Annotated in this window: 52 protein-coding genes, 2 tRNA genes and 1 pseudogene (1 of these 55 running past the window's edge); 22 read left to right on the plus strand and 33 right to left on the minus strand. The window is 44.1% G+C overall.

Annotated elements, in window-relative coordinates; all coding sequences use genetic code 11:
* Positions 1–298 precede the first annotated feature (298 nt).
* On the minus strand, positions 299–1,093 hold the full coding sequence (locus ABTQ23_RS18785) for a hypothetical protein (protein WP_408617299.1): 795 nt from the start codon (positions 1,091–1,093) through the stop codon (positions 299–301).
* Positions 1,094–1,403: 310 nt separating this feature from the next.
* On the opposite strand from ABTQ23_RS18785, the gene ABTQ23_RS18790 reads away from it, so the two are divergent.
* On the plus strand, positions 1,404–2,018 hold the full coding sequence (locus ABTQ23_RS18790; protein WP_408617300.1) for a lysophospholipid acyltransferase family protein: 615 nt from the start codon (positions 1,404–1,406) through the stop codon (positions 2,016–2,018).
* Between the two features lie 129 nt (positions 2,019–2,147).
* On the plus strand, positions 2,148–2,528 hold the full coding sequence (locus ABTQ23_RS18795) for a PilZ domain-containing protein (RefSeq protein ID WP_408617301.1): 381 nt from the start codon (positions 2,148–2,150) through the stop codon (positions 2,526–2,528).
* Here the strand turns inward: ABTQ23_RS18795 and radA are convergent.
* The gene (gene radA, locus ABTQ23_RS18800; RefSeq protein ID WP_408617302.1) at positions 2,525–3,892 is read right to left on the minus strand and encodes a DNA repair protein RadA; all 1,368 of its coding nucleotides are present in this window, start codon (positions 3,890–3,892) and stop codon (positions 2,525–2,527) included. The genes ABTQ23_RS18795 and radA overlap by 4 nt on opposite strands.
* 136 nt (positions 3,893–4,028) lie before the next feature.
* On the opposite strand from radA, the gene ABTQ23_RS18805 reads away from it, so the two are divergent.
* Complete coding sequence (locus ABTQ23_RS18805) at positions 4,029–6,359, plus strand: PilZ domain-containing protein (RefSeq protein WP_408617303.1); 2,331 nt, start codon at positions 4,029–4,031, stop codon at positions 6,357–6,359.
* A 5-nt stretch (positions 6,360–6,364) separates the two neighbouring features.
* On the opposite strand, the gene serB is transcribed toward ABTQ23_RS18805, so the two are convergent.
* Positions 6,365–7,366, minus strand: coding sequence for a phosphoserine phosphatase SerB (serB, locus tag ABTQ23_RS18810; RefSeq protein WP_408617304.1), 1,002 nt, complete (start codon positions 7,364–7,366; stop codon positions 6,365–6,367).
* 107 nt (positions 7,367–7,473) lie between these two features.
* Between serB and ABTQ23_RS18815 the strand changes: the two genes are divergently transcribed.
* Positions 7,474–8,130: an AhpA/YtjB family protein gene (locus tag ABTQ23_RS18815; protein WP_408617305.1), complete on the plus strand. Its 657-nt coding sequence runs from the start codon at positions 7,474–7,476 to the stop codon at positions 8,128–8,130.
* On the opposite strand, the gene deoD is transcribed toward ABTQ23_RS18815, so the two are convergent.
* The 5 genes from deoD to tal all read right to left on the minus strand — a co-directional run bounded on the left by deoD (position 8,113) and on the right by tal (position 13,545).
* A complete protein-coding gene (deoD, locus tag ABTQ23_RS18820; protein WP_408617306.1) occupies positions 8,113–8,817 on the minus strand; it encodes a purine-nucleoside phosphorylase in 705 nt (234 codons plus the stop codon). The two genes, ABTQ23_RS18815 and deoD, sit on opposite strands and share 18 nt — an antisense overlap.
* A gap of 54 nt (positions 8,818–8,871) precedes the next feature.
* Positions 8,872–10,107 carry a phosphopentomutase gene (locus tag ABTQ23_RS18825; protein WP_408617307.1) on the minus strand — a complete coding sequence of 412 codons (1,236 nt, stop codon included), beginning with the start codon at positions 10,105–10,107 and terminating at the stop codon, positions 8,872–8,874.
* Positions 10,108–10,119: 12 nt separating this feature from the next.
* Positions 10,120–11,442 (minus strand): thymidine phosphorylase, encoded by a 1,323-nt coding sequence (gene deoA, locus ABTQ23_RS18830; RefSeq protein ID WP_408617308.1) that lies wholly within the window; start codon positions 11,440–11,442, stop codon positions 10,120–10,122.
* Between the two features lie 15 nt (positions 11,443–11,457).
* The gene (gene add / locus ABTQ23_RS18835) at positions 11,458–12,462 is read right to left on the minus strand and encodes an adenosine deaminase (RefSeq protein WP_408617309.1); all 1,005 of its coding nucleotides are present in this window, start codon (positions 12,460–12,462) and stop codon (positions 11,458–11,460) included.
* Positions 12,463–12,591: 129 nt separating this feature from the next.
* Positions 12,592–13,545, minus strand: coding sequence for a transaldolase (tal, locus tag ABTQ23_RS18840; RefSeq protein ID WP_408617310.1), 954 nt, complete (start codon positions 13,543–13,545; stop codon positions 12,592–12,594).
* A gap of 755 nt (positions 13,546–14,300) precedes the next feature.
* On the opposite strand from tal, the gene ABTQ23_RS18845 reads away from it, so the two are divergent.
* The gene (locus tag ABTQ23_RS18845) at positions 14,301–15,632 is read left to right on the plus strand and encodes an IS1/IS1595 family N-terminal zinc-binding domain-containing protein (protein ID WP_408617311.1); all 1,332 of its coding nucleotides are present in this window, start codon (positions 14,301–14,303) and stop codon (positions 15,630–15,632) included.
* A 361-nt stretch (positions 15,633–15,993) separates the two neighbouring features.
* Here the strand turns inward: ABTQ23_RS18845 and ABTQ23_RS18850 are convergent, their stop codons facing one another.
* Together ABTQ23_RS18850 and ABTQ23_RS18855 are read right to left on the minus strand one after the other, a co-directional pair.
* Entirely contained in the window at positions 15,994–16,170 is a 177-nt protein-coding gene (locus ABTQ23_RS18850) for a hypothetical protein (protein WP_408617312.1), read from the minus strand.
* Positions 16,171–16,431: 261 nt separating this feature from the next.
* Positions 16,432–17,313: an alpha/beta fold hydrolase gene (locus ABTQ23_RS18855; protein ID WP_408617313.1), complete on the minus strand. Its 882-nt coding sequence runs from the start codon at positions 17,311–17,313 to the stop codon at positions 16,432–16,434.
* 102 nt (positions 17,314–17,415) lie between these two features.
* Between ABTQ23_RS18855 and ABTQ23_RS18860 the strand changes: the two genes are divergently transcribed.
* The gene (locus ABTQ23_RS18860) at positions 17,416–17,979 is read left to right on the plus strand and encodes a CGNR zinc finger domain-containing protein (RefSeq protein WP_408617314.1); all 564 of its coding nucleotides are present in this window, start codon (positions 17,416–17,418) and stop codon (positions 17,977–17,979) included.
* Positions 17,980–18,643: 664 nt separating this feature from the next.
* Here the strand turns inward: ABTQ23_RS18860 and ABTQ23_RS18865 are convergent.
* The 5 genes from ABTQ23_RS18865 to ABTQ23_RS18885 form a co-directional block, all read right to left on the minus strand.
* Positions 18,644–19,903, minus strand: coding sequence for a NupC/NupG family nucleoside CNT transporter (locus tag ABTQ23_RS18865; protein WP_408617315.1), 1,260 nt, complete (start codon positions 19,901–19,903; stop codon positions 18,644–18,646).
* A gap of 178 nt (positions 19,904–20,081) precedes the next feature.
* Positions 20,082–20,843 carry a TatD family hydrolase gene (locus ABTQ23_RS18870; RefSeq protein ID WP_408617362.1) on the minus strand — a complete coding sequence of 254 codons (762 nt, stop codon included), beginning with the start codon at positions 20,841–20,843 and terminating at the stop codon, positions 20,082–20,084.
* On the minus strand, positions 20,831–21,004 hold the full coding sequence (locus ABTQ23_RS18875; protein WP_408617316.1) for a hypothetical protein: 174 nt from the start codon (positions 21,002–21,004) through the stop codon (positions 20,831–20,833). Before ABTQ23_RS18875 ends, ABTQ23_RS18870 begins: the two co-directional genes overlap by 13 nt.
* 195 nt (positions 21,005–21,199) lie before the next feature.
* A complete protein-coding gene (prfC, locus tag ABTQ23_RS18880) occupies positions 21,200–22,789 on the minus strand; it encodes a peptide chain release factor 3 (protein WP_408617317.1) in 1,590 nt (529 codons plus the stop codon).
* 257 nt (positions 22,790–23,046) lie between these two features.
* Positions 23,047–24,201: a pyridoxal phosphate-dependent aminotransferase gene (locus ABTQ23_RS18885; RefSeq protein WP_408617318.1), complete on the minus strand. Its 1,155-nt coding sequence runs from the start codon at positions 24,199–24,201 to the stop codon at positions 23,047–23,049.
* Positions 24,202–24,356: 155 nt separating this feature from the next.
* Here ABTQ23_RS18885 and ABTQ23_RS18890 point away from each other — a divergent pair, with 155 nt between their 5' ends.
* On the plus strand, positions 24,357–24,905 hold the full coding sequence (locus ABTQ23_RS18890) for a lipocalin family protein (RefSeq protein WP_408617319.1): 549 nt from the start codon (positions 24,357–24,359) through the stop codon (positions 24,903–24,905).
* Positions 24,906–24,952: 47 nt separating this feature from the next.
* On the opposite strand, the gene ABTQ23_RS18895 is transcribed toward ABTQ23_RS18890, so the two are convergent.
* Positions 24,953–25,588: an RpiB/LacA/LacB family sugar-phosphate isomerase gene (locus ABTQ23_RS18895; protein ID WP_408617320.1), complete on the minus strand. Its 636-nt coding sequence runs from the start codon at positions 25,586–25,588 to the stop codon at positions 24,953–24,955.
* Positions 25,589–25,859: 271 nt separating this feature from the next.
* Here ABTQ23_RS18895 and hutH point away from each other — a divergent pair, with 271 nt between their 5' ends.
* Complete coding sequence (gene hutH / locus ABTQ23_RS18900; RefSeq protein ID WP_408617321.1) at positions 25,860–27,395, plus strand: histidine ammonia-lyase; 1,536 nt, start codon at positions 25,860–25,862, stop codon at positions 27,393–27,395.
* Between the two features lie 115 nt (positions 27,396–27,510).
* Positions 27,511–28,251: a histidine utilization transcriptional repressor HutC gene (gene hutC, locus ABTQ23_RS18905; RefSeq protein WP_408617322.1), complete on the plus strand. Its 741-nt coding sequence runs from the start codon at positions 27,511–27,513 to the stop codon at positions 28,249–28,251.
* 9 nt (positions 28,252–28,260) lie between these two features.
* Here hutC and ABTQ23_RS18910 read toward each other — a convergent pair.
* A pseudogene (locus tag ABTQ23_RS18910) lies at positions 28,261–28,822 on the minus strand (cysteine hydrolase family protein).
* Positions 28,823–29,043: 221 nt separating this feature from the next.
* Here ABTQ23_RS18910 and ABTQ23_RS18915 point away from each other — a divergent pair.
* Positions 29,044–29,442, plus strand: coding sequence for a phosphate-starvation-inducible protein PsiE (locus tag ABTQ23_RS18915; protein WP_408617323.1), 399 nt, complete (start codon positions 29,044–29,046; stop codon positions 29,440–29,442).
* 68 nt (positions 29,443–29,510) lie between these two features.
* Here the strand turns inward: ABTQ23_RS18915 and hutG are convergent, their stop codons facing one another.
* The 3 genes from hutG to hutU are packed head-to-tail and all read right to left on the minus strand — an operon-like array spanning position 29,511 to position 33,159.
* Positions 29,511–30,308, minus strand: coding sequence for an N-formylglutamate deformylase (gene hutG / locus ABTQ23_RS18920; protein WP_408617324.1), 798 nt, complete (start codon positions 30,306–30,308; stop codon positions 29,511–29,513).
* Complete coding sequence (gene hutI, locus ABTQ23_RS18925; protein WP_408617325.1) at positions 30,289–31,473, minus strand: imidazolonepropionase; 1,185 nt, start codon at positions 31,471–31,473, stop codon at positions 30,289–30,291. The genes hutG and hutI overlap by 20 nt, the downstream gene beginning before the upstream one ends.
* A 12-nt stretch (positions 31,474–31,485) precedes the next feature.
* Positions 31,486–33,159, minus strand: coding sequence for a urocanate hydratase (hutU, locus tag ABTQ23_RS18930; RefSeq protein WP_408617326.1), 1,674 nt, complete (start codon positions 33,157–33,159; stop codon positions 31,486–31,488).
* 244 nt (positions 33,160–33,403) lie between these two features.
* Between hutU and hutF the strand changes: the two genes are divergently transcribed.
* Positions 33,404–34,768: a formimidoylglutamate deiminase gene (gene hutF / locus ABTQ23_RS18935; RefSeq protein WP_408617327.1), complete on the plus strand. Its 1,365-nt coding sequence runs from the start codon at positions 33,404–33,406 to the stop codon at positions 34,766–34,768.
* A 92-nt stretch (positions 34,769–34,860) separates the two neighbouring features.
* Here hutF and ABTQ23_RS18940 read toward each other — a convergent pair whose 3' ends face one another.
* Positions 34,861–35,649 carry a TSUP family transporter gene (locus ABTQ23_RS18940; protein WP_408617328.1) on the minus strand — a complete coding sequence of 263 codons (789 nt, stop codon included), beginning with the start codon at positions 35,647–35,649 and terminating at the stop codon, positions 34,861–34,863.
* Between the two features lie 462 nt (positions 35,650–36,111).
* On the opposite strand from ABTQ23_RS18940, the gene zwf reads away from it, so the two are divergent.
* From zwf to gnd, 3 genes are read left to right on the plus strand one after another with little or no spacing between them, the layout of a single operon-like run.
* Positions 36,112–37,614, plus strand: coding sequence for a glucose-6-phosphate dehydrogenase (zwf, locus tag ABTQ23_RS18945; RefSeq protein WP_408617329.1), 1,503 nt, complete (start codon positions 36,112–36,114; stop codon positions 37,612–37,614).
* Position 37,615: 1 nt separating this feature from the next.
* Entirely contained in the window at positions 37,616–38,323 is a 708-nt protein-coding gene (gene pgl, locus ABTQ23_RS18950) for a 6-phosphogluconolactonase (protein ID WP_408617330.1), read from the plus strand.
* A 13-nt stretch (positions 38,324–38,336) separates the two neighbouring features.
* Entirely contained in the window at positions 38,337–39,788 is a 1,452-nt protein-coding gene (gnd, locus tag ABTQ23_RS18955) for a decarboxylating NADP(+)-dependent phosphogluconate dehydrogenase (RefSeq protein ID WP_408617331.1), read from the plus strand.
* A 68-nt stretch (positions 39,789–39,856) separates the two neighbouring features.
* Here gnd and ABTQ23_RS18960 read toward each other — a convergent pair whose 3' ends face one another.
* Positions 39,857–41,179 carry a methyl-accepting chemotaxis protein gene (locus ABTQ23_RS18960; protein ID WP_408617332.1) on the minus strand — a complete coding sequence of 441 codons (1,323 nt, stop codon included), beginning with the start codon at positions 41,177–41,179 and terminating at the stop codon, positions 39,857–39,859.
* A gap of 233 nt (positions 41,180–41,412) precedes the next feature.
* Between ABTQ23_RS18960 and ABTQ23_RS18965 the strand changes: the two genes are divergently transcribed.
* From ABTQ23_RS18965 to ABTQ23_RS18975, 3 genes are all read left to right on the plus strand, one after another.
* Positions 41,413–41,712: a hypothetical protein gene (locus ABTQ23_RS18965; protein ID WP_408617333.1), complete on the plus strand. Its 300-nt coding sequence runs from the start codon at positions 41,413–41,415 to the stop codon at positions 41,710–41,712.
* A gap of 300 nt (positions 41,713–42,012) precedes the next feature.
* Entirely contained in the window at positions 42,013–43,401 is a 1,389-nt protein-coding gene (gene mdtD, locus ABTQ23_RS18970; RefSeq protein WP_408617334.1) for a multidrug transporter subunit MdtD, read from the plus strand.
* 62 nt (positions 43,402–43,463) lie between these two features.
* Entirely contained in the window at positions 43,464–44,906 is a 1,443-nt protein-coding gene (locus tag ABTQ23_RS18975; protein WP_408617335.1) for an NAD-dependent succinate-semialdehyde dehydrogenase, read from the plus strand.
* Positions 44,907–44,955: 49 nt separating this feature from the next.
* Here the strand turns inward: ABTQ23_RS18975 and ABTQ23_RS18980 are convergent, their stop codons facing one another.
* The 4 genes from ABTQ23_RS18980 to ABTQ23_RS18995 all read right to left on the minus strand — a co-directional run bounded on the left by ABTQ23_RS18980 (position 44,956) and on the right by ABTQ23_RS18995 (position 49,090).
* Complete coding sequence (locus tag ABTQ23_RS18980; RefSeq protein WP_408617336.1) at positions 44,956–46,008, minus strand: M42 family metallopeptidase; 1,053 nt, start codon at positions 46,006–46,008, stop codon at positions 44,956–44,958.
* A 64-nt stretch (positions 46,009–46,072) separates the two neighbouring features.
* Positions 46,073–46,852, minus strand: a complete 780-nt coding sequence (locus ABTQ23_RS18985; RefSeq protein WP_408617337.1) for an ABC transporter ATP-binding protein — start codon at positions 46,850–46,852, stop codon at positions 46,073–46,075.
* On the minus strand, positions 46,853–47,926 hold the full coding sequence (locus tag ABTQ23_RS18990) for a FecCD family ABC transporter permease (RefSeq protein WP_408617338.1): 1,074 nt from the start codon (positions 47,924–47,926) through the stop codon (positions 46,853–46,855).
* 21 nt (positions 47,927–47,947) lie between these two features.
* Complete coding sequence (locus tag ABTQ23_RS18995; RefSeq protein WP_408617339.1) at positions 47,948–49,090, minus strand: ABC transporter substrate-binding protein; 1,143 nt, start codon at positions 49,088–49,090, stop codon at positions 47,948–47,950.
* Between the two features lie 279 nt (positions 49,091–49,369).
* Here ABTQ23_RS18995 and ABTQ23_RS19000 point away from each other — a divergent pair, with 279 nt between their 5' ends.
* Positions 49,370–49,933 (plus strand): thioredoxin fold domain-containing protein, encoded by a 564-nt coding sequence (locus ABTQ23_RS19000; RefSeq protein WP_408617340.1) that lies wholly within the window; start codon positions 49,370–49,372, stop codon positions 49,931–49,933.
* On the opposite strand, the gene rimI is transcribed toward ABTQ23_RS19000, so the two are convergent.
* The 4 genes from rimI to ABTQ23_RS19020 form a co-directional block, all read right to left on the minus strand.
* Positions 49,930–50,373, minus strand: a complete 444-nt coding sequence (rimI, locus tag ABTQ23_RS19005) for a ribosomal protein S18-alanine N-acetyltransferase (protein ID WP_408617341.1) — start codon at positions 50,371–50,373, stop codon at positions 49,930–49,932. The genes ABTQ23_RS19000 and rimI overlap by 4 nt on opposite strands.
* Entirely contained in the window at positions 50,357–50,716 is a 360-nt protein-coding gene (locus tag ABTQ23_RS19010; RefSeq protein WP_408617342.1) for a DNA polymerase III subunit psi, read from the minus strand. The genes rimI and ABTQ23_RS19010 overlap by 17 nt, the downstream gene beginning before the upstream one ends.
* Positions 50,717–50,792: 76 nt before the next feature.
* A tRNA-Trp gene (locus ABTQ23_RS19015) sits at positions 50,793–50,869 on the minus strand.
* Between the two features lie 102 nt (positions 50,870–50,971).
* On the minus strand, positions 50,972–51,343 hold the full coding sequence (locus ABTQ23_RS19020; RefSeq protein ID WP_408617343.1) for a YbaN family protein: 372 nt from the start codon (positions 51,341–51,343) through the stop codon (positions 50,972–50,974).
* Positions 51,344–51,534: 191 nt separating this feature from the next.
* On the opposite strand from ABTQ23_RS19020, the gene ABTQ23_RS19025 reads away from it, so the two are divergent.
* Positions 51,535–51,610 (plus strand) — tRNA-Thr (locus tag ABTQ23_RS19025).
* A 249-nt stretch (positions 51,611–51,859) separates the two neighbouring features.
* Here ABTQ23_RS19025 and ABTQ23_RS19030 read toward each other — a convergent pair.
* Entirely contained in the window at positions 51,860–52,048 is a 189-nt protein-coding gene (locus ABTQ23_RS19030; protein WP_408617344.1) for a hypothetical protein, read from the minus strand.
* A gap of 339 nt (positions 52,049–52,387) precedes the next feature.
* Between ABTQ23_RS19030 and ABTQ23_RS19035 the strand changes: the two genes are divergently transcribed.
* Positions 52,388–52,840 carry a tellurite resistance TerB family protein gene (locus tag ABTQ23_RS19035; protein WP_408617345.1) on the plus strand — a complete coding sequence of 151 codons (453 nt, stop codon included), beginning with the start codon at positions 52,388–52,390 and terminating at the stop codon, positions 52,838–52,840.
* A gap of 201 nt (positions 52,841–53,041) precedes the next feature.
* Positions 53,042–54,076 carry a gluconeogenesis factor YvcK family protein gene (locus tag ABTQ23_RS19040; protein WP_408617346.1) on the plus strand — a complete coding sequence of 345 codons (1,035 nt, stop codon included), beginning with the start codon at positions 53,042–53,044 and terminating at the stop codon, positions 54,074–54,076.
* Between the two features lie 4 nt (positions 54,077–54,080).
* Here the strand turns inward: ABTQ23_RS19040 and ABTQ23_RS19045 are convergent, their stop codons facing one another.
* Together ABTQ23_RS19045 and ABTQ23_RS19050 are read right to left on the minus strand one after the other, a co-directional pair.
* Positions 54,081–56,000 carry a monovalent cation:proton antiporter-2 (CPA2) family protein gene (locus tag ABTQ23_RS19045; protein WP_408617347.1) on the minus strand — a complete coding sequence of 640 codons (1,920 nt, stop codon included), beginning with the start codon at positions 55,998–56,000 and terminating at the stop codon, positions 54,081–54,083.
* Entirely contained in the window at positions 56,000–56,593 is a 594-nt protein-coding gene (locus ABTQ23_RS19050; RefSeq protein ID WP_408617348.1) for an NAD(P)H-dependent oxidoreductase, read from the minus strand. The genes ABTQ23_RS19045 and ABTQ23_RS19050 overlap by 1 nt, the downstream gene beginning before the upstream one ends.
* 589 nt (positions 56,594–57,182) lie before the next feature.
* Between ABTQ23_RS19050 and ABTQ23_RS19055 the strand changes: the two genes are divergently transcribed.
* Positions 57,183–57,671: the 5' portion of an ABC transporter ATP-binding protein gene (locus ABTQ23_RS19055; protein WP_408617349.1), read on the plus strand. 294 nt of this gene lie beyond the right edge of the window; only the first 489 of its 783 coding nucleotides appear in the window; the start codon lies at positions 57,183–57,185; its stop codon lies beyond the right edge, outside the window.

Consider the following 57,671-nt stretch of genomic DNA (forward strand, 5'->3'; position numbering starts at 1 on the left):
GAAAGGGGTTTTATAACAGACTCATAGCTGAAAGCTTTACTGAACCCCCAGCCTAGCTGGGGGTTTTCTAGGCACAAGCAAAGCCCTGAACCATTCAGGGCTTTTTTATTGCTGCTCCATCACCCCACCCTCTTATTTTTATTCGCTTTATGAGTCTTATCTTGGCTGGCAAGTATTCAGTGAAATCAGTTCCAATTAAAACAAAAAGGCCAGAGCAAAAACTCTGACCTTCTTAATTTGGCAACTTTATTTTTTCAACGACACGCAGGTAACTTAATAGCCTAGGTTAAGCTGCTAATTACGCTGTCGTATCGGTTCCATTTTGCTGAGCATTGGTGTCTGCTGTTGCAGCATTTGCTGCAGCCGGTTTATCACCACCAAACAAGTCTTTAAAAAAGTTCGAAAATGGATTCCATGAACTTGAGCCAGCAGGTTTAGCCGATGCATTTGCCGTTTGACCATTATTGGCGGTCTGTGCGGCATTATTCTGTTGCGTATTGTTCTGCGCGGTATTGTTTGCCGCATTTTGTCCGTCTCCCGCAGGTGGCGGTGGCGGATTAGCACCTGGTGCTGGATTATTTGCCCCTTGAGGTTTATCGGATTTCACCCCAAACGTTAAATTCTTCGCATTCATACCAGTCAGTTCTGATGTTGAACTAGTATTCGTCGTTGTCGAGCTATTGGTCGTGGTATTGGTCGCTGAAGTAGCTGTCGTGGCCGAGGTTTTATCGCCGGTTGTACCAAACTGTGGTGCACCGCCATTTTTACCCGCGAATGCCGCCAACAAGCCAATGCCAATCCCTTCACCAATTGCGGTAAATTGTTTATTCAGAATATTGCTGTTTTCAGATGACCCGAACAATTCCAATCCTGAACCTTTTAATGACTGCTCTAGCGAGTTACTACTTGAGGAACTGCTGCTCGATGAATTGCTAGTCAATGAATTCTGACCAGCTAGACTTTGGCTTAGTCCGCTATTACGTAACTTTAATAACTGCGCTTGGAAATCGCTGCCCTGTTGAGCAGGTGCGGAATTGCTCCCCATCCAGCTCGATAACTTATCCATCACCGACTGATTATTGTTAACCTGCATGTTCATTCTCCGTTGCCATTATAGTGAATGGACGTTTTTGCAACTATGCGGCAAAACATTGCCGCAGATATGCCGCGAAACTAGCATCAGACACCGCCCTCTGGTAGGATTTGCTTGATCTTAGAGGTGGTGACATAAACCTTTAATGTCATCATGCAACTTTTAAACCAAAAATTTACTAGAGAGTTATCGATCTGTGCTGCAAAGGTGTTATTCAATCTTTTTGCTGTGTATGACCTGTATCACAGCCCCATTCTTTTTCCTGATTGCTTGCCTTATCTGGCTCCTAACAATCTGGTGGGATACCCGTTTGGTCTATTTGCATTACTTCACCTCTATCTGGGCAAAGTTTTTAATCTCGTTATGCCCCGAGTGGAAGACGCAAGTTTTATACCGAGAACGAGTCCCCAAAGATAAACCCTATATTCTGGTTTCGAACCATCAATCTGGTATCGATATTTTATTGGCATTTGGTCTTTATAAACCGTTTAAATGGCTATCCAAAATAGAGGTGTTTCACGTTCCCTTTATTGGCTGGAACATGTATTTAAATAAATACGTTGCCTTAAAACGAGGGGATCGGCGCAGCGTCGCTAAAATGTCTGCTGAAGTTAAAAAACATATTGAACAAGGCAGTTCTGTTTATATGTTTCCTGAAGGTAGTCGCTCGACAGATGGCAAATTAGGCAACTTTAAAACGGGTGCTTTTGCGATGGCAAAACATTTTGGGGTTGGCATTATCCCGATTGCCATTGAAGGTACAAATAATGCGCTACCCAAAAGCTCAATTATGGTCGGCAAAGCCAATATGCGCCTAACCGTACTAGACCCCATTGAAGCAGATGAAGTTGCAAGTAAAACAGCCCAACAGTTATGTGAACAAACCAGAGAAATTATCGCCAAAGCGATAGGTCAGGCTGACTAACCTCATGTAAATACGCTGCAATTATTTGCAGCGTACTTTCTCACCACCCAATTGAACATTTCGATAAGCCGATGCATTCAGGCAACTATTGCCTATAATGAATACAACATAAACCAGAAGGATCGGCTGATGGAACTCAAAGATCAACGCCATTTTATTCGAGTTAATTTTGCTCACGACGTTCGCATCTTAACTCAACATAGCTCATTCAAGGCCGAAGTCCTTGATATATCACTGCACGGTGCGCTTATCTCTGAACCAGAACAGTGGCACGAACAAACCCAAGAACTAGAGCTTTGCATGCACTTAGGTGAAGCAAGCAGTGAATGTGACCTGCGTATCAAAGGTCGAGTTTGCCACTGTCATGGCGGGCACATCGGTATCGAATTTCTTAAAATGGATATCGAAAGTGCCTCTCGATTGCGTCGCCTGCTCGAGCTTAACCTAGGCGATGAAAAATTGCTTATGCGTCAGTTCGAGCAGCTATTAGATACAGATTTAAGCCATTAAAGTGCATCGAGGGCATCGGCCAGATTTTTCACTCCGATGACCTCCATCCCTTCGGGCTTATTTTTCGGCATATTTGCAACGGGAATGATGGCTCGTTTAAAGCCATGTTTTTGCGCTTCATGCAATCGTTCCTGACCGTTGGCAACAGGGCGAATTTCACCCGATAAGCCTACTTCACCAAACACGACTAAATCCTGAGCCAGAGTCTGATCACGAAAACTTGAGATCATTGCCACCATTAACGCCAAATCAGACGCGGTTTCACTCACTCGCACACCACCGACCACATTGGCAAATACATCCTGATCTGCCATCTGCAAACCACCATGACGATGCAAGACTGCCAGCAGCATCGACAGTCGGTTTTGCTCTAAGCCCACAGCGACTCGGCGCGGATTAGCCAGCGGACTGTTATCAACAAGCGCCTGGATTTCAACAAGCAATGGCCGAGTACCTTCCCAAACGACCATCACTACAGAACCGGGAGCTGCCTGCTCTGCTCGCGAGAGAAAAATAGCCGAAGGATTGCTCACCTCTTTCATGCCTTGCTCAGTCATCGCAAAGACACCAAGCTCATTAATTGCGCCAAATCGGTTTTTTTGGCCACGCAAAGTGCGATATCGGCTATCTGAGCTGCCTTCAAGTAAAATAGAGCTATCAATGCAGTGCTCCAGCACTTTCGGGCCCGCCAGCGAACCGTCTTTGGTCACATGGCCAACCATAAACATGGCGACGTGATTTTGTTTGGCAAAACGAGTCAGCCAAGCGGCACTTTCACGCACTTGCGATACCCCACCAGGAGCGGACTGAATATCCGCCATGTGCATCACCTGAATCGAGTCGATGACCATGATTTTCGGCTTTTCTTGCAAAGCAATCTGACCGATGGTTTCGACACTGGTCTCAGCCAACATTTTTAAATTCTCACGCGGTAGCTCAAGACGTTTGGCTCGCAGTGCAACCTGCTGTAAAGATTCTTCACCGGTCACATACAACGCTGACATCGACTGTGCTAAATGACACATCACCTGCAACAATAAGGTACTTTTACCCGCGCCAGGATGGCCGCCAATTAAAATTGCGCTGCCCGGGACAATCCCGCCGCCAAGCACTCTATCAAGCTCTCGAAAGCCAGAGCTAAAGCGAGGCAAGTCAGCTAAATCGATGTGATCAAGCGTTTGCACTTTGGCCTGTGTTTGCCCGGCAAAGCCCTGAAAACGATCATTGCGAGTATTTTGGGTGGCAGAAACAAGGCGGATCTCACTTATGGTATTCCAGGATTTGCATTCACTACACTGGCCCTGCCAACGAGGATATTCTGCGCCACATTCACTGCATACATAAGCTGTCTTTGTCTTCGCCATTTACATTTTTGCTCTTAACTGCCGATAATAGATTCAAGGATAACGGAGTTTGCCATTTCGGCACAAATTTTGATGCTAGAATTGGCATATAAATATTAAGAGCAATGAATCAGTTATCGCTCTATTGATTAAAACTATGGATCAACAACGTCAAAACGACCTTTTAGCGCAATTAATCGCGGTGCATCGCAAGAGCGATTTTGCTGAAATTTTTCAGCGTATTACCTCTGGCGAAAATAAAAATGAACAGTTTCTGCTCAAAATGGAGCTGAAACGACTTGTCACGCCCTCAAAACGGGTGATTGATTTGCGCACGAGCCCAACGGATCAAAATTGTCTGCCGTTTAAATATGATGGACTGACGCACTTTATGAGTGAGTCACATATCGAGACATTTAAGCAATTACTCAAACACTACGGTAGTTACACCCAAGGCGTATTTGAGCAGATGCAGCAGCTGCGCCGTCAAGATCCCAATAAACGAATGCGCGTCGATACTCGAGTCAAAGCATTTCAGTTTGGTCATTACCATGGCCGAGTGGAAGAGCGGATGTTTATTAGCATGCCGATTGAAGTCCAAACTGAGCAGATGATGGTTTATGGTGGTATGTCTTCGAATATGTCGATATCGGGGATGCGCATTCGCTACGACCGAGAAGATGATCCGGTAGTCGGTGAACATATCAAAATCTACTTCACAGGCCTTGAACAGGAGTTTGCCAACCCAGTTTTAACCCGCGGTACTGATTATGTCATTTTAGACTTTGAACGCGATGATAAAGGGCTGTGGGTTCGCTTAAAGAGACTCAATACCAACGACTCAGAATTTGATGCATTTTTTGAAAGCTTTTTAGAAGCATACAAAGGTCGCTATCGAGTCGATGTGGTGCACCTTGTCGATGCGATCTTAGTTAAAAGTTATCAGCAATTCTTTTTACCTCGCAGCGGCTCTTTGCCACTGTACTTTAGTGGCGAACGCCCACCGCAGCTGCGCTATGTGTTATGTAACGATTTTAGCCGTAATACGCTAGATTACTGGTACAACGAATTTCGCCAAAATGTCTTGGGGCAAACCTTTCATGCCCAAAGAATGCGCGCGTTGATGAGCAAACCGCATGGACAAACGGTTCTTTATAGTTTTGTGCATAGCTACAACCGCAAACTCTACTTTTACTCAGCAACTCACGAAGAACTGCTGGCAGAACCCGAACTTCGGCAATTGTTCTTTCATTTCGGAGCCAATAAAACCAGTTGGCGGGTTTTCACCTTTCAATGGCAGCAGATCCAATTAGATAATGCGTTTGCCCCACCAATTGTGCCAAATCAACGCCGCCGAGCAGATGAAAAAGCACTGCGCGATCAACTGGCCAATTTATCTGTTTTTGGTCTGCTAACCGATATTACTCATGAGCGATCGAGGACTCGCTATCGACAGAATTTTCATTCGGACAAAAACCCAAACGAATTAGCGCCATTTGGTCAATATCGGCATGCAATTCCCGAGGTGAAAATCATTGCGCATAAATATATGCAGATGCGCAAAGAAGCGCGTTATCAATATCGCTCGATGGCAGAGGTTGTCGTCAATTCACAAGTTATCGAAGGTTGGGTGAATAACTTTTCAGCCGGCGGCTTGCAGCTGGAATTAGATTATCCAGTGCAGCTTAAAGCTGGCGATAATATTTTAGTTAACTTGCCCCAATTTCAAAAACTAGTACGGACGTTTAAGTTAACTCAATTGCCTTATCTGGTGGTTAACGTTCAGGAAAACCAACAAACGATTCATTTGCAAGCAGTTGGCAACACCCATGAAGGCTCACGCTTTTTCAGCCAATTAATTAATAGCAATACAGACAAACTCGGCCATATGCCGGAAATTAATGTGTTTGAAGGGTTATCAGAGGCGCTTAGGCAGCTGTATTGTCATGACTTATTCAAACATGTGTTGTTTATTAACAAAGAAGGCGGCCTGCTCAAACTAAAATTGCTGGCTTATGGGCAAAGCCCTTCACCAATCGATCCACTACTGTATCTTTCCAGAGCGCGAAACAAAGCTAATATGTACCAGCTTATTCACCCTGATAACTGGCAGCAGTGGTTATTGTCTCCACTGCAAAACCTGCGTGATGAACAAAAAGTCATTACGGTCAGATTATTAATGCAACTGCATAAAAACTCTAAGAAAGTGATTGCTTGTCAACGTGAAGAAGATTTTCAATCAGAGGCTGACCTCAATAAGTTTGTGGTGCAGGCGATGGAAAATGGCCATTTTAAATATATTGAGCTCAAAGCGTCCCGCACGGGCAAACCTGATGCAGCCTATATTAAAGCGGAGATGGCTTATTTAGGGCACTACGCTACCCATAAAGCTAAAGAGCTGGCCATTTTGCTACAAAACACCTATGCGGTGGTTGAAATAAACGATCTTAGCGATGAATGGCAAGCCCTTAAAGCTTCTCAGCAATAGCGAAATTAGTGGCTCTGGTGGTCTCGAATCATGCCAGCGATTAACACAAACAGCAGTCCTTCAAGATTGCTGTGATTAATCGCAATTTTAGCGTTTTTCTGCACAATCGGTTTTGCATGCAAAGCAACCCCTAGCGAGGATTCGGCCAGCATTGGCAAATCATTTGCGCCATCGCCGACAGCCATTGTTTGAGATGGTGCTAGCCCAAAGTGACTGCGCAAGCGTTTTAACAAACCGACTTTATATTGTGCATCGACAATATCACCTTCCACTTCGCCAGTCAGAGTGCCATCTTTTAACACCAATTCATTCGCGTAAACTTCGTCAAAACCAAGGCGTTGCTGTAGCGCTTTGGCAAAAAAGGTAAAGCCACCGGAAGCTAAAATCACTTTCCAGCCATTGACTTGCAGATGACTCAATAAGACTTTCACCCCGGGCATCAGTGGCAAGTTGTCTCTTACTTCATCTAAAATCTGTACAGGAGCATCTTTTAAAAGCGCCACTCGAGAACGTAGGCTTTGTGAAAAATCAAGTTCACCGCGCATGGATCTTGCGGTGACTGCACTCACCTGTTCACCAACACCTGCAAGTTTGGCGATTTCATCAATGCATTCGACCTGAATCGTTGTTGAATCCATATCCATTACCAACATTCCTGGCTCATCAAGCTTGGGAATATGGTTCAGGGCAACCGCATCAAAATTAAGGCTCGCGCAAGCTAAACGCTCTTTCACAAGGCTTTGTTCAACTGGAGTCGTCAGAACAAAAATATGCACAGAAAGCACATTCATTGATGGATAAATTCGCCAACTCTCATTTTCTTGATAAACATTTTCAACCAACTGTTTAATATCATTTTTATCAGTAGACCAAGCGATAAGAGTAGTATCTGAGGATGAATGAATGACTGGTTGCTGAGTGATTTGGCCGTCAGCGGCAATCGAAACGGGTTTAGCTGGCCACTTGGGCAAGTTGTCTAAATATGTTAAAAGGGTATTAGGAATCACTATACGGTCCCTGCTCTATACTTTAGGTTAATACACAGATGATGTAGCGCTTCACAATAGCTATTGCTATCTACTTTGGCAAGCCTGCAACGATTCAATGTAATAGGATGCAAAAGATTGTGACCCAACATTTTCGTCTACTGCGATGGTTTAATCGGCTGGAAATAGGCAGTGCCTTCATTGCAATAATCGTCGCTGTTTCAATGTATTGGGGCATGACGATGCGGGGCCAGGCATTACTAGAAAATAACACAGAGAGCTTAGCGCGCTCACTCACATCGCTAGCGGCATTTAATGCAGCTAACTACATCATTAATGACCAAAAAGAACAAATTCAAGAACTTGTAAATGCCCTTGTCAAAGAGAATTTTGTCTTTGATGCCACCATCTATGATGCCAAAGGGATTGCATTAGCTAAAAGCGCCCATGCACTGCCACTGAATGAACTATTACCCATGTCGGGGAACTTAGTCACCCCGATACAAGGGATTGGGCGCCGACCTTACGTTGCGACCATTTATAATGGCCAAGGTGAAGCGCTGGGATATTTGCGAATTACGCTAGAAGAAAGTTCACTACTGAGCCGTGCGACACGTTATGTCCACTCGGCTCAATATTCTTTGCAGCTCATGCTGTTGTTAGCATTGTGGGTGGGATTTGTGATTGCTCGACAAATCTCTGGCAAACGTCGTCGCCAGATGAAGATAGCCCGCAGAAGAAGGGCTATCCGCGCTCAGAAAAGACGCTTACAAAAGCGAGTCTAATGTCAGCTCAATCATATCGTTAAAAGTATTTTGCCGCTCATCTGATGTGGTCGCTTCGCCAGTGCGAATGTGATCCGAAATTGTGACAACACAGAGTGCAGCTTTTCCGCATTCAGCGGCCACACCGTAAAGACCAGCGGCTTCCATTTCAACGGCCAAAATACCGTGTTTTTCCATCACATCAAACATCTGCGCATCGGGCGTATAAAACAAGTCAGCTGAAAAAATATTTCCCACGCGAACTGGCAGATTTTTGCTTTGGGCACTGTCTACGGCTCGGCGCAGCAGCTGATAATCGGCAATCGCGGCAAAATCATACCCCTTGAAACGAACTCGATTCACGTTAGAGTCAGTACACGCCCCCATTGCAATCACCACATCCCGAATATGGACGTCAGGGCTAATAGCACCGGCACTGCCAACCCGAATAATGTTTTGCACACCATATTCGTTGTAGAGCTCGTGAGCGTAAATAGAACAGCTGGGGATCCCCATCCCCGAGCCCATCACTGAAACTCTCAGCCCCTGATAGGTTCCCGTATAACCTAAAATATTGCGAACATTCGTCACTTCTTGGGCATCTTGTAAGAACGTCTTGGCAATGTATTGCGCCCGAAGCGGATCCCCCGGTAACAACACAGTCTGAGCAAAATCACCGGGATTGGCGTTAATATGCGGTGTCGGCATTATCTATCCTTAACAATCATTCGATTATTGCGAAAAAATTGGAGAAAAAAGCAACTATTGCGCTGGGGCAATATCCGCCCAGAAACTGCTTCCATATTCCATCGCCGGCAATGAGAAATAATCAGCCAATGTCTGACCGATATCGGCAAACGCGTCGCGTTTGCCAAGATCAACACACTGAATCTTTTTGCCATAAACCACGACTGGAATATGTTCACGGGTATGTTCGCTCCCCTGCCATGTAGGGTCGCAGCCGTGATCGGCGGTAATAATCAACAAATCATCATCTTTAAGCGCTGATAATAGCTCTGGAAGACGTTGATCAAAATACTCCAACGCTCGAGCGTAACCTGGGACATCACGGCGATGGCCATAAGAGGAGTCAAAGTCGACAAAATTAGTAAATACCAGCGAGTCTTCTCCAGCAACCGCAACCTCTTGAAGCGTCGTATCAAATAGCTCTTGCAAACCAGTTGCTTTCAACGCTCGGGTAATTCCCTGATGCGCATATATATCGGCTATTTTACCAATGCTTATCACGCTGCCACCAGATGAGACTAACTTATCAAGAACCGTTGCACTTGGCGGAGTAACCGAATAATCATGGCGGTTACCGGTACGGCTAAAATTATCTGGTTTATCCCCCACAAAGGGCCGAGCAATCACTCGGCCAATGTTATAGTCATCCAGCAGTTCTCGCGCAATATGGCACAAATCATAAAGCCGATTAAGACCAAAGGTCTGCTCATGACAGGCAATCTGAAAGACACTATCAGCTGACGTATAAAAAATGGGCTTATCTGTTTGCATATGCTCAAGCCCAAGCTGTTCAATAATCGTTGTGCCTGAGGTGTGACAATTGCCCAAATAACCTGGTAAATCAGCACGTTTAACCAGCTCATCTAAGAGTTTTTTAGGAAAACTATTTTCTTTATCAGGGAAGTAGCCCCAATCAAATAAAACTGGAACACCTGCAATTTCCCAGTGACCACTGGGCGTATCTTTACCGCTTGAAATTTCCTTGGCATACCCATAAGAACCACTCGGTTTAGCAACATCCGCCAGTCCATCCACGGCTCGGCCGCGGCTATTAAAAGCTAATCGACCTAAACCAAGCTGATTAAGATGGGGAATATTAAGAGGCCCATGACGATTTTCATCAGCTAAGTTTTTAAAACATCTCTGCGCGATATGGCCCAATGTATCACTACCTTGATCGCCAAAGCGCGCAGCATCATCTGCCGCACCTACACCAAAAGAATCGAGAACTAAAACAACCGCTCTTTTCATGCGTTCTCCAAATCAACTCACTATTTGTTGGTAGACAACCGGTGGAACTGCTATCGGGTCAGCATCGATACTAATCGCCCGACGTAGCCGCCGAGCTGCTTTTTGCCAGCCACTTTGATCGCTGGCATGAATCATCACCAACGGTTCGTCCACATGAATATACTCACCAATTTGTCGCCAGCGGCTGAGTCCAACCCGATGATCAATGGTCTGATCACTATGAATACGGCCGCCACCTAAAGCAACAACACTCATCCCAATTTCTCGACAATCGAGATGATTTAAATAGCCTGCGTGCTCAGCCAACAACGGGGCGATAACAGGTGCTTTGGGAAAATGGCTTTTACCCTGCTCAAGCAGATCCCGTGGCCCACCTAGAGCGGCGACCATTCGATTAAACCGTTCCGCCGCCTCGCCGCTTTCAAGCACTTGCAAAATTTTAACCCTTGCTTGCTCGGCATTATCACAGAGTTTACTGTCAACTAATAACATTTGCGCCAACGCCATCACCACTTGATGTAATCGGCTATGTTGAGTATGACCCGTTAAGTAATCCATCGCTTCCATTACTTCTAATGAATTACCACAACACGGAGCAAGTGGTTGATTCATATCGGTTAATATCGCGCTTGTAGTACAACCGGCCTCACTTGCAACCGAGACCATTCGATGAGCTAACTGCTCACAAAGATCTCGATTGGGCATTAAAGCGCCACTGCCAACTTTAATGTCCATCACGAGTGAACTGAGCCCTTCGGATAATTTCTTGCTTAAAATGGAGGAACAGACAAGCGCCAGCGAATCGACCGTCGCGCTAATATCACGAATGGCATACAACCGTTTATCAGCTGGGGCGATATCACTGCTTGGCGCGACAATGGCCAAGCCTATCTCTTTGACTAAGTGCTGAAACTGACTTTGACTGGGGGTTACATTGTAACCTGCGATGGATTCGAGTTTATCAATGGTGCCGCCAGTATGTCCCAGTCCGCGCCCAGAGACCATCGGAACAAAACCACCACATGCGGCAATAATTGGCGCTAAAACCAGCGAAACCATATCCCCTAAACCACCCGTTGAATGTTTATCAACAACCGGGCCTGGCAAAGAAAACTCTTGCCAACTTAGGTGCTCACCGCTGTCACGCATGGCAAGCGTTAATGCCGAGCACTCTTGAACCGACATATCATTAAAATAGATGGCCATTGCCAAAGCTGCGACCTGACTATCAACGAGACGGCCAGAACTGATCCCTGAAACCAGAAAAGCAATTTCCTCATCTGATAACGCATAACCATCTCGTTTACGACGAATTAACTCTTGAGGCAGATACATGTTCTATCCCTTGTTTTAAATACGTCCCACTGCTTTTTGGTAAAGTTCTAATCGTTGCTTTTGACTCAAAAATGCCATCGCAACACCATCACGTTGCAACTGCTGACATTGGCTAAAAGATAAGCCTAATTGCTGGTGTGCCACGTTATATTCGTGGGCGATATCGATATTGCTGACACCAGGATCATCCGTATTCAGGCTAACGGGAATTCCCGCCTGCATAAATTGTTTTAATGGATGATGCGCATAATCGCGAACGGTTGAGGTATGTAGGTTACTGGTCGGGCAAGACTCAATACCAATTTGATGCTGTTGTAGATAATCCATCAATCGTGGGTCTTCAACCGCTCTAACGCCATGCCCAATACGCGTTGCACCCAATTGTGTCACTGCTTGCCAAACACTTTGAGCGCCCAGCGCCTCACCCGCATGAACGGTTATATTTAACCCTGCATCACGCACTTTGTTAAAGTGTTTGACAAAAAACTCGCCCGGAAACCCTTTTTCATCCCCGGCTAAATCAACCCCAACAAAATGCTTTGCTCGAGCTAAAATAGCATCCAGTTCATCCAAACATGCCTGCTGGCCAAAGGTTCGCGACATGATACCAATCAAAGCGATTTTAACCGGATAATCCTGACATCCAGCATAAACCCCATCAATCACGGCATCAACTACCCCGACCATTGGCAGCTCATGGTTCATCGCCATGTAATATGGACTAAAGCGTAATTCAGCATAATCTAACCCAGTGAGCGCTGCATCTGCGACGTTTTCGTAGGCAACCCGCCGCACAGCCTCTAAATCCGCCAGGACGTTGACCATCCAATCCAATTTTTTCAAAAAACCAAGCAGGTCATTTTCTTTGCCCTGGATCTGTACGAATTGGCGCATATCGTCAACATTATCAGCGGGTAAGCTAATATCATGTTGGCGAGCTAACTCAAAAATAGTCTCAACACGGACATTCCCATCTAGGTGTCGGTGCAAGTCAACCAGTGGTAATGATGAGTCAAACAAAACATATCCCCTGCAGCTAAGTTGCTGACTATTACAACTATACCATTGAAAATTCGTTCATGCTGACCGATTGTTTTCAGCCAACAAAAAAGGCCGCCCGCAGGCAGCCTTTACAAGTTTTTTAGAAAATTAATTCAATTTAGCGCGAATCATCTCTTCCATACGCAATTGGTCAGCAGCAAAGTTACGGATACCTTCAGCTAACTTATCAACTGCCATTGGGTCTTGGTTATGTTCCCAATAAAATTCAGACTCAGACATTTTTTCTGGTGCTGATTCAACTTCAAAAGAATCAATCAGATGACGTTCCAATTTATCTTCAGAGTTATTGAGCTGTTCAAGCAAATTAGGGCTAATGGTCAAACGATCGCACCCAGCCAGAGCCAAAATTTCACCGATGTTACGGAAACTTGCACCCATTACGACAGTTTTATAACCATGTTTTTTGTAATAGTTGTAAATCTGGGTAACAGATAAAACACCAGGATCGGTCTGAGCTGTATATTCTTCACCAGTTTTAGCTTTATACCAGTCAAGAATACGGCCTACGAATGGAGAGATCAAAAATGCACCAGCTTCGGCACAAGCACGAGCCTGCGCGAATGAGAACAACAGTGTCAGGTTACAGTTGATACCTTCTTTTTCAAGAATTTCAGCCGCTTTAATACCCTGCCATGTTGAAGCAAGTTTAATCAGCACGCGTTCGCGGCCAACACCATTTTCTTCATACATGCCAATGATTTTACGAGCTTTAGCAACGCTGGCTTCAGTGTTATAAGACAAACGAGCATCGACTTCGGTAGAAACGCGCCCTGGGACAAGTTTCAAAATCTGAGTCCCGATATGAACTGCCAGCCAATCACCTGCTTCGATGACTTGTTCTTCAGCCTTATTAGTTTTTTTTACCGCCCATTTAGCGGCCTGACTAATAAGTTCATCACCACTGGGTTTTTGCAGAGCTTTAAGCACCAGTGAAGGGTTGGTGGTAGCATCCTCTGGCTGATACTGCTCAATGGAGTCGATATCACCGGTATCAGCGACAACGGTTGTGTACTGTTTTAACTGACTTAGTAAAGTCGCCATGAATGATAAACCTCTTACTATCGTTTCTGTATTCGTAAATACGGTTAACATGAATTATCGGTGAGTAAAAAGGAAAAAATTCTTATTGCTCAAGGTCAATCATGTTCTGAACGTGTTATTCACCATTAGATAGAATAGAGCGTCAATGATCAACTGTTGATGTTCACAAACTTTCTAAAATCAAAGCAAAATCATGAATAGGCTTTAGGTTACTCAGCATCTATCCTTTTGGAACAACAATAACGATTTGCAACAACAGACTTTTACAAATCAATTTAATTTAGCTGTTATATTACCACAGTCATTTACAAATAGAATTTTACAGATCCGATACCAGCAATAGATATAGCCAATCCATTTTGATGAATGGATAAAAACGCTAATAGAGAAATTTAGAAAGAAAAGGAAGGAAGCCACACTCAGTTCAGTCATCAGCGCTATTGTATAGGAATAGTGTCCCCCCCATTGGTCCACGCATACACTACAACCAACTGATAACTATACTAATTGAGCAAGCAGCAAGGAAATTTGCTCAGATTAGCCGAACTGAATGTGGATTAGGCTTAACGCCTAGTGAACTGGCATAACCAGCAACACACGCAACATATTTTATAGAAATAAGTCCACTGCAAAAGCTAAAAAACCGCTTTTTTCGTAAAAATTCATACCCAATAAAAATTATTTTCCGAATGTGTTGATTTATTTTTAAACAAACCGCATGATCAACGCAAACCAACAGAAGACAAATAGAAACAGTGCAATTAAATTGCTGTAAAAGTTGGGGTTGTAAAAACTTTGGGAAACCTGTCAGCGTTGATTATGAACCGATTAGTTATCATTTAGGTTATCCGGCGCTGCATTGCAAAAGCTGTGGCAGTTATCCGCCGCTGGTTGATAATGCGTTAGTTACAGCACTGGTAAAGAAGTTCACCCCAACACAGTTACCTACGTGGGCGAACCGTTGTCCCAATTGCCAGGGACTCAATATCCAGCGCAGTGGCAAAACTGCAGCAGGGAATCAGCGATTTCGCTGTCGTGATTGCGCAAAAGTCTTTACCCCAGCCAAGCCACCCGCTGATTCCATGCTTAAATTGCTCATGCAGCAACTAACAGCTGGGAAATCCGCGACAGAGACTATCAAAGCTCTAAATTGGTCATCGAAATACTATTATCAGTTATTACACTGGTGCGCAGTGATTTTGACAGGCTTTAGTCGGCTACTTGAGATGCGCTATTTACCGACAAATTTACTAGCGCTGCAAAGTGAAAGTCATGTTCTTTGTTTACCATCGGGGCTTCGCATTTGGCTTATCACTAGTGCCGAGTCGTTAAGTGGCTATCAGCTTTTAACCACTCACAATATCGCAGCCAAAGGCACTGAAGGAGGTACTTATCTAGGCGAGGTCGATAATCGGCTAGATACGTTTGCTGACTTACCACTAACGGATGCACTTAAGCGTCGTTATCAGCAGTTGATGAATCGTTACCATTTTGAAGATCTTCAATATGGTGAAACTATCCGTTGGCCAAATGCGCCATTGATACAACCAGCTCCCGTTGCTTACGCTCACTTTCAACTGCTCAGACTCGCTTATGCAAACAAAGAACATATTCACCACTATCTAGAACAGGATAGCTGTATTCGCAGCGCAGCCATTATGGGAGTGGTTGATGAAATAGCCCAGCAACAGGCGGAGATTTTCTATCTATTTGCTCATCCTGACCGACAAACCGCGTTTTTAGCCGATGGCCGCCCTGTCGGTTGGTGGAAAGATCGCTGGTTTAGCACGCCGTTTGGCGGGTATTGTCCGGTCACCGAACGCGCGCAATATCGTTACCCTTTCCAGATGCGGGATATTCACACCAACCAGCATTACTTCAATTATTTAAGCGCCCATTTAAACCCAAAAGTTAAACAACTTGCGCCGTTTAATGATCACCTTCAAATCACCCAAAGCTGTTATAACTTTATTCATAAAGACAATGAAGCTGCGCCAGCTAGTTATCTAAACATGCCAAGTTTTGCCACTAGTGAAGCACTGCTTCAAGCCGCTTACAATGCCTATATTGAAACGAGGAGCTACTGAGGATTAGTCCTGCGCCAATCGGAGGCGGAAAGCATACGGGACTTTGCGGCTCCGTTTTGATTAATTGTTTGCATACAATCAAGTTTGTACATAAGGGAATCAATAATCAGTAAATTACAACGTTTGGTATAAAAAAGTTTGTACACTAATTTCGGATATTTACCTCGTTTTTCCTGACCAATTTCTGCCCCAAAAATTGTTAGCCAAGAATTTGGAACACATTTCTATTTCCACTCATTGACTTATTTTTTCTAATAGCGGCGTATGCATTGAATTAGTATGGTCCGCCGAATCTCAGTGTTTAGTTAGCTTGGAAAAGATAGATTTTATTGGCATCGTTTTTTTAAATCTAAGACTTTGGTTATTGTGCGACTATGGACTCCGTAAACGTTTTTTCATCGAAAGTCTCAGCAGCAAAAGCTGTTCTAACCGATACCATAGAGACAAGAGTCTTCCCGCCGACTAATCCAACCGCAACACTTGCAATTGCTCCCGCCACATACTCATGGCCTTTATTAAAATGTATTCCTTTTCTCATGATGCATTTCTTCTCTAGAGTATGCTTGATGTTTTCTATCACCTAATATCGAATTATCCGTGTCAGCCCTTCTATCTATAGATCAGTCATATGTTGCGCGGTGATATCCCTGTTTAGGCTCCACGGCTGGCTTACGAGCGGTCTCACAATCAAACCTCAGGTGATTAAAAGAAAATTGGGAACGTCGCCAATAATATTAATGGGAAGCCTAGTTGCTCCCCATTAGTTATCTAGACACTAGCTAACTCAATGGTTTTAAAATTACTTAACGCTTTGTGCTAAGAACTCTAAAATGATTGGCGTAATCTCATCGGCGTGCGTTTCCAGTGCGAAATGTCCTGTATCAAAGAATCGAATATCCGCATTAGGGAGATCTCGTTTCCAAGCTTCAGCGCCAGCAGGCAGGAAATAAGGATCGTTAGCTCCCCAGACTGCAAGCAATGCAGGTTGATACTCACGGAAATAAGCCTGAAAACGCGGATAGTTTTCAACATTGGATGCATAATCAAGCACTAAATCTAGCTGAATGTCTGCATTACCAGGTTTCTGTACGTGCATGCCTTCCAAGGTATAACCATCCGGTGATACTAAACTCTTATCGCTTACTCCAGTGAGATATTGCGACTTAATTTCCTCTGGTGTTGGGAAATCTTTAAGCGCAGCGCGATTTTCAGGCGTTGGGTTTTGCCAATAGTCTTTAATCGCGTTCCACCCTTCCGCTAAGCCTTCTTCATACGCGTTACCATTTTGGGAAATCAGCGCTGTCACAGCGTCTGGATTGGCCGCTGCCATACGCCAACCAACCGGCGCACCATAATCATGAGCCATCAGGGCATACCGTTTAATTTCCAATTGTTGCACAAACTTTTCCATCGTCTTAGCAATGTTTTCGAATGTGTACGTGTACTGCATTCGACCTGGCGCTTGCGTAAAACCAAATGATGGAAGATCCGGAGCGATGACATGATAGTTTTCAGCCAATGCCGGAATGATATCGCGATACATATACGATGAAGCCGCAAATCCGTGTAATAACACGATACTTGGATCAGTAGGCTCGCCCGCTTCACGATAAAAAATATTCACCTTGTCGACTTGTTCATAACGATAGTGTACGTGTTGTGTATTTGATTCAGTGTTCATAATCACTCTCTTGGTAACTGTTAAAATATTAAATTGAAGGTTACAGTCTTTTTTTGTAACCTGTCAATATATCTTTAAATAGTTACAGTGGATTTTATGACTATGAATCAGCCTCTTTTTTTAGCTAACAATTTGGCGCTAGACTTCGTTAACAGCGAATACGGCATGTCCGATGAACACCAAGACCACCTAATTGATGATAAAAGTACAGTAAAATGGCTACAGTTAGCTGGATGCTTGTCTGAAGAAAATGTAGAGATACCTTTAGGGCTTGTTGAAAAAGCGAAAGACCTAAGAAAAGTTGCTCGGGAAGTCATAAAGGCCGCAATTGACGGTGAAGCTGGCAATGCGGACCTCATTAATCATTTGCTAGATAAGGGCAGCCCGAAAACCTATTTACAGTGGGACAACACATTAAACAGCTTTCATCTGGTTAAACGTAGGCGAGATAATAGTGTCGAGAGTTTACTTGAACCGATTGCCGCTTCTATCGCAAATTTGATTTGTCATCCTGAGCTTAAATATGTTCGTCAGTGTGAAGCCCATGATTGTACTTTAATGTTTTTGGATACAACTAAATCTCATCGCCGACGTTGGTGTAGTATGGCTCTTTGCGGTAACAGAATGAAAGTTGCAGCATTTCGTTCACGAAGAAATAAAACTTGATCAAGAAAAAGTTATCAAAACACATATTTTACTGACTTAAGAATCAATAATATCGGGACTCCAAGGTAAACGCTGATATCCAAGACTTTGGGGGCTCAAGCGTTAATAAAGTCGTCAATACTGCATTCTGTCTACCAGTTAATCCAGCGTCCTATGGAAGAGTGGACAGTAGCCAGAATGGTAAGGCCTGATATAAATAGATACTCTTTATGGTAAAAATGTAACCAAACTATAAAGGGGAATAACCTCAAGATTGCCATATGAGACTAAAGTAGTGATCAAAAAATTGACAATCACTTTGGAGGTTATCCATACATTTTATTATCCAAAATAAAACAGTTTCGGTATAACTTCTCGCTCATTTCAGTCCAAAAAACAGCTATAAAAGATTAGGCTTTATTACCCACCGATAATTAATATGTTTGAGAATGTTGTATCTACCCGTGGCTAACGGTATCTCATTAAGGAAGATGTGGACAATCTACAATGTACAAACTCTATTGTTCCAAAACATTAAGTTATTAATGTCTTCACAGAATGTACCATGTTCAAAATGTATTTAATTTAAATAAAATTTAACCACCAAAGAGCAACACCCCTAATAAATTAAGCCAATAAAAAAGGTCAGCAATGCTGACCTTTTTAAAAGTGTATAACCGTTTATTTAGTGAATAAATAATCCGGCGATCGCCGCACTCATCAAGTTAGAGAGCGTCCCGGCAATAATCGCTTTTATACCAAGACCGGCCATTTCATGACGGCGATTAGGAGCCATCCCGCCAAGACCGCCCAACAAAATCGCAATGGAGCTAATGTTGGCAAATCCGCATAAGGCAAAGGTAATAATGGCTCGCGTGTGGGTTGTCATAATGGCATGAGTTGCAGCAACAAGTTGAGTGCCATTGATATAAGGCACTAAGTGGCTGTATGCCACAAATTCATTTACAACAATTTTTTCACCGATAAACGAACCGGCCACAACTGCTTCATGCCATGGCACACCGATTAAGAACGCAACAGGTGCAAATATCCAACCGAGAATCAGCTGAATGGTCAGGTGATCCACGCCAAACCAGCCACCGATGCCAGCTAGAATCATATTTAATAGTGCAATAATACCGATAAATGCCAGCAACATAGCACCGACGTTCAGCGCCAGCGACATCCCCGATGAAGCACCAGATGCCGCAGCATCGATAACATTGACACTTTTTTCGGTCTGGGCCAATGTGCCTTCAATATCATCGTTATATTTTTGTGTTTCTGGCACAATCATTTTAGCCATCAGCAAACCGCCCGGAGCTGACATAAATGATGCAGCGATCAAATACTCAAGTTTGACCCCTAATCCCGCGTAACCTGCCAATGTTGAGCCAGCAACAGATGCCAAGCCACCGACCATCACAGCAAACAACTCAGAACGAGTCATTTTGGCAATAAATGGACGCACAACCAATGGTGCTTCAGTCTGGCCCATAAAGATATTAGCCGTTGCTGAAAGCGATTCGGTACGGCTAGTTCTTAAGCAAAACCGTAAGAAACCACCAATAATTCGGATAACCCACTGCATGATGCCTAGATGATATAAGACGGTAATTAATGAGGAGAAAAAGACAATTAACGGCAGCACTTGGGCTGCAAAAATAAAGCCTAAACCTGCTTTATCTGCGGCTTTTGTTGCTAAGCCACCGAAGAGAAAAGTCATCCCAGCTTGAGCGGCATCAATCACTACCTGCACGCCGCTGGCCATATCACCCAAAACAGTTTTACCGCTATCGCTAAATAAAACTAAAACACCAATACCAAACTGAATAATAAAAGCCAGTCCGACAGTCCTTAACCGAATCGCTTTGCGGTTTTCTGATAATAGGTAAGCAATAAACAACAACACAGCCATACCTATTAGACTCATCAATACATTCATCTTGAAGTTCCGATAGTCAAAATAGATTTATGAAGGGAATTTTTGGCGAGATAATCCAACAAGGAAAGCTCGTTGGAAGTATATTTTGCCTGAAAAACACACTGAAGCCAAACGGGTAAAACTGTGTTAAATAACCAATTCAGGGAGATTTAAGTTAAAAGGCCACAAAATTAAAAATTTAGGAAGTAAAAAAGACATCCTCACTATTTTTGTATAAAATTTCAGATAAAAATTTTGCATCTTCAGCCAAAACAGAGCTAAGTGTTTCAAAAATGTAACCAATAGCAGCGGGAGTATTCTCCCCTTTACGCTGACCAACAATCGGCATGTCTGGAGAGTCAGTCTCAAGCACTAGATGTTGAACACCAATTTGCGCAATGACTGAGCGTAAATTCTCGCCTCTTGGCCAAGTGATCGCCCCTCCAATGCCGAGCTTAAAACCAAGCTCAATAAAATGTTTTGCTTGAATAAGCGAGCCTTGAAAGGCATGGATCACCCCGCCACGGGACAAAGGATAACGCTTTAAAATTGAATAGACTTCATCGTTCATCCGGACACTGTGAATGGTCACTGGCAGAGAAAACTGCTGGGCCAATTGCAGTTGATAGATAAACACCTCTTTTTGACGTTCGATGGTGTCTTTAAAACGCCTATCTAAGCCGCATTCACCAATTGCCACCAATTGCTGACAGAAACGTGCCACCCACTGCGCAAGCTCTTCTTTTTGGGCGAAACCATCACTGAAGCATGGATGAATTCCAAGGGCAGGAAAAATGTGCTCATACTGCTCACTTAAGTTTATCACCCGCTGCCAATTTTCAGGGCCAACAGATGGCACAATAAAGTGCTCAACCCCCACTGAATGCCATTGGGCTAAATGCTCATCGAGCGGTTCAAAACACTTAAAATCAATATGGCAGTGCGTATCTATGAAGACGATGAATGGGACTCCTTATCCGATGCTTGTTTATCCACTTTTTTATCTTTGACAGCCTCACCAATATTTGCGCAAGGACAAACATAAGCACTCAACCCCAAGCGTGCTAATAAGCTGTCATAACGCGCGATAAGTTGCCGAGCTTTAGAAACTAGTTTAATCATGAGTGTCCTCCAAATTCAAACACCTGACACTCTGAGTGTAGAAAATATTAGGGCTTTGCGCCTGATAAAGGTATTTTTCAGCTCGCATAAAAAAGCGTTTTAACCATCGTCACCGACAATTAAAACGCTTGTTTTCATCTCAACAGCCTACAAGAGAAACTCGACTAAAAAGATATCTCTCGGTTAGCTCAAAGACTAATGTTCACGAGTCTTAAAGAACTCAATTTCTGGATGACGCTCAATTGCTAAATTCAAGTTAACCATTGTCGGAGCCAAATAAGTTAAGTTATCAGCCCCATCTAGAGCCAAATGTTCAAAGGCTTTGCGCTGGAATTCATCTAATTTACGAGGATCCTCGCATGAACACCAACGTGCTGTTGCGATATGAATCGCTTCATAAATCGCTTCCACTTTATACTCAGTTTTAAGCCGATGAACGACCACATCAAACTGCAAAACCCCAACGGCACCAACGATCAGATCGTTGTTTCGAAGAGGTCGAAAGACCTGCACAGCCCCCTCTTCAGAAAGTTGAATCAGCCCTTTTTGCAACTGTTTTTGCTTCAATGGATCTTTTAAACGGATCCGGCGGAACATCTCTGGAGCAAAGTTAGGAATACCACCAAACTTAAATTTGTCGCCCTGAGTGAACGTATCACCAATCTGAATTGTGCCATGGTTATGCAAACCAATAATATCGCCAGCAATCGCCCGCTCAGCAGCGCTGCGATCGCCCGCCATAAAGGTAACCGCATCAGAGATGCTGACATCTTTACCCAAACGCACATGGTGCATCTTCATGCCTTTGGTATATTCCCCTGAAACAACGCGCATAAACGCGATACGGTCACGATGTTTCGGGTCCATATTGGCCTGGATTTTAAAGATAAAACCACTGAATTTTTCATCTTGCGCGGTAACTTCACCGACATCGCTATGACGAGGTTTCGGTGCTGGCGCCCATTGGGTTAGACCATCCAACATATGGTCGACACCAAAGTTACCCAAGGCTGTACCAAAAAATACAGGGGTCAGTTCACCGGCTAAAAATAGCTCTTCATCAAATTCATTCGATGCACCAATCACCAGCTCCAGTTCGTCACGCAGTGATTCAGCCAGTGATGAGCCAATCGCTTGCTCAACTTGCGGATTATCTAACCCTTCAATCACTCGTTTCTCTTGAATGATATGACCTTGACCGCTCTTATAAAGAATAATCTCATCACGCTGAATGTGATAAACGCCTTTGAACTCTTTCCCACAGCCAATTGGCCAAGTGATTGGAGCACAAGCAATTTTTAACTCATCTTCAACTTCATCAAGCAGCTCCATCGGATCGCGAGTATCGCGGTCCAATTTGTTCATAAAGGTGATAATAGGTGTGTCACGCAGCCGAGTCACTTCCATCAGCTTACGAGTCCTATCTTCGACACCTTTAGCCGCATCAATCACCATCAAACATGAGTCAACCGCAGTCAGAGTACGATACGTATCTTCTGAGAAATCTTCGTGTCCCGGAGTATCGAGCAAGTTCACAATGCAATCAGCATAAGGAAACTGCATCACCGAGGTGGTCACCGAGATCCCTCGTTCCTGCTCCATCTGCATCCAGTCAGATTTAGCGTGGTGATCGCTGCCCCGCCCTTTTACGGTTCCGGCTGTCTGGATAGCGTGTCCAAACAGAAGCACTTTTTCAGTAATCGTTGTTTTACCCGCATCCGGGTGGGAGATAATCGCAAAGGTACGGCGATGAGCGATCTCCTGCGCTAAATTGGCATCAGACATAGTTTTGATTAAAACCTAAGCAATAATCGTTTGGCGAACCACTCGCCAACAGGTATTAAATAATGTGGGCAATTATACTGATCGCGCACAAAAGTGCACGAGAGCATTTTATCGCCGTTCTCTCATTTGCAAAAACATCGGGTTTTTAAGGAAAATCACCTGACAATCAAGCCAGCAAAAAGTTAATTTTCAGATGATAAATATAGAAGAGCCACTGACATTGGTTTGCAACCATGTCAGTGGCTCAAAAAGATAAGTTAGATTTTCTGTAAACGCGCAGCGGCGGCGTCTAACGTACTTTCTTTCTTGGCAAAACACAAACGAATCAGTTTGTGATCAAAAGGCTGACCACAGAATACCGACAGTGGAATAGCTGCAACGCCAACTTCTTCGGTGAGCCACAAACAAAAATCCACATCACTCATATCTGAAATAGCGCTGTAGTCCACAACCAGATAATAAGTGCCCTGACATGGCAGGACTTTGAATCGGCTGTTTGAGAGCGCATCAATAAAGCGATCGCGTTTTGCTCGATAAAACTCAGGTAATTCACGATAATGTTCTGGCTGGGCATTAAGCATATCGGCCAAAGCTAACTGTGCTGGCGTATTGACGGCAAAGGTCAAAAACTGATGGACTTTGCGGATCTCACTGCTGATATAATCAGGAGCGATGCAATAACCGACTTTCCAACCTGTCATATGAAACGTTTTACCAAAAGACGAGACAGCCACAGCGCGCTCTTTTAACTGTTCATGGCTCTGTACGCCAACATGTCCGCCAGGGGCATAACAGATATGTTCGTACACCTCATCGCTTAGCACGTAAATAGATGTATCTTTAATAGCCTGCCAGAGCGATTCAAAATCACTCGCATGCCAAAGCGTCCCAGTTGGGTTATGTGGCGTATTTAAAATCACCAGCCGAGTCTTATCGCTCACCAAGTTTGCAAATGAGTGCCAATCGACACGAAACTCTGGTGGCTGCAAAGCTAAACGTTTTAAGACACCACCTGAGAGTTCAACGGCTGGCGCGTAGCTGTCATAACTGGGATCAAAACAGATCACTTCATCACCCGGGCGAACTAATGCAGTAATCGCTGCATACAATGCCTCGGTAGCACCAGCGGTTACGGTAATTTGACTATCGGCATCAATATCATAGTCATACAGCTCTTTGTTTTTCTTGGCGATAGCTTCACGCAGCGATTGAGCACCAGTCATCGGTGCATATTGGTTTTCACCTTGTGCAACATGATAAGCCAGTTGCTCTTGCAGATATTTAGGGCCATCGAAATCGGGAAAGCCTTGCGATAGATTAATCGCTTGATGTTTTTGTGCCAACGCGCTCATTTGCGTGAAAATTGTGGTTCCCAAGGATGGCAATTTGGAATCCAGAGAAAGCTTGGCCATTAATAACTCCATGAAGTACGCCAGATATGCCTGTTACTATATCACGACGACCATTTTTAGCAATCAAGCCATATAGACGTCTAAATAAAAATTTCTAGAAAATGCTAAGATAAAAACACGCATTAACATGAGTTTTATATTCAAAGGAGAAGTAGATGAAAAGATGGCTACTGAGTACACTGGCACTCTTGCTGTTAGCTGGTTGTACGAGTCTGCCCAAAGGTGTGCAACCCATTAAGGACTTTCATTCACAGCGCTACCTTGGTAAATGGTATGAGATTGCACGCCTTGACCATAGTTTTGAATCTGGGCTTAGTCACGTGAGCGCCACATATAGTCTTCGTGATGATGGCGGAATAAAGGTTATTAATCGAGGTTATTCCACCTCGGATAAAAAATGGAGCCAAGCCGTTGGTAAAGCCTATTTTGTACGCTCAAAAAATGAAGGCTATCTAAAAGTCTCTTTCTTTGGACCATTTTACGGCACATATGCTATTGTCGATTTAGACAGCGACTATCGTTATTCCCTCGTTGCAGGGCCAAATAAAGATTACTTATGGATATTATCGCGCACACCGACACTTCCCAGTGCAACCCTAGAAAAGTTAATTAATGAGGCAAAATCACTTGGGTTTAACACCCATCAGCTGATCATGGTCGATCAACAGACCAAAGTGCCAGAACCTGCGGAATCTAAAAAATAAAAGCCGCATAAGCGGCTTTTATTGACACAGACAATGAAGCGAATGCGTTAGGCTAATACACTTTTCACAAAATCAGTTAATTGTGCGTCTTGGCTATTTTCTAAGAAACATTTCTGGAAACGTTCGCCGCCAACCGCAGTTTTAACGAGCTCAGGATCGAGGGCTTTAAGTCCATCTAGATAGTCTTTACCCGTTGCCTGTTTAACACTGTTTAAGATGCCAGCATTGGCTACCTGTGAATCACGCCGTTCTGGTGGATAACCTAAACCAGTTTCACCGGTAAAGGCTTTTTCAAAGATGTAACGCAGATTCAATTCAGCGCCCCAACCAAAACCTTTAGCAAAAGGAATGGCCAGTGCATTACCGTTATTAATCTGAGCAAATAAATAAGCATCCGCAGGGTCAATACAGTAGCCACAAACAACGCCAGGATAAGCGTTAAGAGACATCAGTGCACCCTGACCCGTACCGCAACCAGCAATCACAAAATCAACCGCTTTTGAGTTCAACAGTAAGCTTGCGATAATGCCTAAGTGAATATAGGTTAAGCGATGATCGTTATCGCCATTCATACCCACATTAAAGACCTGATGGCCTTGTTCGCTAGCCACGCCCTGCAGTTCTTTTAAAATAATTGGGTTTTTAGCCGCCTGACTAAATTCGTTCATCAACGCGATTTTCATTGTGCGCTCCTTTGGTCCAACTAAAAATAAATAAAACAACGTTTCAAATAAAATACCACACTATTTTGTTTATCAGTAGCACTTTTATGTAAAGAATTCCGCACAGCTTGATCTATTTCACCTTTTTAAGTGTAAATCAGCGCACCGTTAGCAGTTTTAAACATTGATGACATTTAAATCGTGAATTTTCATCAAGAATTACTTGCAGTTGTATATACATGTACTTATATTGAAGAGATAAAATAACAAACAAGTTGTACACGAGGACGACATGCCAACATCGATATGTATTAAACCCGGACAGTTCACCTTGGATGAACTTCGGCAAATTTTTACCCAGCAACCAACACTGACTCTGGCGCAAAGCGCGTATCAAGATATCGAGACGAGCCACCAGCAGATTAAAACCATTTTAGACAATTCTCAGACTGTCTATGGGATTAACACTGGTTTTGGCTTATTGGCTCGAACCTCTATTCCTGCCGAGTCGCTTAGCCAGTTACAACGTAACTTATTGTTATCACATGCAGCAGGCACAGGTGAGCTGCTTGATGATGCTAGTGTTGCATTAATCATGGCGCTTAAAGTTGGTTCACTATCACGAGGTTTTTCTGGCGTTCGTGTTGAGCTAATCGAACATCTGTTGGCAATGTACAACCGTGGGGTTTACCCATGTATTCCTGAACAAGGCTCAGTTGGCGCGTCTGGCGATTTAGCACCACTGGCACACATGGCTTGTGCCATGATCGGGGTCGGTCAAGTGCGTTATAAAGGTCAGGTAAAAGATGCCGTTGAAGGCCTTAAAGAAGCAGGCTTAGAGCCTATCGAATTGGGTCCTAAAGAAGGCTTAGCATTAATTAACGGTACTCAAACTTCGACCGCTTTAGCACTGCGTGGACTGTTCGGCGCCGAACAAGTGTACACCAGCGCAGTTATCGCCGGCTCCCTGACCGTTGAAGCGCTTAAAGGCTCTTATGTACCGTTTGACCCTCGCATTGGCGAAGTTCGTGGTCAACTGGGACAAATCCGCGCAGCTAGTCATTATCGTAAACTGCTGACAGAGAGCGAAATCCGCCATTCACATATTAATTGTGACCGAGTACAAGATCCTTACTCACTGCGTTGTCAGCCACAGGTAATGGGTGCTTGTCTTGATCAGATTAACCATGCGGCTGCTGTGATTTTGCGCGAAGCTAACGCGGTTTCTGATAACCCGCTGGTTTTTGCTGAACAAGGCGATGTGCTCTCTGGCGGTAACTTCCACGCCGAACCCGTTGCGATGGCAGCCGATAATCTGGCAATTGCAATTAGCGAAATGGGTGCATTGAGTGAACGACGCATTGCACAGTTGGTCGATCCAAACATGTCAGGGTTACCTGCCTTCTTAGTAAAAGAAAGCGGTGTCAACTCAGGCTTTATGATTGCCCAGGTTACAGCAGCAGCTTTAGCATCAGAAAACAAAAGCTTGGCGCATCCAGGTAGCGTTGACAGCTTGCCAACATCAGCGAACCAAGAAGACCATGTTTCTATGGCCACCTATGCGGCACGCCGCTTAAAACAGATGGCTGGCAACAGCAGTGCTATCGTTGCGGTTGAGCTTTTAGCAGCAGCACAAGGGATTGATTTTCATGCGCCGCTAACAACCTGCCCAGCTCTGCAAGAAGTGATGGAAGTGATTCGCCAGCAAGTTCCGCATTACGATACAGACCGTTTCTTTGCGCCTGATTTAGCCAAAGCAAGAGCACTGATTGAGACAAGTGCCCTAAGCCAATGGCTCAGCGCTGATGAAATGTACGGGGAACATTGATCTGGTTGGCTTGATTAAGCTTCGCCCACTGCTACAATGCCGAGCTTACGTTGCATCGACAGGCATCGGCGAAGCAAATTAAGCCACTGTGAAATCACTCATTTTGGAGAACAACATGCCGGGTCAGAAACTTCCCCAAGCTTTGTACCAGCAAGTCAAACTATATGTGAAAAACCAGATAGAATCTGGCCAATGGTCACCCGGCACGTTAATTCCATCTGAACATCAACTCGTTGAACAGTTCAAAGTTTCACGGATGACAGTTAACCGAGCCCTGCGCGAGCTTGCCCAAGAGCAAGTGATTAATCGCGTAGCCGGAGTTGGCACGTTTGTCGCTGATCGCAAACCCCAATCAAGCCTGTTGATGATTGCCAATATTGGGGATGAAATTCGTGCGCGTAACCATCGTTATCGCTGCGAAGTAATTAAACTTTCTCGCGAATCAGCATCCTTTGAAATCGCCGCAGCCTTATCGATTGCCACTGGCCAATCGGTTTATCATATTATCTGCATTCATTATGAAGAAGATATGCCCGTGCAGTTGGAAAATCGATTTGTAAATCCGGCTGTTGCTAGCGATTTTATTGATCAAAGTTTTAATGCCGAGCTCACTCCTTCGGAATATCTACTCGGACAACTTCCAGTCGAAGAGATGGAACATATCGTTGATGCGACCATTCCTAATCAAGAGCAAGCCCAAGAGCTAAAAATTGAACAAAGTGAGCCCTGTTTGATGCTGATGCGTCGCACCTGGGCACACAATCAAATTGTCACCTATGTGCGCTTTTTACATCCTTCATCACGTTACCGCCTCGGAGGACGAATGCGCGTATCCCCCGAGCATGCAGCCGGATAAACTCATCCCTTAACGCGCGACCTGAGTGATGAAATGCGCCGTTGAAATAGCGGCGATAGTGACCCCAAAACTTTCGATATTAGTTAAAGTCTTATTATGGTGCTCTCGAATCATCGCTGCTGTAGCGTGCTCTTTATCATGGGTGGTATGAGCATCATCTAGCAGCGAGACATCATAGCCAAGCGCTGCGGATCTTCGCACGGTGGTATCGACACAAAATTCGCTGGCATACCCACACATAAAGCTGCTCAATCGCAAACTCTTGTAAAATATCCTGCAGATCGGTTCGCAAAAACGAATCGGGCGTTGTCTTACGCACATATAAATCACCGCCTTCACGCTCAAGCGCATCAGGCAGCTGCCACCCTTCACAGTTATACTCAATTTCAGAATGAGGTTCTTCATGTTGAATAAAAATCACCGGGATATGGGCTTGGCGGGCATACGCTGTCGCTAAATTGATCCGTTCTATCACTTGCTGCGCTTGATAAGGTTGTGGGGAGGGTTCAAATAAAGCGCGCTGCACATCAATAACTAATAGAGCACTGCGCTGAGAGGGAGAAGTCGTCATCATCATCTATCCATGATTAGCAAAGCCATACTATACAGAATAATATATAACTTAAAAATTAATCTTGAGACTCACTTGATAGATGTTTAAATATGCTTGAGTCACGCTTAACTTAGTTCGCCAGCATAAAGGTTGAAACACTTGGCAGTCATTCACTTTCAGGATAACCTTAACCTTTAATAACTCATTTAACATTTTGTTAAATAATGGATTAGGACAACATGAATAGGTTGAAAGGATTTGGCTCCCACGCCATTGATATTGTTGAAGACTTGGGGCTATTGTTAATTGCTCTTTTAACCGTCATTGCGATGGGCCAAGAACTTTGGCTCGTTATTAAAGCGGCAACGGTAACGTTGGCAGATTTATTGTTACTGTTTATTTACTTGGAAGTTTTGGCAATGGTTGGACTGTACCTGCAATCAGGCCGACTGCCAGTGCGTATGCCGTTATATATTGTGATTGTCGCTCTGGCGCGCTATATGGCGCTAGATATGAAAAATCTCGATACTTGGCGAATGCTCGGATTAGGTGCTGCAATTTTAGTTGTCGCGCTGGCAATTTTAGTGATTCGTTTCGGTCATAAACGTTACCCTTATGGGGACACCGACAAGCTCTAAAAAAAAGCCCCATTATCAATGATAATGGGGCTTTTAAGTAGAAGAACCAACACTTCAAGTTCGCAGTTTTATTGTGCGTAAATAACCTGCCCAGTATATAAATACTGCTCGATTAAATCATTTAAGACACTCTGCAATGGTTCAGCTAACTCTTCAAGATAACTAAACGGGTGCTGCTCACGCATATAAATGCACTGGCACATTTCCAGCTGAATCGCATGAATATGTTGCTCAGGACGGCCGAAATAACGAGTAATATAGCCACCTTTAAAACGACCATTTAGCACCGAGCTATAGTCACTTTTTTCACAAACACGATTGAGCGCCTGACTTAAAAGAGGATCGCAGCTTTTACCTTCATTAGAACCTAAATTGAGATCCGGTAATTTGCCATCAAACAGGTATGGAATGTGGCTGGCAATCGAGTGCGCATCAAAAAGTAGTGCGTATCCAAATTTCGCTTTTAAGCGCGCTAATTCCGACTCAATCTGTTTGTAATAAGGCTGCCAAATTTCGCTTTTGGCCCACTCATGTTGCTCATCACTCACTTTTGAGTGAAATAGCGGCTCACCATTAAACAATGTTTGCGGAAATAACCCGGTAGTATTGCCCTGATAGAGCGGCTGATTATCTGCTGGGCGATTTAAATCGACAACATAACGTGAATAATTTGCGATAATAAGGCTTGGCTTATATTTTTTAACATCTGCATATAATTTCGGCAGATGCCAATCCGTATCAGGTAATTGCGCCGCTTTAGGCGTCAATTTTTCTGCGACCTCTTCACTGAGGGCCTGACCGACATGCGGCATACTAATCAACAGCGGGCTATCGCCTTGTTCAAATTCAAACGCCTTGGGATACATCAAGTTCTCCTTGGTAAATACGTTGATGAGGCAATTGCCCGCCGAGCCAATAACAAAGCTCTGCCGGATCATCGACCTGCCAAGCAATCATATCAGCGCTAAAACCTGGTGCAATCTGACCATGACTATTTTGTAGCCCTAACGCCTTAGCCGCATTTACCGTCACCCCAGCTAATGCTTCGGCAGGAGTTAAGCGAAACAGCGTACACGCCATGTTCATCATCAACCGCAACGATAAGACCGGTGACGTTCCCGGATTACAATCACTGGCAATCGCAATCGGAACCTGATAGCGGCGCAGCAAATTAACAGGTGGATATTGGGTCTCACGCAAGAAATAGAACGCCCCAGGCAATAGCACTGCCACCGTTCCAGCCTTAGCCATCGCAACAACGCCAGCTTCATCAAGGTGTTCTAGATGATCGGCAGACATCGCATGAAAACGCGCAGCAACCTGAGCTGCCCCTTGCAAAGAGAGCTGTTCGGCATGCAATTTCACCGGAAGCCCTAAACGCCCTGCACAATCAAAAATCTGTGTCACCTGTTCAGGTGAAAAAGCAAGATGTTCACAAAAAGCATCCACGGCATCAATCAAACCTTCCTTATGCAATTTAGGAAGCATCTGACAGACCCAATATACATAGCCTGCTTTATCATCCGCATATTCAGGAGGAAGTGAGTGTGCCAGCAGCGCTGTCGAAAGGATGGTCACCGGAAGCTCTTCGCCGAGTTTGCGAATCACCCGCAGCATTTTCGTCTCGCTTTGCTCATCCAGGCCATAACCGGATTTAATTTCAATGGTTGTGACCCCATCCGCGATAAGCTGCTCAATGCGCTGGCGCGCTAACTTATAAAGCGTTTGCTCATCACTTTGGCGAGTAGCTTGCATAGTTGAGGCAATGCCACCACCACTGGCAGCAATCTCAGCATAACTTTTGCCTTGCAAGCGCATGTCAAACTCATGAGCTCGCTCCCCACCAAAGACAACGTGGGTATGACAATCAATTAAACCGGGAGTGACCCAGGCATTGCCTAGGTCAACTTTTTGATCGCAATCAGGCGCATCAGTTTGCTTTCCAACCCAGCTAATGGTGGCACCATCGGAGACAATTGCATCAACATCAGGTTGGTCAATCAATCGTAAATTATGCCATAGGGTTGTCATAGAACCTCCTTATTACTGATCCAGCATAGGCAGGTTCAATTGATGTTCTTTCGCACAATCAATTGCACTCTGATAGCCAGCATCAGCATGACGCATCACACCAGTTGCCGGGTCATTATGAAGAACCCGAGCAATTCGCCGGTCTGCTTCTTCACTACCATCGCAGACAATTACCATCCCGGCATGCTGTGAGAAGCCCATCCCAACACCACCACCATGATGCAGTGAGACCCAAGTTGCACCGCTTGCCGTATTAAGCAGTGCATTGAGTAATGGCCAATCAGAAACCGCATCAGAACCATCTTTCATTGATTCAGTTTCACGGTTCGGACTTGCAACAGAACCTGAGTCTAAATGATCTCGACCAATCACAACCGGAGCTGACAGTTCACCACTGCGAACCATCTCATTAAAGGCTAGACCGAGTTTCTGACGATCCCCAAGGCCGACCCAGCAAATCCGTGATGGCAATCCCTGAAAATGAATGCGTTCGCGAGCCATGTCTAACCATTGATGCAAATGTTCATCATCTGGAATGAGTTCTTTAATTTTGGCATCAGTTTTATAGATATCTTCAGGATCACCCGATAAAGCAGCCCAACGGAAAGGACCAATACCGCGACAGAACAACGGACGAACATAGGCAGGGACAAAACCAGGGAATGAGAATGCATCACTCACACCTTCATCACTGGCCATCTGACGCAAGTTGTTACCATAGTCAAATGTTGGCACACCTTGATTATGCAGCTCAACCATCGCTTTTACATGCAAAGCCATTGATTGTTTAGCCGCTTTAACCACTGCTTCTGGCTCAGTTTTAGCACGTTCACGATATTCATCCCAGCTCCAACCGATTGGCAGATAACCATTTAATGGGTCGTGCGAACTGGTCTGGTCGGTGAGCATATCAGGCTTAACACCGCGGCGAACCATTTCTGGAAGAATTTCAGCCACGTTACCTAACAGCGCAATCGAGATAGCTTTGCCTTCTTTACAGTATTTCTGAACGCGCTCTAACGCATCATCTAAATCTTTGGCTTGTTCATCGACATAGCCAGTTTTCAGGCGAAAATCGATATGTGATTGCTGACACTCAACACTAATTGAGCACATTCCAGCGAAGGTTGCCGCAAGAGGCTGAGCACCGCCCATGCCACCTAACCCTGCTGTGAAGAACCAACGACCTTTCAGCTCGCCGTTGTAATGCTGGCGACCGGCTTCAGCAATCGTTTCATAGGTACCCTGAACGATGCCTTGGCTACCGATATAGATCCAGCTACCCGCTGTCATCTGGCCATACATCATCAGCCCTTTGGCATCGAGTTCGTTAAAGTGTTCCCAGTTAGCCCAATTTGGAACCAGGTTTGAGTTGGCAATCAGCACTCGCGGCGCATCAGCATGCGTTTTAAAAACGCCGACAGGTTTACCCGATTGAACCAACAGAGTTTCGTCTTCGTTGAGCTCTTTGAGTGACTCAACGATTTTGTCGTAACATTCCCAGTTACGAGCAGCGCGGCCAATACCGCCATAAATAACTAATTCTTTCGGATTTTCAGCAACCTCTGGGTCCAGGTTGTTCATCAACATCCGCAATGGCCCTTCGGTCAGCCAGCTTTTTGCGTTTAATTGAGTTCCAGTTGGAGCTTTAACAACTCCATCACGGTAACGGTTTCCTGCACTCATTTGGTCTCTCCTGTCCATATCATTATTGTTGAGTGATTGTCGTGTTTACAACTTGTATATACATTTATATAAAAAGTGACAGAATAATGCGCACATGACAAGTTTTTTTGCTCAAATTTTTTGCTTTTTTATGTGCAAATAAAGTTGCTATAAATTATATATTGCCAATTGGCTGCATCTTTCATTTACATTCGATGCATCTTTCTTTATATGTATAGACAACAGCATAACCCAAGAGATGACTATGGAACGCTATCTAGCCCCCCTCGCTTATCTGCCAACCGGATGGCAGCAAAATGTCCGCATTGAAATCGACGACAATGGATTTATTTCCCAAATAACGCCAAATGATGCTGGCGAACAATGCCAAAAACTAACCGGTGCCATATTGCCTGGGATGCCAAATTTACACTCGCACGCCTTTCAAAGAGCGATGGCCGGTTTGGGTGAACAGCGTTTGAACCCGCATGACAGTTTCTGGAGCTGGCGCGAGCAGATGTATCAGGTTGCGTTGCAGATAAGTCCTCAACAGTTGTATGTCATCGCTAAATCACTTTACATGGAAATGCTTGAAGGCGGCTTTACCAGTGTCGCAGAATTTCACTATTTGCATCATGATGCTAACGGCAAACCTTACGCAGGCAATGATGAGATGGCGGATGCAATCAGTCGCGCGGCTGCGGATGCCGGAATTGGTCTGACGCTTCTGCCAACGCTTTATAGCTATAGTGATTTTGCGATGGCACCCGCTAGCACCACACAGCGGCGTTTTATCCAAACAACGGAGCAATATCTTGCCCAATTAGAGCGGCTTAAAAAGCTAATCAGCACTCGCGCGAATCAACGTTTGGGCGGATGCTTTCATTCACTTAGAGCCTGCACCCCTGAGCAGATCAATGAGGTCGTAGCGACCCTACCAAGCGATTGGCCATTGCATCTGCATTTAAGTGAACAGGTCAAAGAAGTGAATCGTTGTCTTGAAGTTCACCAATGTACGCCGCTTGATTGGCTGAGTCGCTCAGTCGAGATTAATTCGCGCTGGTGTATGATTCACGCCACCCACATTACGGACAGTGAGCTTGAGTTATTAGCCAAAAGCAAAGCGGTTGCCGGGTTATGCCCACTAACAGAGGCAAGCCTTGGTGACGGCCTATATGAAGTTGACAGTTTCTTATCACAAGGGGGTCGAATTGGGATTGGTAGCGATAGCCACATTAGCGTCGATGTTGCTGAAGAACTGCGCATGCTTGAGTACGGACAGCGCCTCAAACATCAACAGCGTAACTTTTTAGCAAGCGAACAATACCCTAGCACTGCTGAGCGGTTATTAGTTGAGTCTTATCAAGGTGGGGCCCAAGCGCTCGCCCAACCGATTGGCCAATTGGCTAAAGGACAGCGCGCTGATTTCATTGAACTAGATATGAACGACCCATATCTTGCTAGTGTCAGCACCGAACACCTGCTCGATAGCTGGGTATTCGCGCATTACAAAAATGCTATCCAATCGGTGATGGTGGCAGGTAAATGGCAGGTTAAAGAACATCACCACCAACAGCATCAGCCGATGCAAGCCGCGTTATTAGAAACATTAAAAGAGCTGCGCTCGTAGCCTGTTAAACCAAGCCAGTCATATCATTGACTGGCTTAAAGCTAGTGACTTTTAAGCATTGCTGCTACTTTGGCTGCAACAATACAAGCTTTTTATACACCGAAATGCTGGCTCCAAAGATAGCGGGCCAGCATTGAAATACTCATAACAACAACTAGATAGCGCAAATAATTAGGATTAATTTTAAATAGCACATGCGCCCCAATCCAAGCCCCTATCAATTGCCCTAAAAACATCACAATAGCCGCAGGCCAAAGAATATGCCCGGCAATTAAAAATACCACTAATGATGCAACATTGGATGCGCAGTTAAATACTTTGGCAGCTGCGGTCGCATCAACCATGGATAAACCACGCAGAGAAACGCCCGAAAGCGCAAAAAACGAGCCCGTTCCCGGACCAAAAAAACCATCATACCAACCGATAATCGGCACAATACAGCGCTGATAAATTCGTTTTGAACAACGTGGTGTAGCTGTCTGTACAGGTGGCTTAGAGAGCAGAAAAAACAGCGCGATAAAAACCAAAACCCCGGGCACAATCCAACTCAACCAATGGGCATGAATATGTTGGACAAGGAACGTTCCAACTACCGCACCGAGCAGAGAGCCAAGAATGCCGCCACGAACATCACGCCAACGTACCCGGCGCGAGCGAAACATCAGCAGTGAAGCCATCGCGGAGCCAAAACTCCCTTGAAACTTATTCGTTCCAAGAGCCATTAACGGCGGGACACCGCTGGCCATCAAAGCGGGAATGCTGATTAAACCACCGCCACCGGCTAAGGTATCAATTGTTCCGGCAATTATCGCAACTATTAACAAAAAAGCTAATAATTCACCCGATAAACCACTGGCAAAATAATCCCAAAAAGCACTCACAAAAGATGTCCATATCGACCGAAAGGACATCTTTTGTACCTTAAAAAAACAGGTGAGGCAATCAACATTAATCCTTGTTAGATTAAATCGTTATATAATGATAATGCTAAAGAATATATCTCCATGGCAACGTGGAATAACGTTAAAGAAAAACTAAATCAATAAGTTAATATAAATTAGCCACAAAGATTAAGAGAGTTTTCAATTAATTGTGATATATTCATCGCCTTGAACAATTGTTTTAATCGATTTTAAGTTGTTCTCAACAAGTTGTTAATTTGTTAAATTGAAATTGTAGAAGAGGACGATACAATTTTATTATCCGCGCCCTCCAACAGATGCATCCAGTGCCTCTAGGGATTGTTTAGCCTGCGACGCAAATAAACACCGGGTTGAAACACGCATTCATTATCACCGGTAATGTTAAACACGACAGGTCGATGAGTCATACGGGAATCAAATATGAACCAATTAGATAACAACTGTATTGCCATATTCGGGGCATCAGGCGATTTGACACGCCGTAAATTAATCCCGGCTCTTTACCATCTTTATATAACAGAGCAGTTATCTGCTTCGTTTTCTATCTTGGGGATCAGCCGCACCGAATATTCCGACGACGCCTATCGCGCCCGAATCAAAGACGCGCTTATTGAAAGTGAAAAACTCGAAGATAGTGAGCAGCTCAACGAGTTTTGCTCGCATATTCATTATCAATCGCTCAATACTGCCGATCAAGAAAATTATGCCGTTTTAAAAGGTCGTCTGACCGAGTTAAGTCAGCAATATGATACCGCTGGCAATGTCATTTACTATCTGTCTACACCACCAAGTTTATATGGTGTCATTCCAGAGTGCCTGGCCGCGCATGATTTAAATTCTGAAAAAGATGGTTGGAAACGCCTGATTGTCGAAAAACCATTTGGTTATGACAAAAAATCAGCCGTTGCTTTAGATAAGCAGCTCCATCGTTTTTTCCGCGAAGAGCAGATTTATCGTATTGACCATTATCTGGGTAAAGAAACCGTACAGAACCTGTTGGTCTTTCGTTTTTCCAATGGCTTATTCGAACCATTGTGGAACCGCAACTATATTGATCACGTTGAAATCACCTCAGCTGAAGCGCTGGGGGTCGAAGGTCGTGGCGGTTATTACGATGGTGCTGGGGCGATGCGCGATATGTTCCAAAACCATCTTCTACAAGTTTTGGGGATGGTGGCAATGGAACCACCAGCACGCATCAACTCTGATGCCATTCGTAATGAAACATTTAAAGTATTCCAAAGCTTGCACCCACTGGATGAAACCAGTTTAAACGAAGACTTGGTATTAGGTCAGTACACATCATCAGACGTTCGTGGAGAACACTTAGTTGGTTACCGTGAAGAACAAGGTGTAGATGAAAACTCACGCACCGAAACTTATGTGGCCCTTAAGTTGTCTATTGATAACTGGCGCTGGAATGGTGTGCCTTTTTATGTGCGCACCGGTAAACGCCTACCAACCCGCGTGACTGAAGTTGTGATTCACTTTAAGAAAACGCCTCATCCAGTGTTTGGTCAAAATACACCTGATAATAAACTGGTCATTCGAATTCAACCTGATGAAGGCATTCTGATGAAATTTGGCCTGAAAAAACCAGGTGCAGGTTTTGAATCACAGGAAGTCTCCATGGACTTTCGCTATGACAGCTTAGACGGTGCAGAGGTATTAACCGCTTATGAACGGTTGCTGCTTGATTCAATTAAAGGTGACCCAACCTTGTTTGCCCGCAGCGATGCTGTGCTGGCATGCTGGGATTTCGTGCAGCCAATTTTAGATATCACGCAAAACAATCCTACACTGTATGGGTATGCCTGTGGTACCTGGGGACCCAAAGAGGCTGACGAGTTATTAACCCGTGATGGTCGGCAGTGGAGGTTTCCTTGCAAAAACTTAACTGATACCGATTACTGCGAGCTTTAAAATGATAAATTATAAAGTATTTGACAGCGGACAAGCCGTAGTTGAAGCGCTTTCTCAAGAGCTGCTTCACTATAGTGAATCTGCGCGGCCTGTGCATATTTCCCTCTCTGGGGGAAGTACGCCAAAGCTGTGGTTTAAATATCTAGCAGAGCATTACAGCGATAAAATTAACTGGAATAACCTGCATTTCTGGTGGGGTGATGAACGCTGTGTCGCTCCAAACGATCCAGAAAGCAACTATGGTCAGGCCAAAGAGCTGTTATTTGATCATATTCAGATCGATTCTGATAATATTCACCGCATCATTGGTGAAAATGATCCAGAAGATGAAGCACAGCGTTTAGCGCAAGAGATCTGCCAGAAGGTTCCTAAATTACATGGGATCCCAGCTTTTGACTGGATTTTATTAGGTATGGGAGATGACGGACACACCGCGTCACTGTTTCCTCATCATACTGACTTTAATGATCCAGATTTGACACTCGTGGCAGCACATCCACAAAGTGGACAATTACGAGTTTCTAAAAGTGCTCGACTGCTGAGCAACGCAGAACGAATCACCTATCTTGTATTAGGTGAAGGCAAGGCGCAGCGTCTCAAAGAGATTGCGACCCATGACGCAGTTGACTTGCCCTACCCTGCGGCAAAAATTAAAGCGAGAAACATCACTGAGTGGTATTTAGATGCCAATGCAGCCAAAGATTTATAAGTAAGGAGCTCAAATGAAAAAAGGTGATATCGGGGTTATCGGTCTGGCGGTAATGGGCCAGAACCTGATTCTCAACATGAATGACCATGGTTTTAAAGTCGTGGCATTTAACCGTACAACTTCAAAAGTAGACGATTTTCTTAACGATGCAGCCAAAGGCACTGACATTATCGGCGCTTATTCTCTGGAAGATCTAGTTGAAAAACTGGAAACGCCACGCAAAATTATGCTGATGGTGCGCGCTGGGAATGTAGTCGATAAATTTATCGAAAGCCTAGTTCCACTGCTGGATAAAGGAGACATCATCATCGATGGTGGTAACTCTAACTATCCAGATACTAACCGTCGTACTCAGGAACTGGCAGACAAAGGTATCCGTTACATTGGTACTGGTGTTTCAGGTGGTGAAGAGGGAGCTCGCTTCGGACCATCAATCATGCCTGGTGGTAACCCTGAAGCATGGCCTTTTGTAAAACCAATTTTACAGGGCATCTCAGCTAAAACCGATAAAAACGAACCTTGCTGTGACTGGGTTGGTAAAGATGGCGCTGGCCACTTTGTCAAAATGGTTCACAACGGTATCGAATATGGCGACATGCAGCTGATTAGCGAAGCTTACCACTTCATGAAAGAAGGGTTAGGCATGAGCTATGAAGAGATGCAGGCTGCTTTCAAACAGTGGAATACCACTGAGCTGGATAGCTACTTGGTTGAAATCACCACTGATATCCTAGGCTATAAAGATGAAGATGGTCAGCCGCTGGTTGAGCACATTCTTGATGCTGCTGGTCAAAAAGGGACCGGTAAATGGACAGGTATCAACGCACTGGACTTAGGTATTCCACTGACTTTGATCTCTGAATCAGTCTTTTCTCGTTGCCTGTCTTCATTAAAAGATCAGCGTGTTGCAGCATCTAAACTGTTCAACAAACAGATTGGTAAAGTTGAAGGTGACAAAGCACAGTGGTTAGAAGCGATTCGCCAAGCGCTGTTAGCTTCTAAAATCATCTCTTACACGCAAGGCTTTATGCTGATTCGTGAAGCATCTGAACAGTTCAACTGGGAGTTGAACTATGGTGGTGTGGCACTGATGTGGCGTGGCGGTTGTATCATCCGTAGTGCATTCTTGGGTAATATCCGTGATGCTTACGAAAATGATCCAGAGCTGCAGTTCTTAGGTTCAGATCCTTACTTCAAAGGTATCTTGGAAGACTGCATGAGCTCTTGGCGTAAAGTGGTTGCTAAATCAATTGAAGTTGGTCTGCCAATGCCGTGTATGGCTTCTGCATTGACCTTCTTAGATGGTTACACAACTGATCGCCTGCCAGCGAATATGATTCAGGCGCAACGTGACTACTTTGGTGCACATACTTACGAACGCACTGACAAATCACGTGGTGAGTTCTTCCATACGAACTGGACCGGTAAAGGCGGCAATACTGCATCAACTACTTATGATGTATAAGTTTTGCTAAAGCCAATAAAAACAGCTCCATCAGGAGCTGTTTTTTTATGGCTAATTAAACATCTACATTATTTCTGCATATGGGCAAATTGGCCGATAGCCTCTACCACTGATTGCGCATGCTCATTGATTTTTGACATCATCTGACCAATTTTATCGGTGACCTCAACGCTTTTTTCAACCTGAGGTAACAGATCATCCATGTGCCTGACGGCAACATCACTTTGATTTTGAATATCTTCAATCATTTTATCGATTTCGGCGGTAGATTCAGCAGAGCGTTTTGCCAGATTTCGCACTTCATCAGCCACCACAGCAAAGCCGCGACCATATTCACCTGCACGGGCCGCTTCAATCGCCGCATTCAGCGCAAGCAAGTTCGTCTGCTCAGCGATACTATTAATGGTTTGAACGATAGAGGTAATCTGCTCTGAGCGCTCACCCAAGACTTTCACCTCATTGCTCGCATCTTTGATTTTCTTGGCAGTAACCTGCGTTATTTTCACGCTGTCATCAATCTGTTCAACGCCTTCGGCACACCACTGCAGCGTTTGCTCCGAAACATGATGAGCAAAACTTGCGCTCTCTCGCTCTGCATCCTGATGCAAAACTTCATCAGTGATATCTGTGGCAAATTTAATCACACCGGTGACGCGTCCTGCTTCATCAATAATGGGGTTGTAGCTGGCTTGTAGCCAACGTATTGAACCATCACGCGCAATGCGCTTAATCCGGTCAGCAATAAACTCACCACGTGCTAATTTTTTCCAAAATTGGCGATACGCTTCACTATTGGCAAAACTATCTTCGCAAAACTTACTGTGATGTAACCCTTTGATCTGCTCTTTGGTATAACCCATTACCTTTAAAAAGTTGTCATTAGCCTCAACAACCGTCCCGTCAATGGTAAATTCAATGGTTGCCATTACTCGGTCAAAGGCGTTAATCACAGCTTTTTGACGATAATAACGATTCATCCGCTCGGTAATATCAGAGGCTAATTTAACAACACCAATCACTTTGCCCTGATTATCTTTAACCGGTGTATAGACCGCTTCTAACCAAAGTTGCTCGCCTTTGGAGTTAATGCGAGGAACGCGTCCAGAAAAACTATCACCATGTTGCAAACGCTGCCAAAACTTTTGGTATTCTTGTGATTGTTGATAGTCTTTTTCGCATAATTTACGATGTGATTGTCCAACAAGCTGAGATTGGGTGTATCCCATCAACTCTAAAAATCGGTCATTCGCTGATTCAATCGTGCCATCGATGTCAAAATGGATCACCGCCATCGCCTGATTAATTGCTGTGTATTCAGCAGACAACAACTGATTTTTATACTCAGCCTCATCCTGCTGTTTATTCTTTTGACTCTTAAAAAACAAACCCATTAAAATTACCTTAATATTTAATAAGATGGGCCAAGAGCCCGTTAAAGTACCAGCAACTTAATTGTACCCCTCAAATTGCCGACATATTGTACAAGTACATTTAACAATTGTATGCTAGAAAAATACAATAAGATTATTTTTTGTACTTTACTTTCCCCTCAAAGGACGGTTTAGAATGTCTCTATTGATTTAAAACGTATCTAATATTCAACTGGTATTTGTAAGGAGACTTCATGGCTAACTTTTTGGTTAAACGCTCACTGAAACTAAATACCCCGTTGCAACAAGAAATGGTCCAACAGTTACAAGATTTTCCGGGGTTACATTCAATTGAATTTTCAAACAATACGCTTCATCTGAGCTATGATGTGCGAGAAACACAGTTAAAAACTATACTCAATGCTGCCGATGTAACGATTAAACCGAGCCGTTGGAATAAGCTAAAACAGCGTTATTATCAATTTACGGATGCTAATTTAGCGCAGGCTTCAGGCCACACGCCATCATGTTGTAATAAAGTTCCAAGAGCCTGAATCGTTGTAAAATTTAATGTAAAATTGAGCTACCCCAAGGACAAGCCGATGCCAGTTGGTTATGATCTGCGGGGTTGCGACACGAAGCCTGCTTTTTTAGCTTGACGAACTTCTTTAATATTTCTATTTCTTATATTCTTAGTCGCATTTTCTAATATTGCCCTGACCACTGTTTGAGTCACTGCCGTTATCGAAGTAACGCGCACTCTACAACAATAAATGGTACTTATAACCGGCTTAAGTACGCTGTCATTCATCTTCGTGCTATCTCGATAGCAGTATATAACACTAGGAATACCTATGCACAAAACGGTTACCGGTAAACCCTTGTTATGGTTGGTTGCCATCGCCTTTTTCATGCAGACTCTCGATGGCACTATCGTTAATACATCCCTACCATCAATGGCCAAAGCTCTCGGTGAAAGTCCGCTACAGATGCAATCGGTTATTGAAGCTTATCTCCTAACCATTGCCATTTTAATCCCTGCCTCTGGTTGGCTTTCAGACAGATTCGGAACGCGCCGAGTCTTCATGTTTGCACTGATAATGTTTGCTGTGGGTTCTTTTTGCTGCGCGCAATCGCAAAACCTCAATCAATTGATTATTTCTCGGGTGATTCAAGCAATTGGTGGTTCGTTGATGTTACCCGTTGGGCGGCTGGCAATTTTACGGACAATTCCAAGAGATCAGTTTCTGGCAGCGATGAGCTTTGTGGTGATGCCTGGATTATTAGGGCCGATTATTGGCCCTGCACTAGGTGGTTTTTTAGTTGAAATAGCAAACTGGCACTGGGTATTTTTAATCAACTTACCGGTTGCCATTATCGGTTTATGGATTGCCAATAAAGTGATGCCAGATATCCGTTCAGAGCACAAAGAAGGATTTGATTATATTGGATTTACGCTTTTAGCTGGAGCCATGGCAACACTAACCATCGGGCTGGATACTCTTGCTCACTATAAAGCTGGCAACTATGGGCCTTTATACAGCTTAGCTGCTGGTGTGATTTTAATCGCGCTGTATTGGTGCTTAGCCAGCAAGCAATCTAAACCACTTTTTTCACCGACGCTGTTTAAAGTTCCGACCTTTACCATTGGCATCTTTGCCAACTTATTTTACCGAATGGGCAGCGGTGCCATGCCTCTGCTGATTCCACTTTATCTGCAATTGGCGCTTGGGTTGTCACCGTTTGCTTCTGGTTTAGCGATGATGCCAATTGCATTATTTGCGATGGTTGCCAAACGTTATGTGGTTCGGCTAATCCACCACTATGGTTATCGCAACGTGTTGCGAACGGTGAGTTGTTTGCAATTTCTATGTTTTGGCTCGTTCACACTGACTAACCATAGCCTGCCTTTAATACTCGTTCAGCTCTCGATTTTAGGCGCGTTGAATTCCATCACCTTCAGTGGGATCGGCACAATTTCACTGCGTGATTTAAGCGATAAACAAGCAAGCTCAGGTAATGGTCTGTTATCGGTTGTCCAACAATTAGGATTTAGCTTAGGGATTGCCTGTGGCGCCACGTTGCTTGCAATTTTTTACCAAATATCACCCAGCAATAATATGTTGTGGAGTTTTAATTGGAGCTTCATCGTTTTAGGGTTAATTGTATTGATCCCCGCATTTCTGTATTGTTTTTTGCCTAACGATGCGCCAAAACGTCCGTCAAATGAGCAATTGATTTAGGGGTGGCGAAACAGTTCGTGATATTCTGATTAGATACTCAAATGATCAGGGGAGAATTAGTCATGCTTTTATCCGACCCATCACTGCTCAAACAGCAAGCATTTATTGATGGTCAGTGGCTTGATAGTGAACAGAAGTTTGCTGTGATAAATCCAGCAACCGCAGAGACTATTACAAAGATTACCGATTGTGGTACCAAAGAAACTGAGCAGGCTGTTCACGCCGCCCAGCGAGCTCTTCCCAGTTGGTCAGCATTAACTGCTAAACAGCGCGGAACAATGCTAAATCGCTGGTTTGATCTAATTATGGACAACCAGCAAGATTTAGCCACCTTGATGACCCTAGAACAAGGCAAGTCACTCAGTGAAGCCAATGGCGAAGTCGCTTATGGTGCCTCATTTGTACAGTGGTTTGCCGAAGAGGCTAAACGTCAATATGGTGAAGTGATCCCATCACCGAACCCTAAACAGCGTTTATTAACGATTCGCCAGCCCGTTGGTGTTGTCGCTGCTATCACCCCATGGAACTTTCCAATTGCGATGATTACCCGCAAAGCAGCCCCGGCTCTGGCAGCAGGCTGCACAATGGTCGTCAAACCGTCAGAAGAAACCCCGCTTTGCGCTTTGGCTCTGGCTGAACTTGCCCAGCGAGCAGGCTTGCCAGAAGGCGTGTTAAATATTGTCACAGGCCTTGACTCGAAAGCGATTGGTGGTGTTTTAACAAAAAGCCCTGTTGTGCGCAAACTCAGTTTTACCGGCTCAACGCCTGTTGGCAAATTACTACTGCGCCAATGTGCTGATACGGTCAAACGCACCTCGATGGAACTAGGTGGTAATGCACCATTTATTGTTTTTGATGATGCTGATATAGATAAAGCAGTCAAAGGCGCCATCGCCTCAAAATTTCGCAATAGTGGTCAGACTTGCATCTGCTCAAACCGCATTTTGGTACAAGATGGGGTTTACGATGAATTTGCCGATAAACTAACCATTGCGCTTGCGCAGTTTAAATTGGGTAATGGCCTTGATAAAGGCGTTAATATGGGCCCACTGATTAATCAGGCCGCTATCGACAAAGTCAATGCACTCGTATCTCAAGCTATCTCAGCTGGCGCAAAAGTAGCAACTGGCGGCAAGCAACAAGGCGATACTCTGTTCTATCAGCCAACGGTGCTAACGGATGTTAACTCCCAAATGGATATCTTTAATAATGAGATCTTCGGCCCGGTAGCTCCATTGGTAAGATTTACCGATGAAGCTCAAGCGGTTGAGCTGGCCAATGCGACCCCATTTGGTCTGGCTGCCTATTTCTATGCCAGCGATCTAAGCCGCATCTGGCGCGTTAGTGAAGCACTGGAATATGGTATGGTTGGCATCAATGAAGGGTTAATCTCCAACGAAGTTGTCCCTTTCGGTGGCATTAAAGAATCCGGCGTTGGTCGTGAAGGCTCTCGTTATGGCATTGAAGAATATAGTGAAATTAAATACCTGTGTATGGGAATTTAATGTCTTGAAATAGACGCTAAAAGCCTGCCCTGACGGCAGGCTTTTTTATTTATGCTCGAGCGGCACCATCTTGCAGATAAGCGGCTAGCAGCGCAATTGTATTCGCCAGGCCTTGATAATGAGTTCGCTCCATACCATGGGATGCATCGACGCCAGGGCCAATCAGAGCGGCTCGAATATCACGCCCGCCTTTCATCGCAGCGCTCGCATCCGAGCTATAAAATGGGTAAACATCAACGGCATAATCAAGCTGGCAAGATTTTGCCAGTTCAATCAGTTTTGACACCATCAGATAATCATATGGTCCGGATGAGTCTTTAGCACAAATACTGACTTGGCGTTCATTGCAGGTTAAATCATCCCCGATGCAGCCCATATCAACCGCAATAAACTCTTGGATATTATCCGGCAAGCAAGCCGCGCCATGGCCTACTTCTTCATAAGTGGAAAAAACAAATGAGACGTTATATTGAGGCTGAATCTTTTCACTGGCGAACAATTTCAACAAACCAAAGACACTGGCAACGTTAATTTTATCATCGATAAAACGGGATTTGATAAAATCGCTAGTGGTAATCTGCGTTTTCGTTTCAATACACAGGTAATCACCCACCGCAATTCCCAGCGCACGAACATCGTCGCCAGTATCGACCACTTCATCAAGACGCACATACATCTGTTCAGGTTCCCGAGGGCGAGATTTGGCATCTTTATACACATGTGCCGCTGGCGACAAACTTAGAAAAGTACCGGTATAAGTACGTCCATCACGAGTACGAATCGTGCAGTATTCGCCATCAGCTGTCGGCCAAATTAGCCCGCCAACTGGTGTGAAACGAATGCGCCCTTTCTCGTCAATGCTGCGCACCATTGCACCAAGTGTATCAACGTGCACGCCAACCCCAATGGTTTGCGAGCTATCAGCTCCGGCAATCGTAAAAATACCATTGCCCTTATTATCGCGGCGAAACTCGCCATCATACAGAGCACATTCTTGCTCAATGCGGTTTATCACACTTTGGCAATAACCACTTGGAGAATCAATCGAGAGAATTTCTTGGGCGAGCGCTTTCACATAAGCAGCATCAATTGCATCACGCATGAACAACAATCCTTTTAACAGCAACGGAATTAGCGTTTATCATCGCGTGACTGGCCGCTGATGTCTAGACATTCACAAGCGCACTGAGCGGATGAATACTGCGAGAACCATCAGAGCCGACAAAAATCTCACAATGAACGCCATAACTTTTCGCAATCTGTTCGGCGGTTAGCACCTGCTCGGTTTGCCCTTTGGCACTAATTTGCCCCGACTCAAGGATAATCGTCTGATCTGCATAACGGTGTGCCAAGTTAAGATCATGTAAGACCATCAAAGTACAAATACCCTGCTGATGGGTGTAATCAGACACTCGCTCGAGTAACTGCAACTGGTTGGCTAAATCAAGCGCAGAGGTTGGCTCATCAAGCAGCAATAATTGAGGTTTTCGAATGAGCGCTAATGCAAGAGCCACTTTCTGGCGCTGCCCTCCTGACATCTCATCGCTCATTCGCTCACTTAAACTTTCAATGCCAAGAGTTGAGAGCATCCGCTGAGCTTGGTCAATGCTTTCACTCGAGGCAGAAAAGCGCATATTATGGCTATTTTGCGCCATCAGCAACAGTTCAAATACGGTCAAGCGCACCGAATTAGCTGCAAAGTCCTGCGCCATATATCCAATCAGTTGGCTGCGCTCTTTATAGCTGACTTTATCTAAAACTTGGCCATCTAATTGAACGCTGCCGCGGTATTTCAACATCCCCGCTAAAGCTTTCACCAGCGTTGATTTACCTGCACCATTGCGCCCCAATAATGCTAAAGAGTGACCATTTTCAAGAGAAAAGCTGGTGGGCTTTAAAATTTCAGTGCGTCCAATCGTGACGCTTAAATCATGAACTTCAAGCATTTAATTTCTCCGCACCCGTCGGCCCAAAATCAACCATAAAAAGAATGGAACCCCCAATAAAGATGTCACCATTCCGATAGGTAAAATAACGCCGGGAATCAGCATCTTGCTGACAATCGATGCAACCGTCATGAGCAAAGCGCCAACAACCATTGTCATAATCTGGGTAAATCGCTGATCTTCGCCAACCAGCATGCGAGCTACGTGGGGGGCGACCAAACCAATAAAGCCAACCACCCCAATGGTTGCAGTAATGGCGCTGGCCATTAATGCAGAAAAAATCAGCAGCAACATCCGCAGCTTAGCAACCGGGATCCCCAACACTTGCGCTTGTTCACCAAAACCACGTAGCGCCGAAATCTGCCAAGATAAGAACAATAGAATCGGAATAATCACTGCAATAATGGCAGTGTTAATACCGACTTGAGTCCAGTTACTTTTTTGCAAAGACCCCATCATCCAAAATACTAAAGACTGCAACTGATTGACATCGGCTAGATACTGCGCCAATCCCAGCAATGCCGAAAAGATAAAGTGCACCGCAATCCCCAGCATCACAATCATCTCAACCGACAAACCACAACGCGAAGCAAAGATACCGATGAACAACACCGTTGCCAAAGAGAAAATAAAAGCATTGGCGGTTAACAGATAATCCACTGGTAACCAGCTAATTAGAGCCGTCTGAAACACGATAACTAATGCAGCCCCAAAGCCTGCAGCAGCCGAAATTCCTAACGTGAAGGGCTCCGCCAATGGGTTATCTAACACCGTTTGCATCAGCGAACCTGCCAATGCCAAACCAATGCCAGCAAGTACAGCGGTTAAGGTAACTGGCATGCGCAGATCCCAAATAACCACCCGTACCATGGCTGACACCTGATCGGGGTGAAAAATCCCATTGAGCGCGACTTTCCAAGGTAAGGTTCCAGACCCACACAACACATCGGTCACCGCCGCAAGAACGGCCAACAAGGTAAAACTTATCACCCAGAGTAGCTTGCGGCGAACGTCGTGTTTATAAACAACAGCGCCGCAACACTCTGGTTGCGGCGAAATAACGCTATCAGTCATGGCTAAATCTACATGTCCTACTTACTTATATTTTGCATGAGCAAACAAAGTCACATCACCAATTTTAATATCTGTAAAGCGACTCAAAATAGTGTGGTAAGTCTGGGTCGGGTCAATATTTTTAAAGGCTTTGGGATAAAAATCTTTGGCTAACCCTTCAATAGAGACGATGTTATACGCATGGTTATAAAACTGATGGTAGATGCCATAAACGCGATGATTTTTATAAGCATTGAGCTGTTTAAAGCCAGGGCGATTTAATAATCCAACAAATGCTTTATGGACACGCTGCGCGGAAACAACACCACCCAAAGGTAAGGCTAATGAATCAGGCCCGAAATCAGCACCACTCATGACATAAACATCAGGCTGCATTTCGAGTACTTTTTCCATTGAAATAACGCCAGTTGGACCTTTTAACAGCTCGCCACCGACATTCTCTCCACCAGCTGCGGCAATTTGAGGGCCCCAACCAAAGTGATTATGAGTAAAGCAGCAATCATTAGGCCCTTTAGCACCAGCATGCGCTTCCATAAAGACTCGAATGCGTTTGCCACCATTGGCTTTAATTGCCTGCTGGGAGAGCTGTTTAACTTTGGCTAGATGACTCTTATAAAAATCGACATACGCTTTAGCATTGCTCTGTTTATTTAAAATTTCGCCCAGTAATGCCACACTTTTAGGCGCATTTTTAACAGGGTGAACGCCGGTATCAACAAACACAACTGGCACGTTGACCTTCGCTAATTTTTTAATCACACCAGATTGTTCCAGCGCCGGTTTTGCGCGTAATTCTGCAACCAAAAGTTGTGGCTGATGCGTGATAACCTCTTCGATATTTAAATTACCGCTATCCCCAAAATTCATATCCAGAATTTTGTCACCCGCAGGCCACTGTTTTACTAATGGCTTCCAAGTTCCTCGGTCATGACGCTTAATCAGGTTATTCCAAGCGACGATACGTTTAAACGGATTTTGGCGGTCCAAAAGGGCCAACATCATCAAGTCACGGCCATCTTGCAACACAATTCGTTGTGGCTCGGATTGAATTGTTACTTTGCGGCCCGCCATATCGGTGACCGTTAAAGGGTAAGTACTGGCAAAACTAGCCCATGAAATTAAACAGCTACATATAACCAACAGTAGCTTCATCGAATGGCGCATGAAGAGAAACTCCTAAGAATGAATCAATTGAGAAAAGAACAAATTATCCAACCAATATAAATGAAAATTATTCTCATTCAAGAGATTTATTATTCTTTTATGCTATATACAAATTTCCTTCTTTTATAATCGTGCTGATAATCCAAGATAAATGCCAAGCGTAAGCAATCAACAGCCCGAGCATTTAGGTGATGCGACTCGCCTTTTAAGATCCAAAGCAAACATCCATTTACACTCTATACTAAGATGAGGATGGTGAAAGAATTCAATGGGATAGTTATGAAAGTCTCACGAAATAAAGTCCGTTCCTGGTCGCTGGCAACCTTAGCCGCTTTAGTGGCTATTTTAGCCTGTGGTTATATTTACGTTTTTCATGTGAAAAGCTATGGCGTGAGTGCCAGTGACGGCTGGTATTTTGAAGATGAAGGCTATCGCCAAGCTTTGGCTATTTCCCAGCAGCAAAACCGCCCTATTCTTTTTTATTTTCGGCGCAAAGCCTGCCAAATCTGTAAAGATTTCGAAAAAAATATTATCAACAATGCCGATTTTATCCACTTCACACGTAACTATATCAAAGTTCGCTACACCATCGACCTTGATCAAGTTCACCAGCGTTTTGCCAAAAAATACCCAATTCGGATGCAACCAGCATTGATTGTTCAGTATCAGCGTCATCCCCCTGTTTCAACTCATTTAGTCTTACCAATGAATCAAATTTGGGTCGCTAAAAATAGCATTGATAATGGCAACCATATGCCACTGTCAATTACCACTCTCAAATTGTCATTACAGCGCGTCACTGAAATAGCAAAACGTAAAGCTATGGCGGATGGGAAAAATTAAATAACTCGGCTCATTAGATAAGCATCTTCACGGCCATTAACACAAGGATAATAGTCTTTACGAATACCATCGAGAGTAAAGCCTAAATGCTGATAAAGTGCGATTGCACCCAGGTTACTTTTTCGTACTTCTAATAAACAGCGGCTCACAGAGCTCTTTTGCAAATATTCAAACCAGGCCGTTAACAATGCCTTTGCCAACCCTTGGCGCTGATAGTCTTTACCAACACTAATGTTTAATAACTCTGCCTCATCAACAATCACTTGGGCAAACAGATAACCGGCAAGATGGCCCTGTTGCTCGATAGCGAAATTACTACTGCGTGCGCCGAAGCTTTGCTCAATCGTGCTAACGCTCCAAGGATGTTGCTGAACAGATTGTTCGATAGCGAATATAGAATTTAGCTGCTCACGCGCTAGAGGCTTAATTAAATAGGGCATGATAAATCTGCTGCCAAAATTGACGTTTTAGCGCGCCTTGCGTACATAGTGCTGACCAAATATAACGACTCACATCGGCATCACTCATAGGGGGCTGCTCTGAAGTCCAAATAATCGTTGGGCTTAAGTAATGACTCGATTGTTCAGCAGTTACGACAACGATATCTGAGATTTTATCGCCAATTGCAACAATAACACCTTGCCATAAAGGTGAGGCTTTAAGCGCATCAGGGTTATCATGAACCCACAATAATGGGACTGAGGTAAGTGAATTTTCACGCTTGCAAGAGAGCCAGACGGGGATCCCCATCTGTTGCAATAGAGCAATTGAACGTTGTTGCATCGGCTGATTCTTCATGACTCAAAACGTTACCATAGCGGATCAAAAAAGCCTGCTCAATGAGCAGGCCTTTAAAATCTGGCAGGGGCGGAGGGACTCGAACCCCCAACCGTCGGTTTTGGAGACCGCTGTTCTACCAATTCGAACTACACCCCTAAAGACGCAGCGTAGTATACCTAAACATTGGTAAAGGTAAAGAGCAATTTCCATATAAAAAAGCTGATTGGATAAGGTTTAGTCAATTTAATGAATAAAACTTCATTCTGGCTGCGCAATTTTGGAGCGCCGAGTCATAATAAAGATGAAAACCCCAGCTAACATACACCAAGTCATCACTCGACCTATCCATGGCATTTCAACAAAAATAAGCGTTATTGCAGAAAAAGTCAGCATGGCACCTGCTAACCATTTTGCTCGACTAGGAATAACCCGGTGGCTACGCCAATTCGTAATAATGGTGCCGAAATACCGATGATTCAGTAGCCATGATTCAAAGTGTTTTGATGCTTTGGAAAAACAGACACACGAGAGCAAAACAAAAGGCGTGGTAGGAAGCAGCGGCAACACAATCCCGATGACCCCAAGCCCCAGAGAAAGCCAACCGATGCATAACAATAAAATACGCAACATTTTAAGAGCACCTTTAAATTAACCAATCATTGATCTGGTGTCCTGCCAATCCAAAGTTTGCCGACAATCTGAGCAATTCATCTGACAATACATTTACTGTATGTCAAAAAATAGCCACAAGCAGCATTTTTTTAGATTTGATGTTTGACATCATCGCAAAATAACCGTTTAATAGCGCTCCATTAAGCGTCGCCGACTTAGCTCAGTAGGTAGAGCAACTGACTTGTAATCAGTAGGTCGCCAGTTCGATTCCGGCAGTCGGCACCATCTTAATATCTATTCTATTTCCCGCGTTTATTAATTCTTTATTTTTATCTATTTATTCAGATGCTTCTTTAGTTTGTAATAAACAAATCTATCGATACAAGTATTTAATATAATGTAAATTTCTATAAAGAAAGATGATCTGAAAAAATGCCGCATTAACATAGTCTATATTCAGCAGCATATTATCTTTAGCTAATATGTTCTAATTGCCATTCATAATCGACAATTAGCAATCAATATGTTGCTAAATTAAAAAGCCCGGCGGCTAGAGTCTAATTCATCTTGGCGAGCGGAATGAGCTAATATGGCTTCAGCTTTATCAGTCGTTGTGGAAAGTTGTTCTAAAGCACGTTCTAGCATGAAATCGAGAGTTTCCTGCGTCTTGGCTCGACGAAATCGAATCAACCAGTCTAATTTTGTACGTGGTGTATTTGTCATTGAATCTTTAAACCAATCAATATGTAATTGATAAAATAAGTAACAGATATATTTAAGTATACTCCAAAACAAATAACGAATATCGTTATTAGCAAATCACTTATTTATATCGATAAAAAGAGAGTAACAAAAAACGATATTCAAATAACAACATCTTCGATGTGGCTATCATTCACGACTTAACAAACAATGAGTTAAGCAGTAAATAGTGGTTTTAGTATTTTGGTACTGTCTATATAAATGGTCCCTTACGGGAATTTTTCAAGCCCTGTAAATAAAAAATTTGGGTTTAACTGCTAACTCTGCCACAATTCTGTGACCAACTATGAGGAATCTGTAATGCTTGAATCACTCCAACAATTTATCCGTAATGCTTTTGGAAGCGATGAACAGCACCCCCAAAGCCCAGAAGAACAATTAAAGCTTGCTACAGCAGCGTTATTAATTCAGGTTAGTGCCGCTGATGCGAACGAAAGTGGTGAAGAACAATCCGTCATTTACCATCAGCTAAGTCAATTATTATCATTAACGCTGGAGGAATCAAGAGCACTTTACATTCAAGCACAAAAAGTCGCTGAAGATTCCGTTTCCGTTTATGAATTTACCCGTCTGGTAAAAGAACTCGAATACGAAGAACGCTATAAAATGATATTAGCTCTGTGGCAAGTTGCTTATGCTGACAACAATTTAGACCCGCATGAAGAGGCGTTAATCCGTAAAATCGCAGATTTAGTTTACCTGGCGCACAGTGATTATATCAGAGCAAAACTGGCAGCCCAACCAAACGATTAATGACGTCAAACATCTATTCATTTATCAATAAAGGCTGGTTTATGCCAGCCTTTATTGGGCGTTCTCTGACTAAAAATAACTAAAGAAGATGACACGTTATTGCGCTGATTACCCCGATAGCAAAATTAACCAAGCTATTGATGTCACAACGTAATAATCTACAATACAGATATTCTGAATTATTTATGAATGGAGCTATTTTTGCAGAATTCTCGCGTTGTTAATCCGGCTCATCGATCTATTGCCACTATCGGCGGCGGCAGTGGCCAATTTGTGTTACTCAGCGCCCTGCGTGATGCCGAAAATTTAGACGTCAGTGCTATTGTATCTATGACAGACAGTGGCGGTTCAACCGGAAGGCTGCGCGATGAACTAGGTATTTTACCACCGGGTGATATTTTAAAGTGCATCTTAGCGTTATCGCCCCATCGTGATATGGCCCGTAAATTGTTACTGAAACGCTTTACAGGTAACCAGCGGCTACGTGGCCATAGTGCAGGCAACATGTTACTGACCATGCTGAGTCAATATTCGGGATCTTTTTCAACAGGCATTGAAGCATTAGCGCAACTGCTTGATGTACGAGGCGAAATTTTACCAGTCACCACCGATAAATCGACACTCGTGGCACAGCTAACCAACGGTGAACAGATCTTTGGCGAAAGCGCAATTGACGTTCCCAGAGGGAATCAGCGCCAGAAAATAGCCAATGTATTTTTAGTGCCCCATCACAGCGATCAAATCACGGTGTTTCCGCGAGTCATTGAACGTTTACGACAAGTCAAAGCGGTCATTTTAGGCCCGGGCGATCTCTATACCAGTATCATTCCGAATCTACTGGTTCCTGGCGTGCGTGAAGCCCTACAAAAAAGCCCAGCTAAACTTATTTATATCAGCAACATTATGACCAAATTTGGTGAGACAGACGGTTACACGTTGGAATCATTTGTGTCTATTTTAGAGCACTATATTGGTCGGTCTGTCGATTGCATTATCTACAACAATGCAACGGCTAGTGAAGAAACCCTAAAAAATTACCGTAAACAGCGCTCTATGCCGGTAAAAATCGCCAACCATAAAAAATTAGCCAAGCATTATGAGATTGTTGAAGCAGACTTATTAGAGCAAGACTCAGGCATTATTCGTCATAATGTAGAAAAGCTGGCTAATATTCTCCATCCATATTTAGAGGATGATGAAAAAATAGCATCGAGAGTACGCCAAACTAAAGCATAATTCACTAATCGAGCGGATTATTCATCCGCTCTTGGCGCTGCTTTTTATTGCGTTTATGCGCTTGATGCATCTGCGGAGTCTGCGAATTTTTATCCTCTCCGACATAACTTTCCCAAGCCTGTTCATAAGCTTCACTCGGTACTTGACTATCATCGTTGAGCAGCTTATCAAGCATGGCTTGAGAGCGCAGGCTTTGACGTAAGAATTCGCCGTCGTAATCCTCTTTTAAAAGTTGCTCACGTAGTAATTTATTGTCGTAAGATTTAAAAAACTCACCAATGCGATAAGCCTGATTGGCCCGCCACCCAAGCTCTGCAAGGGCATCGACCCCCATGGCAACCCCAGACCCCAACGTTTCTCGATGCACATAATCAACGCCAGAGCGCATCAGCTCTAAAGCATGCGGACGGTCGACAGCTCGCGCTAAGATAATCAGATGAGGAAAGTTTTGCCGCGCCATTCGCACAATCTCAAGCGTGCGCTCTGGGTTATCAACGGCCACAATCAGCAATTTTGCATTTTCAGCACCAGCAGCACTTAATAAATCAGCTCTGGCCGCATTGCCATAAAAGACTTTAAAACCAAAACGTCCCAACGTCTTAATGTGGTTGGCATCATGCTCAAGGATTGTCGTACCAATATGATTACTATGGAGCATTCGCCCCACTATCTGACCAAAACGTCCGAAACCGGCAATAATCACCGGATTCCCCTCATCGGTCACATCGCTTTCTGGTGTTGCTGCGCGATTTTTATGTAACCGCGAAAATAACCAACCTTGAGCCGCCATCATCAACAGTGGAGTCGTGGCCATCGAAAGAGCAATCACCAATGTGGTCATATCGACAACGGATTTACTTAAGACATAACTGCTCCCGGCAAACGACACTAAGACAAAACCAAATTCCCCACTTTGTGACAACGCCAAAGAGAATATTGCCAGGTTTTCCCCGCGCAATTTAGATAACAGGCCAATGAAAATCAGCACCACCAGCTTAATCACCACCAGCGACACCACTAATAAACTGATAATGCCAACATGGTGAGCAAGTAAGTTAAAGTTAATATTGGCACCAACGGAGATAAAAAATAGTCCCAGCAATAATCCTTTAAATGGTTCAACATCTGCTTCAAGCTCATGGCGATATTCGCTATCGGCTAACACTACCCCAGCCAAAAATGTACCTAGAGCAGGCGACAGCCCCACCATATCCATTGCCTGAGCAATCCCAACCACCAGCGCAAGTGCGGCAGCCACAAACAACTCGCGCATATTGGATTGGGCAACCATACGAAACACAGGGCGCAATAAATAATGCCCGCCAAAAATAATTCCGCCAATCACAGCGGCAATTTCACTAACCCGTAACCAAGCAGGAATCGATGAATCAACGTGCACCATCGCACTTGATACAGCCAAGAAAGGGATCACTGCCAACATCGGAATAACGGCAATATCTTGAAACAATAACACTGAAAATGAGTGTCGTCCGGCGGGCGTTTTTAAGAGCCCTTTTTCTTGTAAACTCTGCAGCACCAAGGCCGTTGAAGAGACCGATAAAATGAGCCCAAGAGCGATGGACATCCGACCAGATAATCCCGCAGCTAATCCAATAGACCAAATCACCAGGCAAGTCAGCACCACTTGCAAGCCACCGGTAAAAAAGATTGATTTTTTAAGGCGCCACAATCGCGATGGCTTTAATTCAAGCCCAATCAAGAACAGCATAATGACGACGCCGAACTCGGCAAAATGCATCACATCTGGCGAACCGCCCACAAATCCCAAAACATATGGGCCGATAATAGCTCCCGCAATGAGATACCCTAAGACCGACCCCAACCCTAACCGTGTTGCGATTGGCACCGATAAAACCGCCGCAGCCAAATAGATGAAGGCATCAAACCATAACGAATGCTCCATTAGGCCTCCGCTTCTGGATGAGAAAGGTAATGGCAGCTTTCATCAATAGTCAATGATTCCTCTCTTAGTTGCTCTAATAGATGTCGATAACGATTGGCAAACTGGCTAAGGCGTTCTGAGTCACCATGTTTGTGAACGCCATCAATCACAAATGGCGGTAAATAACGCATTCCACATAAAGTTGCCGTCTGCTCAAACGGCAATAAAAATTGGCGCAAGGTATAACGGTTATAACCATTGGGATGATACGAGGTTAACGAGCCACCGCAGCTGACGACTTGCAGCATTTGGGTCAACTTCGCAGATTGATTTTCTGAATCAGAGTAAACGTAGCTGCGGGTCAAAACTAAATCCATCCACTCTTTGAGTAAGGCCGGCGCTGAGTACCAATAAAGAGGATGTTGCAAAATTAAAATATCATGCTGGGACAAAATTGATTGTTCAGCCAATGTATCGATAAAACCGTTGGGATATTGCTGATAAAGATCGCGAATCGTCACGTCTTGCATAGAATTAATAGCATCGATTAAATATCGGTTGGCTAAACTTTTATGAAAAGCTGGGTGGGCAAAAATCACTAAAATGCGCGCCATAAATTGCTGATCCTGTTATTTACTTTTTAACCAATAAACGATGCATAAATCGAAAAAATTTTAAGACTAAGAAATTCAACGCTCCTTACACTATCAACAGCCAGTCCATCGAATTTGACTAACTAAAAAGCGATAATCGAAGGTGATATTTACCACTACTGACCAACATATAAGAAAAATAACTGATCTGCATCAATAATTATACACCTTGAGGCTAAATGATCATGGACCTTGTCTGGTGTAGCCAGCCAAGATCAAACAGTATTGCGCTAGTCTTGAGTGATTGGCCTTAAACTCGGTGAGAGAATCACTGGCCCCTTAGCAACTCTTAGAGCAACTAAAAAATATATTTTAAATATATCAAATAAAAATAACCTACTGAATAAATTAAAAATATATAAATCGACCTTCCATTATTAAGTAAAAAATAGATTACTAAAGCGAGCTGATTTTATGGCTGAACTCAAGTAGAATGGAAATAATAATTAATCTCGTTACCAACAAGTAGATTGATGACAGTACCGGATCAATCAGCAGATTTAACAAAATTAGATAGTCACAAGCCGATCAATTTTTATAAGAAGTCATTATGTATAAGTTGTCTGACATTAAAGTCATCCGTGGTAATCGCGCCATTTTAGATGTTCCAAATCTGTCGATACCTACAGATAAGTTCACGGTTATTTTAGGCCACAATGGCTCCGGCAAATCGACAATGATGAGTCTGTTATCCGGTCAACAAACACCCGAACAAGGCCAAATTACACTTAACGGACAATCGGTTAGCGAATATAAAAGCAAAGAGCTGGCAAAAGCCGTCGCTTTTTTACCGCAAAAACTGCCCAATAGCGCCGGATTAACGGTTCAAGAGCTCGTCAAATTAGGGCGATTCCCTTGGCGCGGCGCACTGGGTCGTTGGAAGGAAGAAGACTATCAGATTATCGACAATGCCATGCAGCGAACAAAAATCGATGGGTTTGCCAACACGCTAGCCGATGAGCTCTCAGGTGGCGAGAGACAACGCGCCTGGATCTCAATGCTCTTAGCGCAGCAATCCCCCTTGCTATTATTAGATGAA

The sequence above is a fragment of the Celerinatantimonas sediminis genome (assembly GCF_046054195.1).
Taxonomy (GTDB): domain Bacteria; phylum Pseudomonadota; class Gammaproteobacteria; order Enterobacterales; family Celerinatantimonadaceae; genus Celerinatantimonas.

Coding starts and splice junctions, on each gene's coding strand:
- ABTQ23_RS19035 (WP_408617345.1), top strand. CDS start 52,388: ATGCTTGAATCACTCCAACAATTTATCCGTAATGCTTTTGGAAGCGAT.
- ABTQ23_RS18785 (WP_408617299.1), bottom strand. CDS start 1,093: ATGCAGGTTAACAATAATCAGTCGGTGATGGATAAGTTATCGAGCTGG.
- deoD (WP_408617306.1), bottom strand. CDS start 8,817: ATGCCGACACCGCATATTAACGCCAATCCCGGTGATTTTGCTCAGACT.
- ABTQ23_RS18965 (WP_408617333.1), top strand. CDS start 41,413: ATGGCTAACTTTTTGGTTAAACGCTCACTGAAACTAAATACCCCGTTG.
- ABTQ23_RS18915 (WP_408617323.1), top strand. CDS start 29,044: ATGAATAGGTTGAAAGGATTTGGCTCCCACGCCATTGATATTGTTGAA.
- ABTQ23_RS18855 (WP_408617313.1), bottom strand. CDS start 17,313: ATGAACACTGAATCAAATACACAACACGTACACTATCGTTATGAACAA.
- ABTQ23_RS18805 (WP_408617303.1), top strand. CDS start 4,029: ATGGATCAACAACGTCAAAACGACCTTTTAGCGCAATTAATCGCGGTG.
- ABTQ23_RS18980 (WP_408617336.1), bottom strand. CDS start 46,008: ATGCGTGATGCAATTGATGCTGCTTATGTGAAAGCGCTCGCCCAAGAA.
- ABTQ23_RS19045 (WP_408617347.1), bottom strand. CDS start 56,000: ATGGAGCATTCGTTATGGTTTGATGCCTTCATCTATTTGGCTGCGGCG.
- ABTQ23_RS18865 (WP_408617315.1), bottom strand. CDS start 19,903: ATGAATGTATTGATGAGTCTAATAGGTATGGCTGTGTTGTTGTTTATT.
- hutH (WP_408617321.1), top strand. CDS start 25,860: ATGCCAACATCGATATGTATTAAACCCGGACAGTTCACCTTGGATGAA.
- mdtD (WP_408617334.1), top strand. CDS start 42,013: ATGCACAAAACGGTTACCGGTAAACCCTTGTTATGGTTGGTTGCCATC.
- gnd (WP_408617331.1), top strand. CDS start 38,337: ATGAAAAAAGGTGATATCGGGGTTATCGGTCTGGCGGTAATGGGCCAG.
- hutC (WP_408617322.1), top strand. CDS start 27,511: ATGCCGGGTCAGAAACTTCCCCAAGCTTTGTACCAGCAAGTCAAACTA.
- ABTQ23_RS18895 (WP_408617320.1), bottom strand. CDS start 25,588: ATGAAAATCGCGTTGATGAACGAATTTAGTCAGGCGGCTAAAAACCCA.
- ABTQ23_RS18860 (WP_408617314.1), top strand. CDS start 17,416: ATGAATCAGCCTCTTTTTTTAGCTAACAATTTGGCGCTAGACTTCGTT.
- ABTQ23_RS18975 (WP_408617335.1), top strand. CDS start 43,464: ATGCTTTTATCCGACCCATCACTGCTCAAACAGCAAGCATTTATTGAT.
- hutG (WP_408617324.1), bottom strand. CDS start 30,308: ATGTATCCCAAGGCGTTTGAATTTGAACAAGGCGATAGCCCGCTGTTG.
- ABTQ23_RS18885 (WP_408617318.1), bottom strand. CDS start 24,201: ATGGCCAAGCTTTCTCTGGATTCCAAATTGCCATCCTTGGGAACCACA.
- zwf (WP_408617329.1), top strand. CDS start 36,112: ATGAACCAATTAGATAACAACTGTATTGCCATATTCGGGGCATCAGGC.
- tal (WP_408617310.1), bottom strand. CDS start 13,545: ATGGCGACTTTACTAAGTCAGTTAAAACAGTACACAACCGTTGTCGCT.
- ABTQ23_RS19020 (WP_408617343.1), bottom strand. CDS start 51,343: ATGTTGCGTATTTTATTGTTATGCATCGGTTGGCTTTCTCTGGGGCTT.
- radA (WP_408617302.1), bottom strand. CDS start 3,892: ATGGCGAAGACAAAGACAGCTTATGTATGCAGTGAATGTGGCGCAGAA.
- ABTQ23_RS18985 (WP_408617337.1), bottom strand. CDS start 46,852: ATGCTTGAAGTTCATGATTTAAGCGTCACGATTGGACGCACTGAAATT.
- ABTQ23_RS19000 (WP_408617340.1), top strand. CDS start 49,370: ATGAAAGTCTCACGAAATAAAGTCCGTTCCTGGTCGCTGGCAACCTTA.
- ABTQ23_RS18795 (WP_408617301.1), top strand. CDS start 2,148: ATGGAACTCAAAGATCAACGCCATTTTATTCGAGTTAATTTTGCTCAC.
- ABTQ23_RS18995 (WP_408617339.1), bottom strand. CDS start 49,090: ATGCGCCATTCGATGAAGCTACTGTTGGTTATATGTAGCTGTTTAATT.
- prfC (WP_408617317.1), bottom strand. CDS start 22,789: ATGTCTGATGCCAATTTAGCGCAGGAGATCGCTCATCGCCGTACCTTT.
- ABTQ23_RS19030 (WP_408617344.1), bottom strand. CDS start 52,048: ATGACAAATACACCACGTACAAAATTAGACTGGTTGATTCGATTTCGT.
- hutU (WP_408617326.1), bottom strand. CDS start 33,159: ATGAGTGCAGGAAACCGTTACCGTGATGGAGTTGTTAAAGCTCCAACT.
- ABTQ23_RS18875 (WP_408617316.1), bottom strand. CDS start 21,004: ATGATTAAACTAGTTTCTAAAGCTCGGCAACTTATCGCGCGTTATGAC.
- ABTQ23_RS18890 (WP_408617319.1), top strand. CDS start 24,357: ATGAAAAGATGGCTACTGAGTACACTGGCACTCTTGCTGTTAGCTGGT.
- hutF (WP_408617327.1), top strand. CDS start 33,404: ATGGAACGCTATCTAGCCCCCCTCGCTTATCTGCCAACCGGATGGCAG.
- ABTQ23_RS18850 (WP_408617312.1), bottom strand. CDS start 16,170: ATGAGAAAAGGAATACATTTTAATAAAGGCCATGAGTATGTGGCGGGA.
- rimI (WP_408617341.1), bottom strand. CDS start 50,373: ATGCCCTATTTAATTAAGCCTCTAGCGCGTGAGCAGCTAAATTCTATA.
- ABTQ23_RS18815 (WP_408617305.1), top strand. CDS start 7,474: ATGCAAAAGATTGTGACCCAACATTTTCGTCTACTGCGATGGTTTAAT.
- ABTQ23_RS18825 (WP_408617307.1), bottom strand. CDS start 10,107: ATGAAAAGAGCGGTTGTTTTAGTTCTCGATTCTTTTGGTGTAGGTGCG.
- hutI (WP_408617325.1), bottom strand. CDS start 31,473: ATGACAACCCTATGGCATAATTTACGATTGATTGACCAACCTGATGTT.
- pgl (WP_408617330.1), top strand. CDS start 37,616: ATGATAAATTATAAAGTATTTGACAGCGGACAAGCCGTAGTTGAAGCG.
- deoA (WP_408617308.1), bottom strand. CDS start 11,442: ATGTATCTGCCTCAAGAGTTAATTCGTCGTAAACGAGATGGTTATGCG.
- ABTQ23_RS19050 (WP_408617348.1), bottom strand. CDS start 56,593: ATGGCGCGCATTTTAGTGATTTTTGCCCACCCAGCTTTTCATAAAAGT.
- ABTQ23_RS19010 (WP_408617342.1), bottom strand. CDS start 50,716: ATGCAACAACGTTCAATTGCTCTATTGCAACAGATGGGGATCCCCGTC.
- ABTQ23_RS18990 (WP_408617338.1), bottom strand. CDS start 47,926: ATGACTGATAGCGTTATTTCGCCGCAACCAGAGTGTTGCGGCGCTGTT.
- ABTQ23_RS18960 (WP_408617332.1), bottom strand. CDS start 41,179: ATGGGTTTGTTTTTTAAGAGTCAAAAGAATAAACAGCAGGATGAGGCT.